This window comes from Methanomassiliicoccales archaeon (genome assembly GCA_026394375.1).
Lineage (GTDB): Archaea > Thermoplasmatota > Thermoplasmata > Methanomassiliicoccales > UBA472 > JAJRAL01.
The window spans coordinates 57,672-112,861 of sequence record JAPKYJ010000024.1 but is presented as its reverse complement, the minus strand read 5'-3'; the positions used below and the strand labels follow the sequence as shown (position 1 = coordinate 112,861).

The following is a 55,190-nucleotide window of genomic DNA, read 5'->3' as shown; positions in this document are numbered from 1 at the left end:
GTCGCTTCAAGAAGGTGGAAGGGACGGTGGCCCATGCGGAGACGGGGTACTCGGGCATCGCCGCCGACGTGCAAGTCAAGGAGACGGAGCTCAACCGCCTCTATGAATACGACACCAGCATGATCGATATGCTGGGTGCGATCGGCCAGGCGGTGCAGTCGTTGAAGGGCAGCCTCCGCGCACAGGACACGGCCCAGGCGAACACGGACTTGGTGACCGTGAAGCAGGGCATCACGGATTTCGAGGACCGCTTCGGGAGGCGAATGCGGGTCATAACCAACACGGAGGTGTGAGGACATGAGCGTCATCGGGGCGGACACTTTCAAGTGGGAGGATGTGGACAAGCGCAGCAACATCATGTATCGCATCCCTCGCAACATCAAGTTCAACGACAACATCGTGGTAAGAGAGGACGAGATCGCGGTCTTCTTCCGCGACGGCAAGGTGCTGGACTACATCGACAGACCGGACCGTTACGCCCTTACCTCACTGAACGCGCCCATCGTCGGCAAGATCGTCAAATTCCTTTCCGGGGCACAGCAGCAGGCGGAGGTCGTCTACCTGCAGAAGAGGGTGTTCGACGGCAAGTTCGGGTCCAAGCAGCCCTACCAGTTCCGGGACAAGGACTTTGGCATCGTCAACCTGCGGGTGTTCGGCGAGTTCCGGTACAAGTTATCCTCGGCAGCGAACTTCGTGAACCAGTTCGTGGGTACCTTGAACTTCGCTTCCTCCGCCGACGTGGAGGAGCGCATCAAGGAGCAGATGGTGCTTCTGGTCTACGATTCCCTGGGCGACATGAAGAACCAGGGGATGGGCGTGGTGGACATGGCCTCCAACCTCACCAACATCGAGCAGGTCGTGCTCTCCCGGTCCAAGGACCACTTCGACCTCTACGGACTGAGCGTGGACAAGGTCTCTGGACTCTATGTCTCCGTTCCGGACGAGGTGCAGAAGGCGGTGGACACCCGCTCGTCGATGCAGGTGCTGAACGCCAACTACATGCAGTACCAGTCCGGGCAGGCCATGCGCGAGGCGGCCCAGAACCCGTCCGGTGGGGCGGCAGGCGTAGGAGTGGGCGTGGGAGCGGGCATCGGTATGGGCTACCAGATGATGGATTCCATGCGCTCGCCCCCGGGACAGCAGCCCCCGGCGCAGCAAGCGCCCATGCTTCCGTGCCCGAAGTGCGGAACCCCCAATCCGGTCACGAGCAAGTTCTGCTCCGAGTGCGGTGGGAAGATGGCAGCGGCCACGGTCCCCTGCCCCAAGTGCGGGGAGAAGGTGGCGGAAGGGACGAAGTTCTGCCCCAACTGTGGGACTACCCTGAGAGTAAGCAAGAAATGCGCTTCCTGCGGGGCTCAGGTTCCAGCCAGCTCCAAGTTCTGCCCGGAGTGCGGAAAGACCGCGTGAGCTAGGATCAAGGAGGGGATGGGATGGCCTCAGTCCAATGCCCGAAGTGCAATGCCAAGGTGGAGTTCGAAGCGGGGAGCAAGTTCGTCAAGTGCTCATACTGCTCGAGCCAGATCTACATCGATCGCTCAGGTGCCGGGTTCTACTACATCATCCCGTTCATGGTGCAGGAGAACGACGCCGTGGGCGTGTTCAGACGATGGGCGGCGGGCAGCACCAAGGCCAAGAACCTGGACCGATTGGCGCAGCTGGCTGGAGTAAAGCGCCAGTACTTCCCCGTCTACTATTTCAAACGAGACGTGGACGGCAAGGAGGAGGTCAAGGTGGAGCCCGCTGGTTCCACCACCCTGCCTGGATTGCACAACCTGAAGGTCGTGGGCGGAGACATGAAGATCTTCGACTCCAAATACGACTTGGGAGGAGTGGAACTCATCAAGCCAGATATCGAAATGGTGTCCTATCTCGAGTCCTTGCCGGGCAAGCCGAGAGAGCAGGCACTGGTGTACTTCCCCATCTGGAAGCTTGACTACGTCTTCAATGGCAAGAGATACGAAGTGGTCTTGGACGGCTCATCGGGCGAGGTGTTCGCCGCCTCCTATCCTGGAAGGGGTTCCGCCCCCTACACGGCCGTGGCGGTCGTGGGCTTCGGAGCTTTCTTCGCGGAGACCCTGCTTACCACCGTATCCTTCGGACTGGCGGCACTGCTCATGGGCATCACCTTGGTGGGCGTGTTCGTGAGCTCCCTCTTGGTCGCGTGGAGGATGTGATATGGCCGAGATGTCAGTGGGACTGAGCTGCCCCGCCTGCGGAGGCGCTCTGAGCATGGACGAAGGGGAGGACACGATCAACTGTCAGTATTGCGGCTCCACCCTCTTCGTGGAGGGCGACAGAGGCGTGCAGACCATCGCTTTCAAGAACAAGCTCACCCGCGAGAACGCCATCCAAACCTCCGAGTCCTGGTGGAAGCGGGGCTGGAAGGCTCGGGACCTGAAGCGCACGGGCAAGACCGATGAGGTCTACCCCATCTACCTCCCGTTCTGGTCCTCCACGGCCAGGATCGCGGGCTGGGTGTGCGGCTATGAGGAGAGGAGGCACACCGGACCGAAAGGTCAAGTATATGTGGAAAAGGTGCCCAAGGAGATCATGGTCCTGAGCGACTATCGCTACTCGGCCATCGCCTGCGACCCAGGCGACCTGGGCATCAAGACCTTGAAGAACTTCAAAGGTGAGCGGGCGTTGGCCGATTTCGACCTCATCCCCACCTTCGAGACCACCACCAGCAAGGACGATGCCATGAAGGACGCCAAGGAAGCGGCCATCGAATGGGGCCGTTCCAACGCCCACGTGCCGCACATCACCTTCGAGCGCCTGCACGCCTTCCCCAAATCCATCTCCATCATCTACTATCCGATATGGGTGATGCGCTACTCGTATCGCAAGCGCATGTACATGGACACCGTGGACGGGGTGACAGGGGAGCTGCTCTCCGGCCGCGCTCCTGGAGACCCGTTGTTCCAGAGCTTGGCCATCACGGCCGGTTCGGCCGTGGGGGGCATCGCTTCCGCAGGAGGATTGCTCCTGGCGGCCTTTTCTGCAAGCCAGGACTCAGTTTATCTCGCAATCGGAGGTATCATCCTGGGAGCGGGCGTGCTCTATCTCACCTATCGCTTCTTCCGCCACGGATCGGAGATAATCGAGGGCGAGTTCTCGGACCGTCAGAACGGAAGCGGTGATTCGACAAAGGACCTGAAGGATGTGGCTAGACAGTTGGGCGGACAGTTCGGGGGGAATATCTGATGCGCGTTGTGCAGGTGAAGTGCCCTTCTTGCCAGAACCCCATCCAGATGAAGGTCAGGGACCGTCTCTTCTATTGCGAGAACTGCCGCACGATGCACATACGGGACGGTGGAGTACAATTGGTGGACTTTGAGATAGGTGATTTCGCCAAGGGTGCGCCGCTCGAGAACCGTGTCTACGTCCCTTTCTGGAGGCTCTACTGCAATTTCGTGATCAATCACATCTCCAGTTCCGGAGGAACGGCTTTCAAGCTCTCCAACTGGGTCAGGGGAGGTCCACAGGAGAACAGTGGGGATATCTTCGTCTTCGTGCCCGCGGGGGAGTTCGATCCCGGAACGTTCCGAAGGCTGGCCACGATGATGACCGCCAACCCTCCGCGCTATGCCTCTCGTCTGGACTTCGGCAACGTCCCACGCTTGCCGGCCTCCGTAAGAAAGGTGGAGGCGGCGGAACTGGCGGATTTCGTCGTGGTGACCATGGAGGCTGAGAAGCCTGGCGTGCTGCAAGACCTCGACTACACCTTGACCGTTCGAGATGCTCGAATCGTCTACCTACCGTTCTTCACCTCGGTGTCCGGTCTCGTGCCTGGATTCTGATGGATCTCAGGCACTCCAGATGAAAGATGAGAAAAGTGCCAGGGTGTCCCTGGCTAGGCAAAAGATGGATGGGTCCCGTCGGACTACACTCGGCCCCCGAGCTTCTTGTGACAGAACCACCAGTCGTAGCAGTTCGGGCCCTTCTTCTTCTCCATGGCGTTCTTGACGTCCCGTGGCGGAGGCACGATGACCTCGTCCCCGATGAGTTCGTTCCTTGGCCATCCCTCAGGCATGGAGACCTTCTTGGCATCCGAGGTCTGCAGCGCCTCCAAGGCCCGGACCACCTCATCGATGCTCCTTCCCACTTCCTGTGGATAGTAGATCATGGCGCGTATTATCGACTTGTCGTCCATGATGAAGACCGCCCGGACCGTGTTGGAGCCTTTTCCGGGATGGACCACGCCCATCTTCTTCGCCAGTACTCCATTGTCCGCGATGATGGGGAACTTCACCTCGCAATCGAGGTTGTCCTTGATTCACTCCACCCACTTGATATGCGAGAACACCTGGTCGATGGAGAGACCGATGAGCTCGCAATCCAGTCTCTGGAACTTCTCATACCTCTTCATGAAGGCATAGAACTCGGTGGTGCAGACTGGAGTGAAATCAGCGGGGTGGCTGAATAGCACGAACCATTTGCCCTTGTAGTCATCAGGCAGTTTCTTCATCCCATGGGTGGTCTGGACCTCTACCTCAGGGAACTTGTCACCCAGAAGGGGAATGCCCATTCTTGCGTCTTCCTCACACATATTCACACCTCGCAATGCCCAAGCACCGCGGCCTGATTTCATTCGAGGCGGCATTATTTAAGAATTGGCAAGGCGTTTCGGTTTCAGCTGGAGCAGACCTTGCTGAACAAGGCAACGCCAGAGAGGAACGTTCAGTGATCTCAGCTAGGAAACCAAACATGAAGAGGCGATGAGATGATCTCGAAGAAAGCGGAATCCGCCATTCGAGCCTTGCGCTCCCACGCAGATGCACGGAACGTAGAAGGGATGGCCCGATACGGGATCGTTTCTCAGTGCGTCCTCGGGATCCCCATGCCGGCCATGAAGGCTCTTGCCAAGGAGCTGGGCAAAGACCACGACCTGGCGGAAGAGCCATGGCAAAGCGGCATCTACGAGGCGCGCATCCTGGCGGCGATGGTGGACGATCCAAGGAAGGTTGCCAGGGAACAGATGGAGCGCTGGGCCCTGGACTTCGACAATTGGGGCCTATGCGATGGCGTCTGCAACTGGCTTTTCGATCGCACTTCTCATGCCTGGGAAGTGATCCCGGACTGGTGCTGCCGCGAGGAAGAGTACGTCAAGAGGGCGGGCTTCGTACTTATCGCTCAGAGGTCCGTTCACGACAAGAAGGCAGAGGATGAGCGATTCCGGGCCTTGCTTCCGCTGATCAAGGAGGGTGCGAAGGATGAGCGTCCAATGGTCAGGAAGGCGGTCAATTGGGCGCTTAGACAGGTGGGCAAGCGCAATATCCGTCTCAACACCGTGGCAGTGGAAGAGGCAAAGAAGATCGCCGCCATCGGCTCGAAGGGCGCCAGATGGATTGCCTCAGATGCTCTCCGAGAGCTGCAGAGCGAGAGCATTTCCAGGCGCCTAAGGGAGCGAGCTCCCCGGCAACAGTGCCAATTGTCCTAATACCCTCGATCCCACTTCCAGCTCCCTCTTCACGCCCTTGACTTGAGTCGGTTCATCTGTACTCTTTATGTTTCAGGGACAAGAAGTCATCGATGAATCTCGCTCTTTCCGTTGACCGAAGAGCTCAAGAGCCAGGCAGCGATAGCAGGCCTGATGCCTAACCTGAGCGTGGCGGTCATCGGACCGGTGGACTTCGCCAAGGACCTGGGGAAGAAGGGCACATCCAGCGACATCACCCTCTACGATGTGAAGAGGGGGGAGGACACGGTCAGCTTCATCGAGGCGACCATGTATCCGGAGCGCCTTGCACCGTTGTACTACACTTGCGCCATCGCTGACATGGCTCTGCTGGTGGTCGATCAGATAAACGCCCAGTTCGGCGAATCGCTCCTCATGCTGGACGTGCTACAGCGCCATCGTGGCCTGATACTTCTGCGCAACTTCCTCACCAAGGAGCAGCTGGCACCGATGATCAAGGGCACGGTGGCGGAGAACTATGCTTATGTTGATGGCGACCTCGTGAAACTGCGCGAATGGTTATTAGATGAAGCGGGAAAAGCGACCGCCCCAGCTCCGTCGTCGGCCGGTGGTTCCGTCCCCATCGACCATTGTTTCAATGTGAAGGGCGTCGGCACGGTCGTCCTGGGGTTGGTGGCGCGCGGGGAGATACGCAAGCACGATACGCTCAAAGCCCTACCTGGAAAGAAGGAGACTCTGGTGCGATCGGTCCAGAAGCACGAAGACGATTTCGAGATGGCCGTTAGCGGAGACAGAGTGGGATTGTCATTGAAGGGCGTGGACTCGGACGAACTCGACAGAGGGTTCGTGCTCACCAATCAATCGGACATGAGATGCGACCTCATGATAAAAGGAAAAGCGGAGCTGATACGCTTCTGGCCCACGCCGCTCAAAGAGGGCATGGTGGTCCATCTCGGACATTGGATGCAGTTCATACCCGCCCGGGTGGTCGGGGTCGAGAACGGAGCTGACTGGCGACGGCCGATGCTAGAACTCTCCCTGGAGAAGGAGGTCGTTCATCCTCCCGGCGCAAGGGGGGTGCTCATGCACATGGAAGGTGGAAAATTGAGGATCGTGGGCACGGTCGAGCTCGCATAGGACGAACTATTGGTGCGCTGGGCTCGCCTGGTTCAAGAGCCATGGAATAGGGAATCGTCCAACAGAAACAGACAAATGATTCAAGAGCTCATGCTACCTTGAACCGAACGGACCGGAGGTGATCATGTGGATTTCGAGAAGTACATCGTCGACCTGAACGCCAAATGCGCCTGCGGCTGCATGGACGGGAAGAGGATACACAAGATCTACCGCTTCCCTAACGGATACGGTGCATCGGTCGTAGCTAGTCCGAAGGCCAAGAGGATCGAGGTCGGTGGTTTTCGCCTGTTGGTCATCCATTTCGAGAGCGACCCGCCGGAGAACGCCTATTGCGTGGACAGGACCACGCCGGTCACGGACGACGTCCTGGAGTGCGGTTCTTGGCCAGAGGTCGAGAAAGGGCTGGAGCGGGTATTCCGGCTTTGACCAGGTAGCGGAGTCCCGCCTTTCTTGATCCAGGACGAAAAACGGAAATGAGTTGTCGAAGGGGTTCAAGGAGCGCTTATTCCTCCAAAGCGGCCTCCGCGCCGGAGATGACGGTGCGCAGGACCTGGAGGCGTGAGATGTGTTTGTCGTTCGAAGGGATAACGTTCCATCGAGCTTGCGCTGTGGAGGTGCGCACCAGCATTTCGTCCACCGCCTCCTCGTACTCTCTCCATTTCGAGCGGTTGCGCCAGTCCTCAGGAGTGATCTTCCATTCCTTGGTCGGATCCTGCTCTCGTTCGCGGAAGCGGCGAAGCTGCTCCTCTTGGTCCACCTCGAGCCAGAGCTTCACCAACGCCACATCGTCGTCCACCAGCATGCTTTCGAACTCGTTGACCTCCCGGTAGGCGCGGGACCATTCGGCGGCGCTGCAGAATCCCTCCACCCTCTCCACCAGCACCCTTCCGTACCAACTGCGGTCGAAGATGCTCATCTGCCCTTGGCTGGGCAACCCGTCGATGAAGCGGTGCAGATAGTGATGCGCCTTCTGCTCCTCCGTGGGGGCGAAGACCGGCACCACCCTATAGGCACGGGGGTTCAGTGCTTGAGCCAGTCTCTGGATGTCCCCTCCTTTTCCGGCTGCGTCCCAACCTTCGAAGAGGACCACGAGCGACCGCTTCTGCTTGAACAGCTGACACTGCACCTCCCCCATTTTCTTCTGCAGGTCATCGAGGACCTCCTTGTAATCCTCGTCGGACACAGACTGCTGAAGATCCATTTTTGTCCGAGGGCTATGCTTTCTCCAGTCTCTCTTATCCGCAGCATCGGGACCTTTCAAGTTGCCTTCAGGTCGCTTCTCGCTCAGGCCCTTTCGGACCGAGCTCACGAAGGTCCGCATCGACTTAATGGTCGCGTGGTGCCGGTCGTCTGCCTCGACCATCGTCCAAGGAGCAAAGCTATTGTCTGTCTCACGGAGAAGCTTCTCGAACCTGGCCAAGTGCTGTGAATAATGCCTACCGAGCTTGGATGTCGAATCTAGAGCCTCGCATCCTCCGTCTTTATCCTCTTTCACCCTTTCCTCGCTCATGTGCAGGAAGAGCTTGACGATGAGAGCGCCATCCTCCGCCAGCTGCCTCTCGAAGCTGGCGATCTCGGCGGCCGTCCGTCGCAATTCGGCTTCTCCCTCTCGCTCCTGCAGCGCCCGTCCATACCAGCTGCCGTCGAAGAGAGCGATCCTGCCTTTCTCCGGCGTCCGCAGATAGAAGCGATACCAGAAAGGCCGCTCCTTCTCCTCCTTCCCTGGTTCATCGATGAAATGGTAGTCGAAGCCTCGAGGGTCCAAGGCCACGACGAATCGATTAATGGTCCTAGCTACTTCTCTTGGTCCCCAACCTTCGAAGACCAGGATGATGGGCAGCCGCGCGTCGCGGGCCGCTCGTTGCACTTCGCCCAGCTGTAGTCTCAACGCCTCATGCTCCTTTCGATACTCCTCCTGTCCCATTTCCTTGGACAGATCCAGTTTCTCGAGCATTCCTAGCCTCTTTTCTCTTTGAGTCTCTCGGCCGCGGACTCGGTCTGCATTCTATTACCAGCGAAGCTGAGGCCCCAGAGCAGCACAGGATAGAAAACGAGCCTCTCCATGCCTCCAGGACCGAGCCCCAGGTCCGTATGCAAGGCCGTCAAGATCAGGGCCAGGACGCTCACGAATCCCAGGAGCATCGAGATCAGCGACAGTGGGTGTGTAAGGAGCCGGTAGGACCACAGGGCGGCCAGGGCGGAGAAGAAGAAGGCCAAGAAAGCGAACAAAACATGAGGAGCGCCAGTGTTCTCATTGCACACGCCCACGCCGATGCCTCCGACCCCGGCGATGATGATGAACACTGGAAAGAGCGCTTTGCCCATGCCTCTCAAATATAGGAGGCCGGCGGTCAATGAGAACAACCCGAAGGCGATGATGGAAAGGGTGAAGATGGTCCTCGATGGCTCAGGACCGACCCCCAGATCACTGATCATGTTCTTGGAGACGCTGTAGTCCGGAGAGAGGAACTCCGCCACCAATAGAAAAATGGCGAACTGCATCAACCCTAGGAGAAGGTACAAGTTGGGATCTCGGATATATCGCATGGACCGACATGCCCGGAAAAAGACAAATGACTTCCGATTGATTCTTGTCATCAAATCGCGTCTAAATTTCTTGCCTTCTTTCCGCACAAGGCCCGAATTGAAGGCTCATGAATTTCGAAACAATCAGATTGAAAGCATCGTAGTCCCATCTGGATAAGGAGCAAGCAAATGGGAAAAGGAGGCATGCATTGCAGCGCGTCAGGTTCGACGACATGACCGAGGCGGAATTCCAGGATTTCCGACGCCAGAGCATCGAACGATATGCCCAGGAGAACGTGAAGGCTGGATACTGGTACCTGGAGGATTCCCTTCAGAGATCGGAGGCCGAGAATACGAGGCTATTGCCAGAAGGGCTGAAGACGCCCGATCACCACGTCCTGGTGGTAAGGCATGAGAGTACTGGCGTTTCAGTAGGCTCGATCTGGCTCAAGGTGGACCGGTCCGGTCCCGTTCCTTCCGGCTTCATCTATGACGTTTTCGTGTACGAGGAATTCCGGAACAAGGGATACGGCAAGGCGATCATGTCAGCGATCGAGGTGAAGGCTAGAGAGCTCGGCCTGCGCACGCTCTATCTACACGTGTTCGCGCACAATCCCGTGGCCATGCGCCTCTATCAGGACTCAGGCTTCGAGGTGGGAAGCTTGAACATGAGGAAGCGCATCGGCTGAGGGGTAACTGCCTCATCAGCCCCGCCCAGAATGGAACTACCTTTTACAAGAGCGAAGAAGAGCACTTCTATCCGGCAGACCATCCGTGTCCCATGGATGCTTTGCTCTCAATGGGTCTTCTTGCCGGGTCCCTCACCACAGCCGGGTTCGTGCCCCAGATCATCAAGGGCTATCGTACAAGGAAGATGGATGATGTCTCCCTCATCATGCCAGTGGTCTTGGCCGCGGGGATGCTACTATGGCTTTTCTATGGGATCGGTCTTAATGACCTCCCCATCGTCCTCTGGAACGCGGTGGCATTGGCCCTCAACCTGGCCATTGTCGGACTGAAGCTCCGTTTTCGCGGAATTGCCGTTGGGGGTCCGCAATAGCCATCGGATCATCTTTCCTTGATGAATCCATCGTCAGGAGAAGGTAGGGGATATGTCTTGTTCAGTATCGGAATGCCCTGGTCTGCCCTCAGAAGGGCATTTTGAGGGTCGAGCCAGTGAGAGGAAGTGGGCCCAAGGAGATTTGGAGGGCCTTTCCTCACTGGATAAAACGAAAAGGGCCCTTTTTGTCGAATCCCTTGTCGGGAGGATACCGGAGAGATAAGCAAACCTTTTACCCTTTTTCTTGATAACAACCTATAAAAATGGGAAACTTCTACTAATAAGGGGACTTACATTTGTAGGTTCTCTATTCAAAATTCAGTTCCTCATTGGGAGGGGGAGGTGAATAAAGGTGCCAGTAGTAACAATAGATTTAATAAAGGGAAACATCAGCAAAGAGGCAAAATTGGAGATGATGAAGCGCGTTTCTGAGGTGATTGCAGAAATTGAAGCCCGCCCGAATCCTAAGGAGAACATGCTACCGTTTGTATATTGTATCATACGGGAGGTTGAGTGGGGGGACTTTGGTAACAATGGTGTGCCAATCACGCCAGAATTGCTCGGCGCAGTGAAACAGGGAATGGTCCATATAGCTATTAAGCAACACTGAATCTCTCATTCCCCTTTTTCCTTTTCTTAGACCGGAACCGAAACCCCCCTTTTAACCACCCCCTCAACCGGGCAATGTATCGGATCAAGTACCGGGATCAGTACCGCACCTTCAACCGAGACAATGATGAGAGGGGGGAGGTAACCTAACCTGAATAGACCCACATCGAGCCCGCAAGTGGGGGTGTATCCCATGGAAACCTCCACTTCTTCTTAATCCTCAGGCTGAGAGATGAGCTGAAACACGTTATCCTATCCTTAATAAAAGTGCCTCTTATCCGCATGGCCCATTGACTAAGGCTTCTTTCTTCCACTCCTACGGAACAGTATGAATCCGCCAACGCCAGCAATGGCAATAACAGTGATAATGACTCCGATAGTCCCAATACCTAGGTTAGTGCTTCCGTTCTTCTGGTATATCCATGTGGTGTCAACACTTAGGCTGAAAGCCTTGGTGTAGTTGTACCAGAAGTCTCCCCGCTGGTATGTTGCTTTGACATAGATTGTGTTCTGTCCTGAGGATAACTGGGCGGGAGTCTCGGATCTCCAGTTAGGTCCTTGTTTCAAGGTTGAGAAGAAAGTGAAATTATCTTGACTATAGACGATCCATGAAGCATTCTCATCGCAGATACCAGTCAACTGAGGGGTGAGATCGTTGATCGTGCTTGCGGCCTTCGGTGACACCAGACCGATATTTGGAGTGAAGTCCAGACCGAACCCCGTCGTGACTGTGAATTGCTTGAAGTATGAATAGGAGAAATCGCCTCTGACATATGTCGCCATCGCATAGACTGTATTTTGTCCAGAAGTAAGATGGATCGATCCGGACCATGAGCTTCCTTGCTTCTGAGCATTGACGAACGTGATGTTGTCCTTGCTCAACGAGACTGATGTGGCGTTATCATCGCACGTTCCAGTGACCGTCGGACTTAGAACGTGAGTGATGCTGCCCGGGGCCGGTGAGACCAACTCAAGGCTTGGCTGAAAGTCCAGGCCAAAGCCAGCATTGATAGCAAATACCCTTGTATAATTGAATAAAAATTGTCCGCTTTGGTAACTCATTTTTACATATATGTCATTCATTCCAGGTTGCAGAGTGATTCCACCTATCCAGTTCGTCGATTGTTTTGTCGTGGAGGTGAACGTTACATTGTCCGTGCTGAGCCTTATGGTAGTAGCATAGGCATCGCATGTTCCAGATAAACCCGGATGCAATGAATGAACAGTACCACCTGGTACTGGAGATAAAAGGATGATCTGAGGGGTCGACCAATTTGCCCAATATGTTACGATGGCAGTATTCATTATATTGTGGTTTGTCCAAGAGAGCGAATAATTGCCTTGTATGTCCGCAACGAAGCCATAAGATTCTGATACATCGTAGGTGTGAGGATAATAATAATGGATCAAGCCGTTGGGTCCGTTCAATGAGAACTCCAGATAGTCGTCCGAATACCAATGATAGGTCACAACGGTACCGAGTGGAATTCCTGTGAGGTTCATATGGTGGGTTTCATCAACGTTGAACTCCGGTGAGATGCCAGAAGTAGAGCCTGCGCTTACGGAAGAAAATGTTGCTGGGACTGCGAATAATGCAAACGCGATCAGGAGCCCCAGGACAGCCGCTTGTCCTTTGCTCATTGTTCTCCCCATAATTTCTAGTTGCTTCAGGTGCTTAACCTTTGGGGTATGTCCAGTCCGATTGTTCCTGACCGTTTTGGTTGAAAGTCACCGTTCTTAAGGCCATCTCACCTGGCTCATCTGGAGGTTGTAGACGAAGGCTGAGCATACGAAAGTGATCAGGCCGAGGCGATGCAAAAGCTCGCCCAGTATAGAAAGTCCCTAATTGTACCCCAAAAGGTACAAAGTGAAATTAGCCAGAGGGAAGAGTGGGCCCAAGGAGATTTGGACTCCTGACCTCCCGGTTATCAGCCGGGCGCTCCAACCAGGCTAAGCTATGGGCCCCAGTGAAGCGGAGGAATACCTGAGTCCACTTAAAGGTTTTGTCAGCGTGTGGCTGAGGCTCGCCACGCTTATTACCAACCAGTTCAATGTCGCACGGGATAGGAATGACCGGCGGCTTGAAGAATCGGGGCAAGACGAGGGCGGACGTCGAGGAGCGCAGGAAGGCGGTGGAAGAGCATTCGGGCTGCAAGCTCGACTGCATCTCCTCCTATACGTTCGAACCCGAGCTGGCCGAGCGCAACATCGAGAACATGATCGGCACAGTTCAGGTGCCATTGGGCTTCGCCGGGCCGATAAGGGTGAACGGCGACCATGCCAAAGGCGAGTTCCTGGTGCCCATGGCCACCACCGAAGGCGCTCTGCTGGCGACCGTCAACCGGGGCTGCTCCGCGCTCACGGCGGCGGGCGGGGTGAACGTCATCATCATCAAGGACGAGATGACCCGCGCTCCGGTTTTCAGAGTGAGGGACATACGCCATAGCCGAGAGGTCGCTGCCTGGATCGACTCCCATTTCGAGGAGATCAAGCGAACGGCGGAATCGACCACCAAGCATGGCAAGCTCCTGTACGCCAAGCCATTCGCCGCTGGTCGTAGTCTATATGTCAGATTCGGCTACGATACTGGAGATGCCATGGGCATGAACATGGCCACCATAGCCACCGATCTTGCTTCGAGACTGATTGAAGAGGGCACGGGGGCCAAGCTCATCTCCGTCTCCGGCAACTTCTGCGTGGACAAAAAGCCCTCGGCGGTCAACTACATCCTTGGACGTGGAAAGTTGGTATTGGCCGATGCTCGACTGTCACGCCAGGTGGTCGAAGACAAGCTCAAGACCACCCCGGAGATGGTGGCCGAGGTGGCTTATCGCAAGGTCATGATGGGCAGCGCCATGTCCCTCGCCTACGGCTTCAACGCTCACGTGGCGAACATGCTGGCGGCAGTATACATCGCCACCGGGCAAGATCCGGCCCAGGTGGTCGAAGGGAGCATGGGCTTGACCAGCGCCGAGGTCGTGGACGGCGACCTGTACATCTCGGTCCGGCTTCCCTCCCTAGAAGTGGGAACGGTGGGAGGAGGAACGAAGCTGCCATGCCAGAGCGAAGCGCTCTCCATCATGAATTGCCTGGGAACCGGCAAAGCGAAGAAATTCGCGGAGATCGTGGCCGCCGTGGTCCTGGCAGGCGAGCTTTCCACGCTTGCCGCTCAAGCCACCGGTCAGCTGGCCAGTGCGCACCAGGCACTTGGCAGATAATATAAATACGCTCAAGGGGATGGCGTGAAACCATGCCAGTCATCACTTTCAACTACCGGGACCTGGTCTCCCTCCTAGGAAAGGAGGTGCCTCCGCAGGAGCTCATCGACACCATTCCCATGATGGGCGCGGACTTCCACCATTACGACGAGGTGGGGGAGGAGATGGGCATCGAGTTCTTCCCCGACCGGCCGGACCTTTTCTCGGTGGAAGGGGTGGCGCGCGCTCTGCGAACGTTCCTGGGCTTCGAACGAGGACTGAAGACCTACCCAGTGGAGAAGTCTGGCATCAGCATGCGCATCGATCCGTCCGTGCGAGAAGTGCGCCCGTTCGCCGTTGCGGGCGTGGTACGTGGCGTGACGATGAACGATTACCTAATCCGCTCCCTGATGGAGGTGCAGGAGAAGCTGCATCTGACCATGGGAAGGAAAAGGGAGAAGGTATCCATCGGCATCCACGACCTGGACAGGGTCACCCCGCCGTTCGTTTACAAGGCTGTGATCCCAGAATCCATCTCCTTCGTGCCTCTGGCCAAGGAGGAAAGGATGAATTTGCGGGAGATCCTGCAGAAGCACGAGAAAGGCATCGACTACGCCTTCATCCTGGAAGGGAAGGACAAGTACCCGATCATCCTGGACAAGAACAAGAACGTGCTCTCCTTCCCGCCCATCATCAACGGCACGCTCACGGCCGTGACCGAAAAGACGCAGAACTTCTTCATCGACGTGACTGGCACCGACCACAATGCCGTCTCGGGTGCCTTGAATATCGTGGCCACGATGTTGGCCGAGCGGGGAGGGATCATCCAGAGCGTCCGTTTGACGGGCATGACGCGCATCACCACGCCCAACCTGAAACCGGCGAAGTGGGACCTGGAACAGAGCTACTGCAATCAATGGCTGGGATTGAACCTCACCACCCAAGAGACGGCCGCCTGCCTGGAGCGCATGGGATACGCCGCCAAGCCATTGAAGAAGAAGCTGAAGGTGCAGGTCCCCGCCACTCGCACGGACATCCTGCATCCCGTGGACCTGGTCGAGGACGTGGCCAAGGGCTACGGCTACGCCAAGTTCGGCAGCAAGCGACCGGAGGTGCACTCCCTTGGCGCTGAGCGAAGGATAGAGCGCATCTCCGACCTGGTGCGCCAGATGATGGTCGGCTATGGCTACTACGAGGTCACCACCCTGACATTATCGAGCGAAAAAGAGCAGTTCGAGGGCATGCGCCTGCCCAGGGCGGAAGTGGTGGAAGTGCTCAACCCCATCAGCGAGGACCACACCTGCCTGAGGATCAACCTCATGCCTTCGCTGCTGGCGGTGCTGAGGAAGAGCAAGCACCGGGACCTGCCGCAGCGCATCTTCGAGGTGGGCGATGTTCTCGTAGGAACGGCCAGAAGGCGCAAGCTGGCCGCCGTGGCCATTCATTCCAAGGCCTCGTTCACGGAGATGAAATCCCTGCTGGAGGGCATCATGAGAGATATGGCGCTGGAGTTCTCTTTGGAACCTTGCAGCCTGCCGACGTACATCGAGGGGAGGGCAGCCCAGGTATACGTCCGCGGAGAACCGATCGGGCATTTCGGAGAACTGCATCCCGAGGTCATCGTCCGCGCGGAGCTTGGATACCCCATCGTGGGATTCGAGCTGGACCTGGAGAAGGCCCTGGAAGGGAAGCTGGAAAGGATCGTGTGAGCGCTTCTCTCTTATACCGAGAAGCACATCGTGCGCTCGAGCCGAGGTAGCTAAGCCCGGATCACGGCGCCGGCCTTGAGAGCCGGTGGTGCTCTGCACCACGGGAGTTCGAATCTCCCCCTCGGCGCCAGCATTTCCTTCGCTAGATTTATATGCGGTCGGCCCAATACTCATCTGCCTTAGCTGGCTGGGATGGGGTCGTCACGTGCAGGTACCGTTACCGTGGGGTCTATTGCGCGCATAGGTCCGTGGACGCGAAGCATTGCGTGGGCGAGGAATCTTGCTCGATGATCTCTCACGAGCCAGGTGAGCGCCGACACCACCATGACTGCGACCGGGAGCAGTGGTTCGGTCTATATTGTGCCAAGTACCAGCGCTTCTACTGCGCGGGAAAGGAGAACTGCACCACGGTGGAGGGATACATGCAGCACCTCACCAACTACAAGCAGTCGCAATGGAGGCCTTAGCATGGAATGCACCTACCTGGATTTGGAAGGCAAGTGCAAAGGCCCCTACAACGGATTCGGATGCATCAAGGAGATGTGCACGGCGGAGAAGACGACGGTATGCGAGTTCAACGAGCAAGGCTTCTACTGTCGCAAGTTCCGTCGCTTCGAATGCATCGGGATCGGCAACTGTGGGTCGTTCGAGGACTACATGCAGTTCGTCGATCGGAGACAGAAGGGCGCTCAGCCTTCGAAATAGAGCTCCTTTCTTATCCGGGGGACCATGGCGGCCACCACCGCCTGCTCGGTGAGTTCTGACCTCGGCAGAAGGCCGTGAGTGAGGTAGCCTATCGCCCCTACCCCTCGCCCAGTGCGTTCCTGGCCATAGAGGTTTTGGAACGCCTCGCCTATCGTGCTTCCATGGCGCAGGAGCGCGGCGACCTTTGGAGGATAGCAGAATCCCGACCCATGGCCGATCGTCACCCTATCCATCTTGTCGGCCACGGCGCAGAACTGCACGTCATACAGCTCTCCCTCATGCTCGAAAATGCCCGCTTCCACGCCTACTCCGTAGTCGTTCCGGCCTAGGCAGCGACGAGCTCTCTCCACCGCTCCTCTTTCGACCTCTTCCCCCCAGGGCTCAGCTGGAACGGAGGCAGAAACGCGCAACGGATACATCTTCACCTCGCCGTAGATGCGGCGCATGACGTTCTCCACCGCATGCACTTTGACGGGGTTCTCCGATCCAACGGCGATGCGCATCGGCCGCAGCATCCTCCCGTTCTCGTCCACCTCTCCCTCGAGGATGCGAGTGGAAGATATCGGCACGCAATCATCGGCCAGGACGTACTCCACCCGGAAGACGCGCAGAGGGGGCATTCCCAATGCCGTCCTTTCCTTTGCCAGCCGGTCAGCCTCTTTATATGTTTCGGGCGAGACCACCAAGCCCTGCAATGTGGGATCGGAGAGCAGCGTGCCTTGAGGTTCGTCTATCGGTTGCACGGTGAAAGGCTTGCCTTTTGTGGCAGCGTACTCCTGCACCGCCAGCATGCGCTTCTCCAGCGGTGATGACCTGGCCTTGTGCCGGGAGGTATAGGCATCGGACGTAAGCCCGATCGCCACCTCGTCGCCAACCTCGAAAGCCTTGTCCAGCAGCGCCCTATGCCCGCGGTGCAGGACATCGAACGTGCCGCCAACGCCCACTTTCATATAGATCATCTGAGCCCTATGAAGACTATCATGAGGATCAGGATCATGAAGCTGAAGACATAGAGCATGAGCAGCTGCCGTTTCTTCTTCTTCATCTGGGCGTCCGAGGTGCCCGTGCACTCAACGGAACAGAAGTTCTCCTTGCCGATGAAGGCCTTGCCACACTGGCGACAATGTTTGTGCTGCGGTATCTTCTCCGTCATCCGAGACGCCTAATCGCTTCAGGCCATAAAAGGCTTCTTTCTCCAGCATCGGAGCTTCGGACCTCCGCACGGTTTTTATCCTTGGAGCTGCCAATGCTTCTCTCAGGTGCTATAGCTATGGAGGTCAGGGAACTAGCCAAGGGCGTGCATTGGGTGGGAGCGAGGGATTGGGACCGGAGGCTTTTCGACGGTCTGATACCACTGCCCCACGGCACCACTTACAACTCCTATCTGGTGAAAGGGGAGAAGGCAATAGCGCTCATCGACACCGTCAACCCGGGCTTCGAGGAGCAGTTGAAGGCCAAGGTGGAGACCCTCACCCCTTTGGACAAGATCGACTACTTGATAATGAACCACGCCGAGCCGGACCACGCCAGCGCCATTCCTTTCATTCTGGAAAGGAGCCCTAGGGCCAAGCTGGTGCTGACGGAGAAGGGGGCGAAGCTGGCGACGGCCCTCTACCATCCCCCGGTCGACCGCGTCATGGTGGTCAAGGAGGGCGACCGCATCGACCTGGGTGGCAAGACATTGCGTTTCATCGATGCTCCGTTCCTGCACTGGCCGGAGACGATGTTCACCTACCTGGAAGAAGATAAGATTCTCTTCCCCTGCGACTTCTTCGGTGCGCACACCGCGGCCGGGGACGTGTCCCAAGAGATAGTAGACTACGACTGGCTGGCGAAGACGTATTTCGGTGAGATCATGATGCCCTTCGCCAAGAGCGGCCGCAACGCCATGGATAAGCTGGATAAGCTGGAGATCAAGCTCATCGCGCCCAGCCACGGACCGATGCATGACGATCCCGGACACATCATGGGGCTGTACCGCAACTGGACCAACGGACGGACGGTGCGCAAGGTGGTCGTGGCCTACGTCTCCATGTGGCGTTCCACTCAACAACTAGTGGAGGCTATGGTGCAGGCCATGCTGGACCAAGGCGTCGACGTCCGGGTCTTCAACTTGGCCGAGTCGGAGGTCGCTTCCCTCGCCGGAGAGCTGGTCGACGCCGAAGGCATCGTGCTCGGCGCCCCGACGGTGCTGGGAGGGTTGCATCCGCAGGGGCTCTATGCCGCAGCCTTGGTTAAGGCGTTCAAGCCTCCAGCGAAGTACGCCGCCGTTCTCTCATCCTTCGGCTGGGGTGGGGGGGCGGTGAAGCAAGCCCTCGATATCCTCGGTCCGACGAAGATCGAGCTGTTGGGTGCGGTAGAAGTGAACGGCAGGCCGATGGAAACGGACCTGCAGAAGGCCGCGGAGCTGGGCAAGCTCATGGCGTCCAAGGTCAAGGAGCGGCCTCTGACCTAGTCGCTCTTCGACAGCCAGCGTCTGTCCAGTTCGTTGTTGACAGTGCTGATGCAGTGATCGGCGTGGTAGGAGGCCGGACCGAGGGAGATGATCTTCGGTTCGTACTTGAGCAGCATGCCCTCCTCCTCCAGCGTCAGGTCCTGGTCGTCGCCTAGGACGAAGGTCACGTCCTGCTCGAACTGGAACTCCCGTACATCGGTCCCGTCCTCGCGCAGGTACACGATCTGCTCGCCTTTCGGGACGAGGGAGAGCACGTCGCGATAAGAGCGGTTGGAGACGTAGATGCCCGGAGACGATCGCTCCTCCGCGGCCACCTTCTGCAGCAAAGCGTTCCGGACCAAGGCGGCCGTGCTGCGCTCGTCCGGGTTCAGATACTTCAGCTCCGATCCGACCAAGCGAACGGTCTTGGGAGGATGCGGCGGTCCCTGCAATATCAGATGGATCTCCGTATCTCGGCGGATGTTGTGGGAAAGGAAGAAAGCGGAATTGATGCAGCGGAGCAGGACATCCAAGCGCCCCGTTCCCCCGGCGAGGTCGTCTAGTTTGAAGTCGCCCGACGTCACCGCCCGATGTCCTATGACCACGAAGCGCCTCATGGCTTCAGCCCCATCTCCCCAGACTCGAACTGCTTCATCAGCTGCCGGCGGAGCTTGCGGTTGCCCATGAGCCCCTTGACCGCCTTCTTGCTGTCATTGTATTGGTGCAGAAGGGAGCGGACTTCCTTAGGGTCCACCCCTGCCCCCTTGGCTATGCGAAGAACGCGGGAGGACTTGATGAGGCGGGGGTTCTCCATCTCCTCGTCGGTCATGGAGTCCATGATGATGCGGTAGGTGCCGAGGCGCTTCTGCGACTCCTCGATGTCGATCTTGTCAGACATGCCCGGCATGCCGGGCAGCATGGAGAGCAGCTTCTTCAGCGGTCCCATGTTGGTGAGCATCTCCATCTGCTCGTACATCTCCTTGAGGGTGAAGCGCCCGGACATGATCTTCTTGGTCGTCTCCAAGGCTTCCTCCTCGGTCATCTGTTCCTTGGCCTTCTCCAGCAAGGTCTGGATGTCGCCCATTCCTAACAACCGAGATATGAAGCGCTCAGGATTGAAAGGGTCCAGGTCCTCCAAGTGCTCCCCGACCCCGATGAAAACGATGGGCGCCTTCGTCCGGGCGACCGCGCTCAAAGCCCCACCGCCCTTGGCCGTGCCGTCGAGCTTGGTGAGTATCACGCTCGTCACCCCGATCGCATCGTGGAACGCCTGGGCCTGCGGACCGGCCTGCTGACCGGTCGAAGCATCGAGCACCAATATGCGCTCGTTCGGTTTGGCGATCTCCGCCACCTTCTTGACCTCATCGATAAGGTCTTTCTCTAGCGCGTGCCGTCCCGAAGTATCGATTATGATGACGTCGCTGCCTTCGAAGTGCCTTATGCCCTCCGTCACTATCCGGGCAGCGTCCTTCTCCTCTTGGTTCCCGAAGACCGGCACCCCGATCTGCTCCCCGATCTGCCTCAGCTGCTCATAGGCCGCCGGCCGGTGCACGTCCGCGGCCACCAGGCCGACCTTCAATCCCTTCTTATGGAAGTATCGGGCCAACTTGCCGGAGGTGGTCGTCTTGCCTTGGCCGTAGAGACCGACCATCATGATGGTCTGTTTGGAGAGGGGCAGAGCCTTTTTCTCGCCCAACACCTTCACCAGCTCCTCGTAGATGATCCGCACCACGTGCTCCCTGGCCGCCATGCCCGCCGGTGGCTTTTCCGTCAACGCGCGGCGCTCGACCTCCTTGGTCATTTCGAGCACGAGCTTCACGTTCACATCGGCCTGCAGCAGCGCCCTCTGGATATCCTTGGTGACCTCCTTCACCAGCTTCTCGTCCACGCTGCTGGCGTTGGCGACCTTCTTCAGCGCGTCCCGCAGAGATCGCCCCAGGCCTTCAAGCACCACTATCGTTCACCTGCCACGGCAACCACAACGACAATAGATAACCTTTGTTCCTAATGAATAAGAAAAAAGGGGTGGGAAGGGCTAGCCTGATCAGAAGGGATGGGATGCACTCTGAAAACTAGCCCAGACCTTCCCGAGCCAATTATCTATATTGAGCTATTTAAAGATTGCCGAAAAAAGAGCTTAAAGAATGAAAACAAATGCTGGCCAATAGGCAACATTTGTTCAAATCAGGATACGGAAAGGGTTTGGGTAATGGGTTTCGTCTATAGGTAGCCAGACCTCTGCAATGACATGAGGTCATCGGTGCTGAGCTTCTCTCCCTTCTTGAACTTGTCGAAGATGTCCTCAGCCTCCTTCATGGCCTGCGTCTCTTCCTTCCTCTTCCGTGCCTTGCGCGCCTTCTGCTTAAGACCGGTGAGGATTTTGTCGAAATCATGCACTTGGCGGATGCTGTCGATGTGCCTCTTGTGCTCATCGTCCGCTTTGAGCTTGGTCTCGATGAACTTCTCCTGAGCCTCGTCCGCCTCCTTCCTCATGGCGTCCGCCTGCTCGTAGAGCTTGATCATCTCATCATGCTCCGTCTGCGCCTTCTCAGCGAGCTCGCCCACCGCTCGGTGGTTCGACTCGGCTTTCTCTTTGGCCTCGCGGAGCTCCTTGATGACGGAGCGGATCGAGTCATTCGCTTCTAGCTGCTTCTCCCGCTCCTTTATCAGCTTGTCAAGGTCCTGCATCTCCTCGATCAGTTCCCTTTCCTTCTCCACCGTCAGGGTGGAAGTCATCTGTCGGAACTCAAGCGCCTTCAGGTCCTTCTTCATCTTAGAAACAGGGGGGCCTTCCCGCGGCAGCTGAGTCTTCTTGAGCTCTCCCACCTTGTCGTTAAGCTCGTTGACCTTCTTGTTCCAAACGTCGCGCTCGGCTTTGACCTGGCGCACATGCACGTTCAAGGAGTCTCGGGTCTCGCGCTTCTTCGCGGCCTCTTCCACCAATGAACGCACTTTGGCGTTCAGCTCGTCCCGCTTCTGTACCCACTGCTTCGTCTGCTCGTTCAATTCATCACGAAGTCGTCTGTGCTTCTCCGCCTCGTTGTTGTTGAATTGTCGTTTTTGGTCTAGTTCCTCCAACAATTCCGTCATAAGTTCACGCTCAATCGCCTATAAGACACCAGTAAAGCAGCAACCACATAATGACCTCCGTTTATAACCCTTTCGGGTGGATGCGGTGGGAAGCCGTTCAAGCCAGGTGCTCGCCGAACGGCTCAGTCCTTGCTCCCTCGATCATCCTCATTCCCTTTCCCACTGTTCTCCAACGGGATGTCATGCCAGTCGGTGCCATACTGGTCCGCGCCCCCGGTCTTGAGCTCGAACTTGACCTTCAGACGGCCGTTCTCGAAGAAGACGTAGGCCGATTTGAGCATTGAAATGTAGTAGGAAACGCGCTTGCCCTGGCGGGAGAGCCTCCGTTCCGTACAGGTTAGCAGCCCTTCCTTCTCCAGGTCCCGAATGCGCCGGTAGCAGGCGGCGATGGGTATGCCGAACGAGTCCGCGATCTCCTGAGCGCACTTGGGGATGCGGATGGTGGCCACCAGGATCTTGACCGAATACTCGTCCGTGAGCAGCTGCGATGTTCGCAATAGGTCGACCCTGGTAATCACCCCCTCCGCCCCTCGTCAGGGTTCGGAGCTCCTCTGCGTCCAGAATCATCGTCCGCAATACTTAACCTCTAGCAATGGCCACCTGGATACATGATGACCGAGAATCCTCCTCACTCCGGTCGCAACGGGTCCAAACTGACCGAGAACTCGCCGTTCCTGAACGACAGCTCGAGGGAGCGAACGGCGCAGGAATAGTACTTCACCTTCTTCCCCCGGTAGGATTCGTCCTGCCGCACGCATCGGACCAGGCCGAGCCTCTCCATCAGCGCCACTCGACGGTACGCCACGGCGATGGGGATGTCGCACAAACGGCTCAGCTGTTGGATGGACCTCGGGCTTTTATACGTGGCCGACAAAATGCGCCCGGCGTAGTCATCCGCCAAGAGCTTGGCCGCAGTCCGCCGAGCTTGCTCCCCAGGCATGTTCCCTTCTAGGAGGTGGACTGATAAAGCATTTCTCGCCGGACTATCAAAACTGATACTTGACCCAGGTCCTGATCATACCATGGCTACGAGGTCCGGTGCGATCTTGCCCGTGCTCCGCTCGAAGTCCAGGTAGTAGTACTGCGTATAAGGCTTGATCCCGCACAGAACCACCGTCCCGGCCAGGCTCTCCAACCGGATGTGAAGCTGCGCCTGGTGCGCCAGCTGCTTGAGCGCTCCTGAGGAGGATGTTGCTTCGATCACGACCACATGACCGTTGCGCTTCATCGCCTCCACGTGCACCAGGACATCCGTCAGCGCATCCATCCCGTATGTCGCCTGCAGGGAGTCGAATCCGAGCAAGGATAGATAGGGCTCTTGCGCTGAGGAAAGCGCGTATCGCACGGTGTTGAAGCGGAGGTCCTGGGTGGCATCGCTCCCCTCCACCATGGAAACGAAATCGTAGCGGCTCTCCAGGTCAGCCTCCGCGTCCAAGATTCGTAGCCCACTGGAGAGTGCCTCCTTCCCGGCCAACTTCCGCATCTGTTTCTCCAGGACGGCGTAGTTGATGGCAAAAAGCGGGAACCAGACCACTCCCCGCCGCTTGCTCAGTTGATCGGCGATGAGAACGTGCTCCATGGCCTTCAAGAACTCCTGCGAGACGTCCTCGCCCACTTCCAGCAGGACCACTCCGCCTCGAGGCAAGCCTCCAAGGACGCCATCCATGCTGATGTTGCCGGTGGAGATGCTCTCCTCGTTCGGATCCTTGACCGGGAGATGCTTCTCCAGGTCCTCCGGGATCCGCAGCTGCAAGCTCTCTAGCACCCTCAATCTTCCATCAAGCAGTGTGAAAGGATACTTCCAACGGTCCACCCGTAGGCCGCGCAGCTTCTCCAGTACCAGCTCCCGGATGCGCCTGCCGCCCCTCTGTTCATTGTAAAGTCGCACCAAGCCATCGCCCAGATAGTCGAAGAGGCTCTTCTCCGACGTCTCCATGACGTAGGCGATGTTCGTGCCCGATTGCTCGACCAGGTCCTTCTGCAAGGTATTCATTATGCGCTGCCGTTCGATGCCATAATGCTCAGCCAGCGCGTCGATGCTATCCACTACTAGGAACGTCCTCTTGGGCAGGTTAGCCTCGACCAGGTCGTAGGCAAGCTCCAGCTCCGGCAGGATCGCTCCCACGTCGAAAACGATGGATTCCTCGCTCACCTCGGCGGAGAATGTGGCTACTTCCTCTCTGCCTATCTCCCCGCTCTCGATCTGGCCCTCTAGCTTGAGCAGCTCCGTGCGTGTGACCGTCTTGCTGCCCTCTGGTCCGGATAGCACTTTGAGCAGATCCTTGGCCACCCGTAGCTTGCCCTCGTCTTGTATCGTCTGAGCGTCCCTAGGGAACGTCTTCTTGGTCCGGGTGAGGAACGCCCGTCCCATACGCAGCACGTTGTTGCGCCGGGACTTCTCCTCCAGCCAGGGGAATTGACGGTATAGCGCTTCATCCGAGACTCGCATGGACATGTAGTAGTCCGGCATCTCCTCTGCTAGCTCCTCTATGAGCTGGAGCGCCAAGGTGGTCTTTCCCGTGCCGGCGTCTCCCTTGATGAGAAGGGAGTGCCCGCCAGGCGAACGGAAGAAGTTTAGCAGTTCGACTGGTGTCCTCCCTCTATAATCATCAACCATCTGCTTACCTTGGCAGAATATGACGCCGCACTGTTCTTAATCCTTTCTCGTTCATTATCATCCGTTGGCCTTGTCGCAAAGGTGCTGGCGCCCTCTTCGAGGGGAAAGAGGATAGACTTAAGGCGAGAGAGCCTGATTCGTTTGGCAGTGAACCTATGGTCGTCTGTCCCCTGGACTTCCGCTATGGTCGAGAAGAGATGAAGGCCATCCTGAGCGAGGAGAGCCGCCTGCGCGCCCAACTGAAGGTGGAGGGAGCTCTGGCGCTCGCTCTTGCGAAGGTAGGGGATATCCCTCTGAAAGATGCCAAGGCCATCGCCAAGGTCTGCCACTCCAAACTGGTGACGCTGGAACGAGTGAAGAGGATCGAGGCGGACACCAAGCACGACGTCATGGCCATGGTCCAAGCCATCACGGAGAAGAGCGGCCCAGCAGGACGATATGTTCATCTGGGCGCCACCTCCAACGACATAGTGGACACGGCCATGGCCCTGGAGATCAAAAGAGCGATGGCGTTGATCGAGAGGGATCTGACCCAGTTCACGTTCACCCTCGCCTCTCTGGCGGAGAGGCACAAGAACACGATCATGGTGGCCCGCACCCACGGCCAATTCGCCATCCCCACGACCTTCGGCTTCAAGATCGCCGGCTATGTGGCGGAGATGCTGCGTTTCCAGGAGCGTCTGAAGGAGGTCAGGAAGCGGGCGTGCGTGGGCAAGATGTCCGGAGCAGTGGGCACCGGGGCCGCCCTTGGCCGGAACTTCCTCAAGGTGCAGGACGATGTCATGAAGCAGCTCGGCCTGGGCGTGGAGGAGGTGGCCACCCAGATCGTGTGCCGCGATCGTTATGCAGAACTGGCATGCCTGCTTGCGCTCATCGCTTCAGCCTGCGAAAGATACGCCACCGAGGTCCGCAACCTGCAACGCTCGGAGATCAACGAGGTGGCCGAGGGTTTCGACAGAGAGAAGCAGGTGGGCAGCTCGACCATGGCGCAGAAGCGCAACCCCATGCTCTCGGAGAACGTCTGCGGCTTGGCTAGGATCGCTAGAGGATTCGCCATTCCGGCTATCGAGGATATGAACCTGTGGCACGAGCGCGATCTCACGAACTCGAGCGCAGAGCGTTTCATCCTGCCTCATTTGTTCGTGCTCACGGACGACATCCTGATCAAGATGGACGAGGTCTTCTCCGGCCTGGAAGTGCACGAAGGAAAGATGAGGGAGAACATCGAGAGCGCCAACGGCCTGATCATGGCCGAGGCGGTGATGATCGCCATGGTGGGTAAGGGCCTCGGAAGGCAGGATGCTCATGCCATCGTGCGCAAAGCCTCTCTGAAAGCGGAGATGGAGGGCGCTCATCTGATGGACGTGCTCCTAGTGGACAAGAAGGTGGCCAAGCTTTTCATGCGCGCGGAATTGGAGGAGGTCATGGACCCTGCATCTTACCTCGGCAAGGCGCCGGAGATGACCATGAAAGTGGTGAGGCGGGTCCGCTCCTCATTGAAGACAAAGTAAGAATGGCTCTCCATAGGGTTCACTGGAGTCACGGCAAGAGCCAGGGCCAATCGGACAAAAGGTTATATCCCGCTCGTTCATTCCCCACGCCAACGGGCAAGTAGATCAGCGGAAGATCGCCGCCTTCGCAAGGCGGAAGCCGGGGGTTCGAATCCCCCCTTGTCCACCATTTTCCTGGCTCACGCCAAGACTGCCCGACCGCGTTCTCGAGATCTTCAACGGCAAAGCAAAAGGATGGGGGTGATAGACCCCCCTCCCTTTGTTAGAAACCAGCTATGTTGGCGTGAAGCGGGGAAATCATGCGTTAAAAGGATATCCTTTTTAGGCCACATCCATTCTATATCACGATGCCTATGGCAGAAAAACCCCAGGAGAAACAGCAAGAACCGGCTGAGGACGTCATCCAGCTAATTGTGAAAGGTGTCATCAAGGATGCTGTTGAGGTATTGGTGGAGCAGAAGAACGACCCATGGATTGTCGCCAATCTAAGCGACGGAACCGAGGTCAGGATGCGGATTACGCTCATGAGGGCGTACCGAATCCTCAATGAGAACAACCCCATGTCCGGCGAACCGGCTTACCACTTTGAGCCGAATGTCCAGTTCAGCATAAGGTCGCCTGCGAGGTTGAGGAAACTTCCCCAGCTGAAAAAGCCCGATAACAGGGAGATCACGTAGACGACCCAGTCGTCCGTGTCGAGGTCGATGAGTTCATCGTTCTATCGTTCGAGCTCACGCGCTCGAACGTGCACGACAGCCAGATGTTCAGGCAGGTGTGGAGCGGTCTGCCCTCGAACGTGCAAGTGAAGCGGAGTCTGGCCGACTCCGCTTATCACGGGGAGGACTGCCTGCTGGCAGCTCGCCAGCATGGAGCTACGCCGCTCCATGGCATCAGGAAGAACGCTCGTGACTTTGAACGGCCGAAGAACTTCTATCAAAAGCTGGTCAACTTCGCGCATCACTGGCCGAACCGTTTCGCTTCGCTGTACGCGAAGCGCGCACATGCCGAGACGGTCTTCAGCATGATTGGAGCGCTGCTCGGATATCCTCTTCGATGTCGGTCGGAAAACGGTCGAAGAAATGAGGTTCGGGTCAAGCTCGCTCTCTTCAATCTAATTCAGCTGACCATGCGAAAGGAATTCTGGTCCTGAGACTTTTGCAACAGGGCCTACGAACTATATCAACTGACAAATGATGAGATAAAGATCGTAGAGGAAGAAATGCCAACGACTGTCAAATAAAGGTGAATTAATGTTGGCTCTGACGCTAAACTACTTATTCCATCGGATATGATGGTTAGCCAGTCGTTTCATTCTTATTACTCATAGGAAGGATTACTGGGGTTTAGCGTCAAAGCCTTCGTTACGGATTACTGGGGTTTAGCGTCAAAGCCTTCGTTACTTTCATTTCGTTTTTCACTTCCTCTTCCACCGGCTCACTTCCTCTTTCTTCACTTCCGGTTTCTTCACTTCCTCTTTCTTCACTTCCGCTGTCATTTCGTTTTTCACCCCCTTTTGTCTATAGTGTCATCGCTGATGACCGTCAGAAACTATCCCGTTCTCTCCCCCGCTCTCCCGCGCCTTCCGGAACGACCACGCTCCGAGCAGGATCAGCAGAACCCCTCCGGCGATGAGAGCAACGCCTGGCAACAGGGCGGAGCTGCCGCCGACGGCGACGAAGGCCCCGGCCAGGAACAGGCCACTGCCAATCATCATCAGCCATTCAATCCAGGTCCACACAGCCTGTCACCATCAAAGAAAGAACGGAAGAGGTTTGGCCTCCGGTCCTTTCGACTCCGTCAGCTCTCAGCGCACGCCCTCTAGGTCTGAGCAAGCGTGTAGGCAACAGTGACATGGTAGACGAAGCCAGCGCTGGCCGCAATGCTCTCCGTCGCCTTCGGCGTGACGGTGACCGTACCCCATCCGCAGTTAAGGCATTTCTTGCATCGCAACATTGATTTGTGACAGGCCGGACAGAAGATGTATTTTAACTGTATCGATTCTAGTGTCAAGTCATACCGCCGCCGCCGCTCCTCGGACTTCAATGAGTCACCGATTCTCTTAACAGCCATTTACTCACTTGTCCTTTTCGAACTCAGGCCCTACGCGCTACGCGCGAGACCGACAAGACCTTCCAGGATACCTTCTAGAGACCTTCTACAAGACCCTCTAGAAGACCTTCTAGGTGGCCTCGGCGGGCCTGCCTAAGCGATCGCAGGCCCGCCCTGCGAGAGGATAGCTTGCGGGCCGGCGCGCTTTCTCCCATCAGCCGCCCCCGTCGTCCTCAAGCCACTCAGCGAGCAGCTTCTGAACGAACACCCTGGTCCGTCCGTTGATGTACCACTCGACCTCGACCCGCCAGACCAGATGCTCGCCACGGTCGTCGGTCAGGTCTGGCTCGCCCCCGCCGGCCAAGGCGCCATACTCATGCATTTCCTTCTTGCAGGTGCCGCAGGGCACTGGCTCCTGCCACTTCTCCAACACCTTCCGACCCCCTTGCAGTTCGCCATGGTACCGACGAACTGGTAAGCGGTGCCGACCTGCTCGCCGTCGGCACCCACGAACAGGGCGGCGTGGGTGAGCTGGTACTTGGCGGTGCCGAAGATGTCCCGTTCGCCGTCATCCTCGATTCGTTTGTAGACCCAGCCGGTCTCGGCGTAGACCAGAGCGGAGTTCTCGAAGAACCCGTAGCCGATGAAGTGGATGTGCGGCCCCCACACCCACTTATGCCGCCGGCGGCACCACCTGGTATCGCAATTGGTGTCGTCCAGATGCTTGCGGCGTTCATCATGGAGGATGGCTGCACCGCCATAGACGCGGTCCTTGGCGTATCCGCGGAGGAGACGGTAGAGCTCCTCGCGTAGGCCGCGGCCACCATCCATGGCCAGCTTTTCCACAGGCCAGTCCTCCTGGGGCGGCGAGAAAACAATGTGCTTCGGCTTGCCCAGGCGGACGCCATTCCGCCCGTAGGCGTTGCGCAACCCTTTCAGGCGTTCCTCGATGCGATGGGCCGACCTGCCGGACGCGTCCTGGTAGCAGGTCGGGCATTGGAGACGATGGCAGACCTGGTGGACCAGGTGCTTTTCGTGCCGGTCGGGGCAGGCGATTACGAAGCGGACATCGCCACATTTCAGCTTCGTTTGTCATGTTCTCCCCTAGATTACGACAGTTCACGGTCCTTCTCAAGTCTAGTTCTCACTACTAGACATGGGTTGTAATGCTGGATGATCAGCTCTAGTACCTCTAGTATTCTGATGCTAGACATCGAATGAAGAGTGCCAGATGGATCAAGAAGTATGAAGTCTAGTGAATAAAGAAGAAGTAAAGGGTTTTCCGTCCTTAGACTCGAATTTCCATTTTGATTCCCTTCAGGAAATGAACATCTGGCTCGGAGGATATTCGAATCCCCCCTTGTCCATTTTTCTCGTCATCGAGCCAATTAGGACTCTGAGCCCCGAACCTCACCGCATCCCGATTGGTCTGTGATAAGGAAAGGAAGGGAAATGGTTTCAACCGAGGAGCTTGATCGCTTCTTTTCTCGGAATGGCAACAAGAGTCTCGGTCGCGACGGTGCCCGCCAATGCAAGTCCCACTTTCAGCATTGCTTTCTCATCAGGGGCTTCGATAATCGCGACATCGTCGTACCTTCCAAGCGTCCAATAATGGCTGAGGACCTTGATGCCCTCCTTCGACAGTTTTTCCTTTAATTTGTCCGTATTGGCGATCATTTGTTTGGAGGGTTTCTCCTTGTTCTTAACCAACATTATGAAAATCAGGTATTCACCCCCAAGACTATCTTGGGCTGTGGTGATTGAAATACTTTATGATATAAACATATCGGTAACCGATTCTCGCAGCAAGAGGCAGAGTATGAACGTGGACAAGTTGAAGGCGGAGCAACCTTAACATCCCCGACCACGTCTAATCATTGCTAAGATGCCCCCTCGTAAGTGGGACGAGGAAAAGGTAAAGGCTGCCATATTGCAGAGTAAGGCAGAAGGCAAGAACGTGGTGCAATTGTTCTTCTTCATGACAGGCCATAGAAGAAGCCATATTGCCTCGAAGTGATGCCCTCCCCCTTGTCACCTGGCCACCCTTGCATAGAGTTTACCTCCAATCCAAATGAGCACCGCGGCGATCACGAATAGAAGCGCAAGGTCGAACAGCACGCCGTACTCGCTAACGCCTCCGACTATCATCAGTCCGCGCATGGCATCGACCTGGTAGGTTAGTGGGTTGCCATGGGCGATGACCCTGAGCCAATCCGGCATCAGCGAGATGGGGTAGATGGCATTGCTTGCCAGGAATAGGGGCATGGTGATCATCTGACCGATACCCATGAATCTCTCCCGGGTTTTGACCAGGCACGCGATGATGAGCGATAGGGTGGAGAAAATCGCTGCGCCTAGCAGGATGAGGGCAATCACCACAAGGATCGAAAGTGGATCGAGGTTCACCTTCACCCCTATGCCAATGGCCAGAAGATAGATGATAACCCCCTGGGCCAGCCCCCTTACTCCGGCGGAAAGCGCCTTGCCGGTGACGAGGGCGGTCCTGGGTGTAGGACTGGTGAGGAACTTCTGCACAATTCCGAGGTCGCGCTCCCATATGATCGACAGCCCATAGAAAATGGAGATGAAGAGAACGCTTTGCGCCAAGACGCCTGGTGTCATAAAATCAATGTAGGGCAGGTTGCCAGTCGGAATGATCCGAGCTTGGGTGAAGACCGTGCCGAAGACCAGGAGCCAGAGGACTGGCTGTACCGCCCTGGTCAGAAGTTCCGTAGGATCATGAGCCAGCTTCCTGATCTCCAGCTCAGCGATCACCCCGGATTTGGTGAAGAACCTGATTGCCGTCTCCAGTGGGGTCCGCGGAGCCACTCGATCACCCCAGTCTCCTGGCGGTTTTGCGTTCGGCCTCGATCTGCCGCAGGTTGCCCGACTCTTCGATCATGTCACCGGTGAAATGGATGAAAACCTCATCCAGATCCTTTTCTCCCGTGGATGCAATCAATTCATCGGGCGTGCCTATTGCCACCAGCTTCCCTCTGTGCATGATGCCTACGCGGTCGCACAGGCTCTGCGCCTCCTCCATGATATGCGTGGTGAGCACGATGGTGGCGTTGCTCTCCCTTCTCAGCTCCCTAACCAGTTCCCATACGGTCCTTCTTGCCAATGGGTCGAGCCCCACCGTCGGCTCGTCCATGAACATCACCTTCGGCTTGTGGAGAGCGGATTGAGCGATCTCCAACCTGCGAACCATTCCACCCGAGTATTGGCGGACCAACTTGTCCGCTGCATCGGTCAACCCCATTATCTGGAGAGCATGCCGCACGCGTTCCTGGCGCTCCGCCTTCGGAACATCGTAAAGCTTCGCGAAAATGAGCAGGTTCTCGTACCCGGTTATTGAACCTTCGGCAGATAGAAGTTGGGGGACATAGCCGATGATGGCTTGCACCTCCTCTGGCCTCTTCACAACATCGAACCCCGCCACAATGGCTCGTCCAGAGGTCGGAATCAGCAAGGTAGTGAGCATCTTTATGGTGGTGGTCTTCCCTGCTCCGTTCGGACCAAGTAGTCCAAATATCTCCCCTTCTTCGACCGTGAGACTGAGGCTATCGACAGCCACGAACTTGCCGAATTTCTTCGTCAGTGCCTTGGCTTCGATTACAGCCATGTCTCAATCGCCTATCCTCGGGGTCGGAGGAAGAATATCTATCTCCTTATTACTAGTTCGACCCTTTCTCCTCATCGATTCCTCCCCTTTTATGGTATGTTCGCTCATGGGCCTCCAATAGTTACGACACCTGGCCATTCAACGCGAGAAATGCCTGACAGCTAAGCTCATTGCCAAAGTCATCATGCTCTCTACGTTCATGTGTCCGCGCCCCTCCAAATGTATGGTTACTGAATTGAGTGTGGGAATTGGCTCCGAAAACATAATGACATCGTCTACATCGATCGGAAACACAAATCCCATCAACCTCACCTTCCGGGAATCATAGTGCAGTGGACCATTGGCTGCGCTAAAAGAGGCGGGCTCGATGGGGTTCGAACCCTCCAAGAGAAAAGGTCTCACCTCCCTATCTCGAATAATTGTCTTGAGCCCCTTCAATAAATGAAGGTCTGGATGAGGTGACGATCGAATCTCCCCTTGTCCACTCTTAGTTCCACAATCATGTCGACTACGCTTTGCCAAACCCAATCCTCAAAAGCGATATCCTACGGAATTCAGTTAACGAAAGATGGCGGTTGCTCATATACCGGGAAAATGCATATCGCCATGCAGAGACGGAGCGCGAGTGAAGATGAAGTGTCAGAAGATGGCCGTTTGCCTGCTGGGCAAGACCGCGGATTACATAGGCTGTCGTACGCCGGACTGTCCCCCGACGATTGGTCATAATAAGAATATAGACATTTTTAGAGCGAAAGTTGATGAGGAGAAGAAATAGGCCAGGGATACGAAAGGTGCAGGGCCGCCAAATCAACCCGTAGAAAGAGACTGAATGAGCACGCCTCAAAATGATGCTCTTCTCAGTTTATGATGCAATAGGGCTTAGAACGGACATCCGATGGTCCTAGCAAGTTGAGTGCAGAATGGCCACGAACCTGCGCTTCTCCATATCCATCAGCTCGATGGCTCTAGGGGTCGTAACCGCCTGCACTTCATACCTCGCCAGTATCTCCTTCGCCCTAGGAGTAATGGTCATCATACCTTTGTACCCGCCACCGACGATCACAACTTCCGGATCCTCCGCCGCGAGGAAATCCAGTTCAAGCTCCGACAGCGGGATGTGGAAGTACTCCCCCAAGTAGGGTTTCGAAACTTCCACGTTCCTGGAGGTGACGGAGCCATCGACGTGGACGACAACATCCTTCTCGTGGCGCTTGCCTTCTACCTCCAGCCATCCCCAGCTGCATGAGAACTTCTGCATTTGCACCGTCAACCATGCTAGGGCATCTCCCACCAAGAATACCTTTCGCTCCACGTGCCATGCCAGAGCGAGGCATTGCCAAGCGATATAAGCCCCCGGTGCTCATCATTCTCCGAAGAGGGGGAGAATGGCCAAGCAAGGGAGGCGGATACTGCTCACCGGCGCCACGGGTCAGATCGGTTCGGAGCTCGTTCTGGAGATGAGGAAACGATACGGTGGAGAGAATGTCATAGCCGTTGTGCACACCCGCCAACCGAGCAAAGAGGTCATGGAATCGGGGCCGGTGGTGAAGGCGGATCTGGCCAGTGAACAGGCGATCTACGACCTAGTGAGAGAGATGAAGATCACTGAGATATGGCATCTCGCTGCCATCCTTTCAGTCACTGGAGAGGAAGATCCTCAGGCCGCCTGGAAAGTGAACATGAGCTCCCTCTGCAACGTCCTAGAGGTGGCGCGCAAGCTCAAGCTGGAGAAGGTATTCTGGCCCTCTTCCATCGCCGTCTTCGGACCGACCTCGCCTCGCATCGAAACGCCTCAAGATACCGTGCTTGTGCCGACCTCAATGTATGGAGTGACGAAGGTGGCGGGCGAGCTTCTCTGCAACTACTACTTCGTCAAGTACGGTCTGGACGTTCGCTCGGTGCGCTATCCTGGCATCGTATCCTCAGAGACGCCGCCCGGCGGGGGCACGACCGACTACTCGGTGGAGATGTTCTACGAGGCCATTCAGAAAGGAAGATACACATGCTTCGTACGCGAGGACACCATCCTCCCGTTGATGTACATGCCTGATTGCATCAATTGCACTTTGCAGATCATGGGCGTTCCCCGGAACAAGATCAAGCACCACGACGGCTATAACGTGGCCGGGGCGAGCTTCACCGCTGGCGAACTGGCCGCTGAGGTCAGGAAGCACATCCCGGACTTCGAGATCGAATACAGACCTGATCACAGACAGAAGATCGCTGACTCCTGGCCCATGTCCATCGACGACCGAGGGGCGAGGAGAGATTGGGGCTGGCAGCCATCCTACGATCTGAGCTCGATGACCGAGGACATGATCACAAGGCTCAGCAAACGCTTGATAAACAAGAGAAGGTGAGGCATTTGAAGCGCGATCCCACATCGTTCCTGAAGGAAGAGTATGAAGCCCTGGTCAAAGATGAGTTGGACTGGAGGCTGCGCGAGTTGCAGGGACCGAGCAGTCCTTGGTGCGTGGTCGACGGCAAGAAGGTCCTCATGTTCTGCTCCAACAACTATCTGGGGCTGAGCAATCACCAGAAGCTGAAAGATGCCGCCATCGAGGCGATCAAGACTCACGGAGCTGGATCAGGTTCCGTCCGTCCCATCGCCGGCAGCATGGACCTGCACTTCGAGCTGGAAAGAAGACTTGCCAGGTTCAAGGAAGCGGAAGCGTCCCTGGTCTACCAGACCGGCTTCGCTGCCAACGCCGGCCTAATCCCGCAGCTTGCTGGAAAAGGGGACATCATCATCAGCGACGAGCTCAACCACGGGAGCATCATCGATGGCGTTCGACTGTCCTATGCGGAGCGTGCGGTCTACAAGCACTGCGACGTGGCGGACCTGCACCGCGTTCTGCAAGAGATGGAAAAGAAAACGCCCGCACCAAGACGGATCCTGATCATCACCGACGGAGTGTTCTCCATGGACGGGGACATCGCGCCTCTGCCGGAGGTCGCGAAGGCGGCGGAAGAACATGGAGCCATGCTCTACGTGGACGATGCCCATGGCGAGGGCGTTCTTGGTGAGGGAGGAAGGGGCATCGTGCATCACTTCCATCTTCCCCGGGAGAAGGTGCAGGTGGAGATGGGGACGTTCTCCAAGGCCTTCGGAGTGGTAGGAGGACATATCTCAGGATCGCGAGACCTGGTGAACTTCGCCTACAACAGATCGCGCACCTGGCTGCTGAGCGGTTCGCATCCTCCGGCGGTGGCGGCGGCGTGCATTGCGGCCGTAGACGTGCTGGAGACGGAACCAGAGCATGTCAGGAGGCTCTGGGACCATACGCGCTACTTCAAGAAGGCCATGCAGGACCTCGGTTTCAACACGGGCCGAAGCGAAACGCCCATCATACCCATAATGGTCGGAGAGAGCGGCGTGGCCAAGAAGTTGAGCGAAAGGCTCTTCCAGGAAGGTGTGTTCGCCCTGCCGATCGTCTTTCCGATGGTGGCCAAGGACAAGGCGCGCATCCGCACCATCATGAACGCGGCCATGGCCCGGAAGGACGTGGACTTCGCCATCGAGAAGTTCCTCAAGGTGGGAAAGGAGCTGGGGATCGTCTGAGAACCCGGCTCAAAGCTCTTTCAGCTTGCGCAACGCCACCGATTGGCTTCGGGTCGAGGCCATGAAAGCGCCCACCATGATGGCCTCCATCAGCTCGCCTTCGCTCGCTCCATCCGTCTTGGCCTGGCGGATATGCACGGCCAGGCAATGTTCGCTCGCCAAGGCGGAGCCGGCTGCCACCGCGGCCAGCTCCAGCGACTTCCTGTCCATGAAGCGAGGGTTCAGCATCACTCGGTCGGACATTTCAGCATAAGGAAGGAACATGTCCGGGTGCTCGGAGAGCATCTTGGGCACAAATGGGACCTCTCCGAAGACCTTTTCGATCTCCTTCAACCTGCGCTGGACCTCCTTCTCTTCTCTCGCTGTCTTTCCAGACCTGGGTTTGGACAACTCGCCCACCTCTTCTGCGGCGTAATCGGTCTTCTAGGTTTAGATGCGTTTCGGTCATCGCGGGCGTTCACCGAGCAGAGCGATAGGCGGCGACGATCTCGCTTCTTCGTTGTTCCGCTCCTTCAAATCGCTTCGATGCCTCGACCTTTTTCACGCCCATCGTTTCAAATCCTGAGAAAAGCTCCTTCAGCTCAAGCTCGGAGAAGAAATGGCAGAACACCCCCGTTCCCTTTCGGAAGGTGTTCGCTTCCATCTCCTCTCCTTTGCCATAACGCATGTCCGAAGTGGAGAAGACCCGAACATGTACCATGCCTCCAGGTTTCAAGACTCGGGCGATCTCATCGACCGCTTCCTTCCTTTCATTCTCGACCAGATGACCAAGAATGTGATGAACGATCACAGCATCGAATCGAGCGTCCCTCAACGGCAGCCTCTCGACCTTAGCCTCGAGGAAGTGGATCGCACCTCCAAAGTTGGCCGATGCGCAAAATCTCAGGGCCGCTCGGGAAATATCCAAAGCCACGATCTCCGCTTCCTTGCCGGCCAGGGCGCTCAGGGTCTTGCCCGAACCGCATCCAATCTCCAGCACGAGAGCTTTCGGAGGAAGATCGAACTCCGTTTCACCAGGACCGCGCCACAAGCGCTTGTTGCGTTCGTATTGCCGTTCCCAGGCGCTTTTCGTGCTCTGACCGCCAGCGGGCAAGCGACACCTCTCCGATGGTAATGCTCCGACCGGCCAATTACCCTTTGCCGTCAGCTGCCCTGCTTGCTCTTTCTCCGCAGACTCACCGATCTTGCATGAGCTTCCAGCCCTTCCGCTTTGGCAAGCCGCTCCACCACATCACCGATCTCCTCCAGACCTTCGCGCTCGATCATCTGCACCGACGTGCGCTTGCAGAAGTGCCAGACGTCCAGTCCGGAGTAGAGCGAGGCGAAGCCGGCGGTGGGCAGTACGTGGTTCGTGCCCGAGGCGTAATCGCCACAAGCCACCGCCGCATAGTGTCCGAGGAAGATGGAGCCGGCGTTCTGCACTTCATCCAGGAAACGCAGAGGGTTGGAGCATTGAACGGACAAGTGCTCGGGCGCGATGCGGTTGACCACTTCCCCGGCCTCATGGATGCCTTTAATCACCAGATAGCCGGCGTTGTCCATTGATTTGAGGAGTATCTCCTGGCGCTTCGATCCCTTCAGCTGCCGTCTCAGAGCATCTCCCACCTTCCTCGGCAGATCGGGATCGGTGGTCACCAGGGCACAGGGGGACCTCGGATCGTGCTCCGCCTGGGCCAGGATATCGGCGGCTATGAACTCCGGGTTCGCGCTCGAATCCGCAACGATGACGATCTCGCTCGGACCGGCAGGAAAATCTATCTCAACGCGATCGCGCAGCATCATCTTGGCCGCGGTGACGTAGACGTTGCCTGGACCGACGATCTTCTGCACCCGCCTGATCGTCTTCGTTCCGAGGGCCATGGCCGCTACCGCCTGCGCCCCCCCGACCAGGTACACCTCGTCCGCCCCTACGATCTCCAGGGCGGCCAACGTCAATGGGTTGGCGGGGGGAGGCGTGCAACAGACGATCTCCTTCACTCCTGCCACTTTGGCGGGGATCACGCACATCAGGGCGGTGCTTGGATACGATGCTCTGCCACCAGGTATGTAGGCACCGATCCGTTCCAAAGGCGTTACCCTTACTCCGAGGGATACGCCCGGCTCCACTTCCTTCAGCCAGGTCTGGTCCTTCAGCTGCATGCGGTGGAAGCGCTCGATCCGCTTTCTTGCCTCCTGCAGGGTGCTGACAAGTGCTGGCTCGATGCTTTCGCGGGCGGCCTTCAACTGCTCTTCGTCCACTCTCAGGGCTTTCAGCTTCACCTTATCGAAGCGCTCGGCCAGGTCGAAAAGCGCTTTGTCGCCTTCGTTCCTAACGTAATCGATAATCTCTGAGACGGAAGGCTTGACGCTGTCCAGATTCTCTCGACGTTTAGAGCTCCAGGCTTCCAGGTCAAGCGGCCGCCACATGCATCGCAGTATCGCGGCTGCCCGCTTTTAAGTTTCTGGCGCTCCCCATCGTTCAAATGCGAGCGAGCCTGCGACTTCGCAACGGTAAATTATATCGCCCTCCAAGCAATTCGCTCGCGCATGCCAAAGCAGGTGAACTGTTCGCACATCCTGGTCAGCAGCGAGAAAGAAGCCAAGGACCTGATGGCCAAGCTCAGCTCCGGGCAGAGCTTCCCGAACCTGGCGAAGAAATGGTCCAAATGCCCCTCCGGTAAGAAGGGAGGGGAGCTCGGCTGGTTCGGGAAGGGCCAGATGGTGGCGGAGTTCGATAAGGCCGCTTTCGAGGGGGAGAAGGGCAAGATCGTCGGTCCGGTAAAGACGCAGTTCGGCTGGCACCTGATCAAGATCAACGACCAGAAGTGAATTCAGCAACTTTCGCAGGCGTCGGTGACGGCCGGCGCAAAACCTCTTCTCCATCCAAGAAGAGATGGTGCTCTCATTTAGCAATCTGGAAGCCACAATCTTATTAACCTCTACTGCGGAATATCCAGAGCGGCGCATTCTGCGCACCGTCTTGGGAGGTTCATTTCATGAAGGAAGGTATGAGGCTTTGTCCAGGTTGTGGAAGGGAGATCTCGGGAGCGCTGTCTTACTGCCCGTACTGCGGCAGGCCCAGAGGCTCCGAAGCGCCGAGCGACTATGCTGGGGCTCAAGCACCGGGTGCTCCTGCCAAAAGACTATGTCCCGGCTGCGGGCGCGAGGTCCAGGAGGGACTCAAGTTCTGCCCTTACTGCGGTCGCGAGGGTCCATCCGGCCCGCCCGTGGCCGTTGGAGCGCAGACGGGAGCACAGAAACAAACCCGCCTCTGCCCTGGCTGCGGACGACAGGTGCCCGAGGGATTGAGCTATTGCCCCTACTGTGGAAGGCCTGGACCGGCGGGAGCTCCGCTGGTCCCTGCCCCAGAACCCGTCCAAGCGCCCAAACCAATGACGCGTTGCATCTCCTGTGCCAAGGACGTTCCAGACGGTCTCAACTTCTGCCCTTCATGCGGCAAGCAAGCACCCTATTCGGCAAGTGCTGCGCCGCCGACGCCAGCACCTTCGCCGCCACCAAAGCCGATGGTCAAATGCGTCGGTTGTGGTCGCGAAGTCCCCGCTGGCCTGAGCTTCTGCCCCGGTTGCGGCAAGCCCGCCCCTTACGATCAGTTGCCCCCGCCCCCACTGCCCGCGCCCGAACCGCCCAAGAAGATGGTGCGCTGCGCTGGTTGCGCGAAAGAGGTCCCAGAGAGATTGAACTTCTGTCCGTCATGCGGAAAGCCCGCGCCATACGATCAAAGCGCAATGCCTCAGCCTGCGCCCGTTCCTCCATCACAGCCACTCGTCCCCATTCCACCCCCGGCGACGAGGGAGATGCGCAAGTGCATGGGCTGTGGACGCGATGCGCCCAAAGGGCTCAACTTCTGCCCCTATTGCGGGATGCCGGACACCGGACCGCAACCGATTCAGGCCGCGCCAACGACACCTGCTCAAGCGCCAGCGGCACCAACTACTCGGCTCTGCCCTGGATGCGGCAGGGATGCACCGGAAGGCCTTGCCTTCTGCCCTTTCTGCGGCAAGCCGGCTCCTGCTGGACCTCCACCGACAGCACCTCCACCTGATCAGGCGAAGCAGAACATCAGGTGCATGGGCTGCGGCCGCGAATTCCCGATGAACCTCAATTTCTGCCCGTTCTGCGGCAAGCCGAACGTCGGCGGAGGAGCTCCCGCGCCTTCAGCTCCAGCACTGCAGAAGACCAGGCTTTGCCCTAGCTGTGGCAGGGATGTGCCAGAAGGGCTGAGATACTGCCCTTACTGCGGCCGACCGGGCCCGGTCGGTCCACCGATGGATATTCCCGCTCCCGCGCCTCCGGCGCTTGAGCCCGCTCCGCCAGCACCGGTACCGGTCGCAGCGCCGCCTGCACCTGTGCCTAAGGAAGGAATGCGCTTCTGTCCCTCCTGCTCTGCCGAGGTTCCGGCGAACTCCAAGTTCTGCCCGGAGTGCGGTGCCCCTAAGGACAGGAGGTAGTTCTCCGATGACCAGGCTAGAGTAAGGACCTGGCCGTTTCGCTCTTTTGTATTCACAACGAGCACTCGCTTTCCAAACGCTGGCAACCTTTAATATAGAAAAAGGCCATAATGTGGCCAAATAGGTCTGGTCTATTGGGCCAGATGTATGATCAAGGAGGGAAACTAAAGTGGCAACAAGTCCACAAGGAACAAGGATGTGTACCGGATGCGGTCGGCAGATCCCGCTCGAGTACAACGTCTGCCCGCACTGCGGAAGGCCGCAGGGCGTGCCAATGGGCCAGCCCGCACCAGGATATGGACAACCAGTCCCACAGGAGTCTCTCGGAGCGCTGAAGTACATACTCTACCTGGTATCGCTCTTCAGCGTCGTGATCGGGTTCATCATGTTCCTGGTCTGGAACAACGACCCCAACCCGGAGAAGCGTCATGTGGGCAAGAACTGCCTGCTCTTGAGCATCGCCGGTATCGTGTTGTACGTGCTTTGCTGGGTCGTATTATTCGTGGTCTTCGCCTCTTCGATGTTCTGGTACTAAACACTTCCCTTTTTATCCTTCTTTTCCTTTCCACAGTCGATGGCTATCCCGTCCGATCCGTTCTCTTCCATACTTTGGAACCTAGGGTTCGCCATCTGTCATCAACTGCCAGAGCGCTCCTTCGTTCTGGGTGGATACCAGATGCCGATGTGCGCGCGCGACACTGGCATCTATTTGGGCTTCCTGACAGTGGTCCTATTTTACATCCTCACTAAAAGGTACAGAAAGGCGAAGATCTTCGACCGCCCCACTATGATAGCGGCGATCTTCGGGATGGCGCTCTACTTGTTCGACGCCGCCTCTTCATACCTTGGGCTGTTGAGCACCAACAACCCTATGCGCCTGGCCACCGGGCTATTGTTCGGCATCTCGGCAGGCTTATTGCTCTGCACAGCCGCTTCCGTATTGCTGACCAAGGGCGATCCGAAGGAACGCGTCTTCACCTGGCTGGACCTCTCCTTCTTCTACTTTCCCGCGGCCTTCCTCTGGGCCCTCTTGGTATGGACTGACCCCGGCGTCATCGGATGGTACGTTCTTGCCACCGTTATCTCAATCGGATTTCTGGGCTTCTTCCTACTGCTGGCAATGCTGGCCTGGGGGGCGACCAGGGGGTTTACCCTAGCTCCAGGCAGACAGCGTCGCCGACTGCTGTTGGCGGCCACCATCACGGAATTCGTGATCATCGCACTTCTTTGGCTCGGTCACCTGATCACGAGCGGGCTCGTGAACGATTGATGCAGTGAGGAACCATTTTACCTATGTATCGTTCTAGCGAACCGGAGGAAGCACGGATGCCAGCCTCGATGTACCTGGGAGACAAGGACATTGATCGGGCCTTGGCCCTGCTCTTCCTTGTTCTGTGCGGCGCCTCGGTGTATTCTGCCTATCTAGCAAGCGAGAACTTCATTCGCCTGCAGGCTCTCGCTTCGATCCCGATCAACCTCGCCGCGGCGTTCTCCTTCCTCGTTCGCTCACCGCCAAAGGGTCCGACATATGTACGCGAGATGGTCGTGCCTTCCGCATCCTTCATCTTTCCCACCGCGGTCCTCAACGCTTCCATCCTTACACCTCCCCAGTACGCCGAACCAATACTCGGGCTGATCGCAATACCTGGTGCCATTTTGAGCGTGGCAGGGCTGCTCTATCTCCGGAGGTCTTTTGCCATTCTGCCATCGGTGCGTAACATCGTCACCTCTGGTCCCTACTCGATGGTGAGGCATCCGGTCTATTTGGGAGAGGCCCTCTTCCTCTTCGGACTGATGATGCTGCGTTTCAACTTGTTGGCCTTGGCACTTTTCGCCGTGGCGATGATCCTACTAGCGATCCGGATCGGCATTGAAGAGAAGAAGCTCGGCCAGGAGTGTGAGTACCGGGCTTACATGAACAGAGTACGTTACCGCCTCATTCCCTACATCTACTGATGCTCAGGCCGATTTCTTGTACTCCTCGAGCAGAACCTTACGGAACTCCTTCTCCTTGCTGGACGGCACGAAATCGTTCTTCTTGACCCGCTTCAGCAGCTCGTCCGCGATCTTCTCGTCGTCCTTGAGCTTCAGGGCCTTGATCTCCTCCACCATCTTGCTCCAGCCGCTGATGCCTACGTTCGCTCCTGAGATCCAGATCTTCTTCGATTCGTCGACCGAGGCCGAACCGCACGAGCCGCTCTGCGTCCTTTCCGCTTCTGGCATTTTCTTCCCTCTCCTTTGCTACTTGAGGACAAGGAGATTTATGTCTTTTCATTCGCCCGGCCGCCGAGGCGAATCAACTCTCACTTCTTTGTCTGGGCAGACTTCACCGCTATCTTGAGCTGGTTGAGCATGCACGGCTCTGCATAGGAGCCCGGCTGATTCCTCAATTCCTCATATAGCTGGACCGGGTCCTTGCCCTTCAATTCCTCTGCCGACCTGATGCCCAACGAGTAAAGTCCCTCGGCAGCCTTCTCGCTCACTCCGGGAATGGCACGCAGCTCCTTGACCACCGTCTCCTTGTCGCTCATATCTTGCGTTCCTTCCGTGAGAACTGATTGCCAGCTTCTCCTACTAGTAACCGGCGCTTGATCATGCGTATGCGCCGGTGAAAAGAAAGCTCACCAAGGAGCGAGTAGATGGAGGGCCGCCCCTATCAGTTGGGGATCGTACTTGGCGAACCAGTCCGCCACCCCCCGGAGGATGAACTCCACCGCCATGGCGGCGATGAGCAGTCCGATGATCTTGGAGAAGATCTCGATGACGTTGTTGCCGACCCGACGGACGATGTAGATGGCGTTGCGCAGCAGGCCCCATGTCACAGCTAGGGAGATGACGCCAGCGATCAGCGTTGGAAATATGCCGATGGTCGAGGTGAGGAGGATGGCGGTGGTTATGACGCCCGGGCCGGTCAAGATGGGCGTGGCTATGATCACCCAGGCGACGTTGACGTCGCTCTGCTTGGTGAGGTTGAACCCGAATATGATCTCCACCGCCATGAGGATGAGAATTATGCCCCCGGCCACGCGGAAGCTGTCCGTGCTCACCCCGAAGATGCCCAGGAGGTTCGTGCCGATGAGAGTGAAGATGACGAAGAGCACGGCCGCCACGAAGATCGCCCGGTTGGCGGACATCTCCTTCTCTTTGTCGTCGAAGTTCTTGGTCATGCTGATGAAGATCGGCAGGCTGGCGAACGGATCGAAGATGAAGAACAGCAGCGCCACCGCATAGATCAGGGTATCCAGGTCCGACATGCCTACCTCCAGCATGCGAATTCGCCTGAGGGTATTAATGGTTGTGCGCGCTGTGCTACCAAGATGCACACATGCTCTGGCCCGGAACCAATGGTCGTTCCTCAAAAACATTATATCCGCGCGGATTCGTAGGAGCAATTGTCGAGACCATGGTACAGCAAAAGAGGTTCTGGCGCTGCCATATCTGCGGGGACATTCACTTTGGCGTCAAGCCACCGGAGGTTTGTCCCACCTGCGGGTTCAAGAACGCTTTCGTGCTCTGCGATCGAGCCGAGGCATTGAACGTCATGAAGGACGTAGAATACGCCATCGACACCCCGGAGAAGGTAGTCCAAGCCTGGGAGGACCTAGCCGCCAAAGCCGACTTCCTCCTTTGGGATGACAAGCAAGCGGTGAGCGACCTTTCCAATGGAGTGCTGGAGAACATGCGCAGCAACGGTGCGAAATATTGCCCCTGCCGCATCACCACCGGCGAAAGGGAGAAGGACCTGCAGCTCATATGTCCCTGCAACTTCAAGGCCCAGAAGACCTGGAAGGAGTATGGGGAATGCTGGTGCGGTCTGTTCGTGAAGAGGTGATTTGATGGCGGGCCAAGGACAGCGGCTCATCTGGTTCTACGGAAGGGAATGCCCTCATTGCAAAGCCTTGCATCCCCTAGTGGACAAGTTCTGCGAGGGCACCGGGACGGAGATCACCAAGCTAGAAGTATGGCACGATGAGAGCAACGCTCAGCTAATGCGCAAGCATGCCACCGTCATCACCGAGGCCTGCGGCGGAGGTCTGGGAGTGCCGGCGTTCTACAACGAGAAGAGCGGCAAGGCCATCTGCGGGGCGCGGATCAACGCCGAGAGGCTCGCGAAATGGGCCAGCGGCCAGTAGCCGTTCGCCTCCTTTTTAATCACATGGACCGATTGTGCGTGGAGCGGAAGGTCAAGGGCCAGATGGCCCAGGCGACATAGGTATTAATAGCATGGTAGCGCAATCGGGACTCGCTAGGCTTGACCGGGACGTTCGGCGTGTCCTTGTACACCGTAAACCGTCGACAACGGGGGTGACAGCAGGGGGCGACGTAACTGGAACCGTTCATGCCCAGCTGCCGACTATGAGGCTCTGTCCTTCGGGGCCGGTGGCGGTCTCGTGGCGCAGCTGGAGGGCGGCGCCCCTGGCCCTGATCAGGGAGAACGGGTCAGGCCCTGACGGGAGCAGCCTTACCCTGGACTACCGGCGCTCGAAGGGGGGCGGGGCTGAGAAGGTGGCTGGATCACATGCGCGGGACCAGGCGGCAACCTCTGCGGCCTAGCACTTCCTGTGTTCTTCATTCGCATCTGTCACATCGCTCTGAGACGGGCACCCTCGAGCGGTCGCAGCCGGTGATGATTTCCTTGGAGAAATCGAAAAGCACGCCTTCTTCCGAGCCCTGCTTGAGGCGAAGCTTGTTCTCCTCTGTGACCTTCCCCACCACTGCGGCGGTCACGCCCACCGACTCGAACGTCCCCATCACCTTCTTCGAGCACTTCGGTGGGCAGGTGAGCACGAAGCCGCAGCCTTGATAGGACTTTAGCCACTGGAGATAATCCACTCTCTTGGGCGAAGGGATCTTGTCCAGGTCCACCGAACCACCCATGCCACTGGTCTCCAACAGCATGCCCAAGGTCCCAAGCGAGCCGGGATTGCTCATGTCCTTGGCCGCATGCGCGAGATGTCTCTTCCCGATCTCATTCATTATGAGCATCTGCCGACGGACGATGTCGCTCTCCTTCTTGCTGGTGGTGTCCCAGGCGAACTTCAACTTCTCCGGATAGAAACCATCCAGGTCCATGGCGAAGACGATGTCGTCGCCTGCCTCCGCTGTATGACTGTATAAGACCTCATTCTTCTTGGCCGTGCCTAGGATGGCCACGTCCACAGCGTTGTAGTCGCAGTCGGGGTGGGTATGCCCTCCCACTACCGGCACTCCGAACTTACGTACGGCACTTTCCATCCCCCTCATCACTTGGCCGCAGACCTTCTCCTCTTTCATGGAGATGACGTCTACAATGGCCAATGGTATCCCGCCCATGGCGGAGATGTCGTTGATGTTGACCAGGATCGAGTAGTAGCCAGCGAAGAACGGATTGGCCTTCACCAGCGTCTCCATGATGCCGTCCGCTGCCAACAGCAGCACGCTCTCGCCGTAATCGATGACCGCAGCATCCTCCCCGTAGGCCGCGATGATGTTCGTTCCTTGCGTCCTGGGAAAGAAGTTGAGGACTTCGGCGATGGTGCGCTTCCTGGTTATGCCAGGGTGAGCTCTGATGTTCGAGATCAACGCCTGAAGGTCCATGCCACTGCAATAGAATGGCACATTAAATAGATGCCCCTTTGCCCCGTTACCTCTTGCCTAGAAAGTAAGCTTGGTCTGCTTGGTTTCCCGAACGAGATAGCTCAGGTCCCAATTCGAACCCACGATTCGTGCGAGAAGCTCGCAGTAGTCCCCCTCCAAAGTCGCCGACTCAAGAACATAGGCCTTGCTACTGTCTGGTATCTTGAAGCCCGACTTGACGAGGATCTGTTTCGCCTCAAGGCGCTCCTCTTTCGTCGCTTGCCTGCCCGGCAACTGCCCTGATAGACCGGCGCGCGCAAGTTCCTCTTGAAAAACAGGGCGTCGGAAGAGCCGCCCCAGGGCGTAGAGGATGAGGAGCCCCGCCTTCTCCTCATCTCCGCAGATCGAACGAGCTCCTTCGCCCACGACCTCATAGATGTCCTTCTCCCTGCCTTTTATCGGCGCGTACACTTTCGAAGGTGGTACTTGCTTCTCCCGCAGGACGCTGAGGTCGGTCATAGCGCGAAGATATCCGGTGAGGATCAGACGGTGCAGCTCGAACCCCCTCTCCTCCAGCTCCCTAGAGATGGCACTTATGGATTTTCCATCTTCCTTGATGATATCGAGGATAGCGAACCTCAGATCGCGCTCTGGATGGAACACATGCTCACAGATATGGTAACAAACTTGGTAAGTATTAAGCTTTCTTAACGGTGTTTCTGTTAGCAGGTCGTTCCCCAAAAAGTAGTTTACATCAGGTGGACAATACATCCCTCTGCTTTGAGTAATAGGGATGGGTAACTCTACTAATAGCCCCTAATCACTTCAAGCTCAATTTAATCAGGTGATATGATGAAGATGACGGAGTCTCCGACTGACTCTCGCGAAATGGGCGAGCCTGGACTGATCTATTCCGACGATAAGGAATCGACAGAGCTTTCACTATTCGTGCGAACCTCAGACGAGGAGATAAAGAAGTGGGACAGGAACCGAATATACGACGCGCTAATCCGGGAGACGAGCATCAGCGAAGATGCCGCCTCCATCGTAGCGAGAGAGGTGGAGAAGCTCATTCTTGAGCTAGAGCTCGATTTCGTCACCGCCCCGCTCATACGCGAGCTTACGAACGCGAAACTGGTGGAATATGGTCTCGCCAAGGTCAGGAAGCAGCACACCCGTCTTGGGGTGCCGCTCTACGATGCGCGGCAGATCATCATGAATCCGAACAAGGAGAACGCCAATGTGCCGCATGGGCCTGAGGCAACGAACCTCACGCTCTCCGAACGCATCAAGAAGGAGTTCGCGTTGCTCGAGGTCTTTACCCAGGATATGGCGGACGCACACATGAGAGGGGATATTCACCTTCACGACCTGGGAATGATCGACCGCCCGTATTGCTCAGGTCAGAGCATCGAGTATGTCAAGAAATTCGGTCTCAACCTTCCCAATGCGATTTCCATCGCCAAACCGGCCAAGCACCCAGAGGTTCTCATCGAACAGATCATCAAGTTCTCGGCGGCTCTGCAAGGCCATTTCGCCGGGGCGATCGGCTGGGACGCGGTGAACTTGTTCCTCGCTCCATACCTCGAAGGCGTCGACGATGAACGCATGAAACAGCTAGCGCAGATATTGATATTCGAGTTCGCGCAACAAGCGGTAGCCCGTGGAGGGCAGTCGATCTTCAGCGACCTCAACCTCTATTGGGAGGTGCCGAACCACTTCATGGGCGTTCCCGCCATAGGCCCAAAAGGACAGTTCACCGGCGCCAACTACGAAGACTATCTCGATGAAAGCCAGAGGTTCGTCAGCGCGCTCTTCGACGTCTACTTGGAAGGCGACGCCCTCGGGCGACCGTTCTTCTTCCCCAAGCCCAACGTACACATGACAGAGAAGTTCTTCCACACCGATGGGCACGAGGAGTTCCTGCAGAAGATATCCCAGGTGGCCTCGGAGAAGGGCAACACCTATTTCGTATTCGATAGAGGCAACACGGCCAAGATCAGCGAGTGCTGCCGTCTGGCCTTCCAGTTGGACAACAGTGACCTGGAGGACGCCAAGACGCCATGGAAGATGCGCTACTCCGCCATGCAGAACGTCACCATCAACCTACCGCGCATTGCCTACGAGGCACATCAGGACGACAAACGGATGTTCGATATCGTTCGAGAGCGGTTGGAGATCGTGGCGCAGGCCCACGTGCAGAAGAAGGAGTTCATCACCAAGCTGCTTTCCATGGGCAAGCAAGGTCCGCTCTCCCTGCTGACCATGAACCTGGATGGAGAACCGTACTACCGCCTCCAGAAGGCCTCCTTCTTGGTGGGCATGGTCGGTCTGAACGAGGCGGTGCAATACCACACCGGCAAGCAGATGCACGAATCCAAGGACGCGCTCAAGTTCGGCCTCAAGCTCATCTCCAACATGAAGAAGGACGCGGAGGAACTGGGCAAGGAGTACGGAGTGCGGATGCCGCTGGAGCAGACCCCTGCCGAATCGACCGCCTATCGCTTCGCCAGGTTGGATATGAAATACTATCCACTACAGGCGCCGACGGTGATCAGAGGCAACAAGTCCACCGGCGAGGTGTACTACACCAACTCCACCTACCTCAATGTGGGCGCGCCCACCAGCGCCATCGAGAGGGTGAAGGAAGAAGGCCTCTTCCATCCGCTGATAGAGGCAGGCTCGCTGACGCATGTCTGGCTGGGGGAGCACAAGCCTCCCGCGGAGAGCATAGCCTCCTTCGTGAAGAAGACCTTCGAGAGCACGCAGAACGCGCAAGTGGCGTTCAGCCCGGAGTTCACCTCCTGCCTCGACTGTGGCCGGACCAGCAGGGGCCTGAGGGATACCTGTCCCAACTGCCAATCGCCCAATGTTGAGGGTATCACCAGGGTCACGGGCTTCTTCTCCAAGATCAACAGCTGGAACAAGGGCAAGCTGGGCGAGCTCAAGGACCGGGTGAGGAACAACATCTGATGGTCGTTCTCGAAAAGCGCCCGTCCAAACCCCTTCATCTCTTGATTCTATCTTGTCGCTTCTCTCTGACCCAGACTCCGTTCGAACCAGTCTTGACAATGTTCAAATACGAGGAAAAAAGTGTGACAAACACTAACATAGGCGGAGCGATAAATATTTGACGAGAGTTCAGGTAGGCAAGCACGTCGTTGTGAACATCAAGCGAAGGAGCTTATGCGACAATTGCCAAGTCGTGTCCTGCGTCGACCTCCGACGCTGCCGCGTCATCGAGTGCTCTGAGCATGTCGCTCCCTTTCTCGCGTTCAAGAAATGCTCATGCTGCGGCCAGGTGTTTGAGGTCTTCTCCAACTTCGCTGCCTTGGACTACGAGATATGCCCGGAATGCAATTTAGAGCGAATAGAACTGGAGCGCTCCTAAGCATTCCTCTTCCAGCAGATCATAGAAGGCGCGGGCCTATCAGCTGCCAAATAATTAGGAAGAAGACCGTTATCGCCAGTACGTAGGTCACGGTGGCGACGATGCGCTGTCTGTCCTTCTCCGTGGCGTTCTTCTTCAGGCGGGAGATGAGCGATTCCATTCCGTCCCGGAACAGGTAGCCTCCGTCCAAAGGCACCGCCGGCAGCACGTTGGTCATGCCCAACATCAGATTGATCCAGAATATCCAGTACAAGGAGTTGGCTATGAACCAGAACACTCCCGAGGGAAGGGCGGCCATGGCCCCGGTTGGCAGGAAGAGGTCCGAGAGGGGCGATTCGATCGGTGCCAATCCTTGGAAGGGCAAGGCGATGAATAACAGAGTGGCAGAAATGAATTGGCCCGGGTCTTTCACGTTTGCATACGGATTCATGAGGCGGTTGATGATCCGGTCGGGCGAGTTCACGATCAGGCCCATGTAGGCGGTGTTCACGCCCAGGAAGCCGCGGTCCTTCGTTGAAGCGTTCACCAGATCGGGAGACACTCTCAATAGATACTCGGTGCGGTTGGAGAGCGTCACGGTCAGGTTCACACTTTTGTACATGCTCGCGGAATAGTCGTACTCGAGCATGTTGGCGTTGACCACTTGATAGGGCTTCGTTTGCGAAAGGACGGTCTCCAGGCTGGTCTGGTTGCGGATGACCGTGCCGTTCAGGGACACGAATGTCATGCCCGCCTTCATGCCCGCCTTGTCGGCGGACATTCCATGCACGACGTCGATGAGGGTCAGCCCGGAAATGGACGTGGTGGTATGGTTCTGACCGTTGTAATAGTAGGTGATGGAAACGGAAGTCCCTGGATCGTCGGCGGCCAAACTCTGGAAATCCTCCAAGGTGCGGATGCTTTTCCCTCCGACCTCCTCCAGTTGCATGCCGAACTGCATGCCTCCAATTCTCGCTGGGCTGTCATCTCCGATGCCCACCACGACGGGGTTCTCCCTTACCGCCGTGACCGAGGACATGAGAACGGAGGAGAAGAGGAGGGCGCATAATATCGCCACGATTATATTGGTCGCAGGACCGGCGGCGTAGACGTTGGACCTCCGTTTGCGATCGGAGTTGGTGAGCTCCTTCTCGTCCGGCTCGACGAAAGCCCCCAGGGGCACGACCAATAAGATCACACCCAGCGATTTTAGCGAGAGATTTCCCACCCTGGTCAGTATGCCATGAGCGAACTCATGCACCACGATGCCTACGATCAGGCCGATGATGCCGTAGACCACTGGGATGACAGGGTTGATGCCCGGGATCCCCAGCATCATCTCCGGCGTCGGGGCCCGGTCCGCCGGGATGCGGTTGACGATGGTCGCCTCCCATACGAGGAGGGCCATGATGAAGATGCCTACCAGCAGGCAGATGACCTTGGCCGCCGCAGCGTACGTCAGCCAGAGGCGCTTGGGCTTGGCCAGGCGATCAATTAATCTCTTGCCCGCCTGCGTCTTCCACATGATCAGGGGGCCGTACGTTCCAACTCCATACTTGGAGAGCGCCCCCTTCTTCTTCACGTAGTAAACGATGCCGATCCATACCGCGAGGATGGCGACCAATATGATGTACGGCGTGAGGTCTGCCATATCAACTTCTGGACCGCTCTAATGTGAGAACACTATTAAAGGATTCTTGATGTGGACTATCGCGCCTCTTCCCTACCACCCTTCCACATGTCCTCGGAGATTTCATCGTAGACGGCGGAGCACTCGTCCTTCTTCTGCCGCTCCTCTTCGTGTCGCTGAACCAAGCGCAGGATCTGGTCCTTCTTCAAGATCCAGTAGTGGATGCGCCAAAGCTTCCCCTTCTTCAGATGCACTTCCTCTTGAGTGGTGGTGAGGAACCCCTCCTCCTCGAGCATGTAGAAGACGTCCCGGTCCTCGGAGGTGAGTCGGTTGTCAATGACCTCGTCTGTGTACCCAAAGAAGCTCATCAGGTATTCAGCGAGCTTCTGAATGTCCTCCTCCGACATGCCCTTCTTTCCCAGGGTGTTATGGAGCGCTAGAACGACATCCTCCATGCTGACGACGGTCACCTAGTTCCCCGGCCCGAATCGTCGTCTTAGGTAAATAGTATTTTGCCGTAGTCTGATGCCAGGTCGGCGCTGGGCGGACCTGGCCCAAGCATCGTTCCCCGCTCTACTCCATCTCTCGCGGCCACAACCGCCGGTGCACGTAGAACTCCGCCAGGATGGCGATTGTTAGGAAGACGAGCACCACAATGAACCCAGCCAGCCCGGGCACCCACTGCAGGATCTGCAGCGGAACGAAGACGTCTATGGCTAGGCACAGGAGGTAGTAGTACCGCCGTGCTAGCTCCTCCCGGACCCACTCCGATCTGCGAGGAGGCGGCGGGGCGCCCTGTTCCTGAGGCTGGACGGTTGTCCCCGTCGGCGGCTCCACGACCTTTCTCTTTATGGCCATGCCATCAGCGGAAGTGGCAAGCGGCCATATGGCCGTTGCCCTTGTCGACCAGCGGCGGTTCGACTTTCTCGCATATCGCTTCCCGGTAGCGGCACCGGGTGTGGAACCGGCATCCCGGGGGCGGCTTCGCCGGCGATGGCACATCCCCACTGAGCAGAATCGGGTGCCGCTTCATCGTCGGGTCGGGGATCGGGATCGCGGAAAGCAGCGCCTCCGTGTAGGGATGCAGCGGCTTGGAGAACAGGTCCTGCTTGCTCGCCATCTCCACGACCTTGCCAAGGTACATGACCCCGATGCGGTCGCACATGTAGCGGATGGTGCTCAGGTCGTGCGATATGAATAGATAGGTCAGGTTGAACTCTGATTGCAGATCGTTGAGCATGTTCAGTATCTGAGCCTGCACCGACACGTCCAGCGCCGAGGTGGGCTCGTCCAGCACCACCACGCCCGGGTTGAGCGCCAGGGCCCGGGCCACCCCGATCCTCTGTCTCTGCCCGCCGCTGAACTCGTGTGGATAGCGGTACAGATGGTCGGAGTCGAGGCCGACCCTTTTCAGGAGGGCATCCACCCGCGCCAGCGTTTCGCCGCGCCGCGCCACGCCGTGCACCAGGAGGGGTTCGGCGATGACATCCTTGATGAGCATCCTGGGGTTCAGGGAGGAATAGGGGTCCTGGAACACCACCTGCATCTCCCGGCGAATGGCGCGCATGGCCTCGCCCTTCTTGCGGTTCAGAGCGTACTGGTCTCGGATCTGCTCCAGCCGGTCGATGGTGGGGCGGAGCTTCTTCTTCTCGGTGGGATTCTTGCTTACCAGTTCTACCTCCTCCGCCTCGAGCTTGAGCATCTCCTGCCGGACCTCGACCGGCATCTTGTAGTAGACGTTCCCGTCCGTGGGCGGGGTGAGCTGTAGGAGGCAGCGGCCGGTGGTGGTCTTGCCGCAACCGGACTCTCCGACCAGCCCCAAGGTCTCGCCCTTGTGGAGCGCGATATCGATGCCGTCGATGGCACGTACCGCCCCCACGCTCCTACGGATCAGCCCGGAGCGGATGGGGAAATGCTTCTTCAGCTGCCTGGCCTCGATCAGCACCTGCTGCTGCTCCATCATTTCGCCCCCTCGAACAGATGACAGGCGGCGAAGTGGCCGGGTCGGACCTCGCGCATTATCGGCTTGATGCGCTTGCACGCCTCCATCGCGTATGAACAGCGGGGATGGAAGCGGCATCCTGGAGGGGGCTCCATTAGATTAGGCACCACGCCCTCGATGGTCTCCAGCCGCTCGATATCGACGTTGATTTTGGGAATGAGATGCATCAGGCCCTGAGTGTAGGGGTGCAAGGGATCCTTGAAGATGTCCATAGTGGAGGCGATCTCGGCCATGGTGCCCGCGTACATCACGCCGACCCGGTCGCAGGTCTCCGCCACCACCCCCAAGTTGTGAGTGATGAGCATGATCGAGGTGCCGGTCTCCAACTGGAGGTCCCGCATGAGCTTGAGTATCTGCGCTTGGACGGTGACGTCCAGCGCGGTGGTGGGCTCGTCCGCGATCAGCAGTTTCGGGCGACAGGCTAGGGCCATTGCGATCATGACCCTCTGCTGCATCCCTCCCGACAGCTCGTGAGGATAGGACTTCATCACGTTCCTCGGATCGGGGATGCGCACCAGCCGGAGCATGCGCTCGGCCCGGGCGCCCGCCTCCTCCTTGGCGAAGTGCATGTAGCGACGCAAGATCGGTATTTTGGCCGCGTACCGGAGCCGGCGGGAATCGGGGTTCTTCGCCATCAGCACATAGTACCGGCGGTTGAACTTCAGACGCCACTTCTCAAGGGCCCGCAACGGCTGGCTGCTAAAGCTGCCGGCGCACTGTGGGCAGCAATCGACCTCCTCGGCCATGAGGGCGCCGCAGTTGCTGCACTTGAATTCCCCCTTCACCGTCTTCTCCCGGCTCACCCTATGATGATAGGAATCGATCTCCTTCACCCGCCGATCCATCTCCCTGATGACCGCCTTGGCGAGGTCTGAACGTTCGTGCAGTAGCAGCACCTCGGATATCTGGTCAGCGGCGGTGAAGACCGGGTTGAGAGCGCTCATTGGCTCCTGGAATATCATGGAGATCGACTTCCCCCGTAGCTTCTGAAGGTGGGCGCGGTCGAATTTCAGGATGTCGTTCTCGGACTCCAGGGCCAGGAGCTCCTCCTTTGCTTTCGCCAGATCTTCGGCCGAGCCTCCCGCCTTCTCCAGGTCGGCGATCTTGGCCTTGACGCTGTCCTCCTTCGCCCTCTGTTCCCTGAGCACCTCCACCCGCTTGCGAAGGTAGCTCAGCTCGTGGTCGTCCTCGATCTTCTCCACCTCCAGGGTGGCGATCCTGGTCTCGATCCCCTTTAGGTCCGGAGAGAAGATGATGCTGCCGCTCTCCATTTTACCTGGCGGCTCGGCGATGAGGCGGAGCACGCAGTTGGCGGTGACGGTCTTGCCGCACCCGCTCTCGCCCACCAGGCCGAACGTCTCCCCTTTGGCGATGCTGAAACTGATTCCGTCCAGAGCCTTGACGACACCCGATTTGGTGTAGAAATTCACGTAAAGGTCCCGGATCTCCAGTATCTTCTCTTCGTTCATCAGTGCATCACCTTCTGGTCCTTGGGTCGAGAATGTCCCTCAGGCCATCCCCAAGCAGGGAGAAGCCCATCGTGAATATCAATATGAACAGCCCGGGTATCGCCCAGGTCCACCAGGCGTTGTACTCGGCGCCATTGTAAATTACCATAATCGGAGGCATCCACAGTTGGCCGTCCGAAACCATGCGGCCCCATTCCGCGAAGCCCGAGGGCACGCCGAACCCGATGAAGGACAACCCGGCCATGGTCAGGGCCACCGCTCCCAAGTCTAGGGTCACGTTGACCACCAAGGGCGAGAGGGAGTTAGGGACAATGTGTCGGAACAGGATGCGGCTCGTCCGCGCTCCGATGGAGCGCGCCGCCTCCACGTAGATGCTCTCTCGTATGATGAGCACTTGCCCCCGCATCAGCCTCGCGTAGCCGGGCCACCAGACGATGATGAGGGCGAGCATGATATTGTTGAGGCTCCGGGTAAGCACCGAAGTGATGGCCATGGCAAGGATCAGCGCTGGTAGGGAAAGGAAGACATCGGTTATTCTCATCAAGGCCTCGTCGATCCAGCCGCCGTAGAAGCCTGCGACGGCCCCAATCGCCAACCCGATGATCGCCGACGTGAGCACCACGAACAGCGATGCTACTAGAGTAGTACGCGCCCCCCAGATGACGCCGTAGAACATGTCGAGGCCGTTGGTGCCGGTCCCGAATACGTGCCCCTCAGCTCCGGGGGGGATGGGGTTGGCAAACCTCCAGTCGCGGGGGATCTCGAGCGGGTCGGTGAAGGGCGTGGGCGGCGCCAAAACGGGGGCGAGCAGGGCCACGGCGACCATGAACACGACCATGAAGAGACCGGCCATTGCGGTATAGTTGGTCCGGATCAGGTCCCAGGACTTGCGCGCCTCCCTCAACCTGGGCCTCAGCTCCGCCATCAGCGAGTCGGCGAAGCTCTTCTGGCTCTGTATAGGTACTCCCGCCATCTAGATTACTCCAATCGGACCCTCGGGTCCAGGTACGCGTAAAGGACGTCTACAATTAGGTTGACGATCACGTAGATGATGGCCGTGAGCAGCACGAATCCCATGATGGAAGCGATGTCCTGCCCCATGACAGCCTGAGCCGACCACCTGCCCAATCCGTTCCATCTGAAAATGCTCTCGGTGAGGACCGCTCCCCCTAGCATTCCTCCGAACACCAACCCGATCACGGTCGTAGTGGGAATGAGCGCGTTCTTCCTGGCATGCCGCCGGATCACGGCCGACTCCGGCACGCCCTTCGCCCTAGCCGTCCTCACGAAATCCAGGCCAAGCACCTCGAGCATGCTGTTCCTCATCATTCTTGTAATGATCGCGATTGACGCGAATGCCAGCGCTATCGCCGGCAGGACCATGTGCCATACCGCGTTCGAGAACAGCCCGTAATTGCCGACCAGGAGCGAGTCTATCAGCACGAAACCGGTCATGCGAGGTACC

Annotated in this window: 66 protein-coding genes, 3 tRNA genes and 1 other RNA gene (2 of these 70 cut by a window edge); 33 read left to right on the top strand and 37 right to left on the bottom strand. The window is 57.5% G+C overall.

The window, feature by feature from the left end; translation table 11 throughout:
- The 5 genes in view from NT137_06960 to NT137_06940 are tightly spaced (at most 23 nt apart) and all read left to right on the top strand, a layout consistent with a single transcriptional unit that may run on beyond the window.
- Positions 1-293 carry the 3' portion of a hypothetical protein gene (locus NT137_06960; protein MCX6653072.1) on the top strand. 238 nt of this gene lie to the left of the window's left edge, so only the last 293 of its 531 coding nucleotides appear in the window; the start codon falls outside the window, past its left edge; its stop codon occupies positions 291-293.
- A gap of 4 nt (positions 294-297) precedes the next feature.
- Positions 298-1,407, top strand: coding sequence for an SPFH domain-containing protein (locus tag NT137_06955; protein MCX6653071.1), 1,110 nt, complete (start codon positions 298-300; stop codon positions 1,405-1,407).
- Between the two features lie 23 nt (positions 1,408-1,430).
- Entirely contained in the window at positions 1,431-2,174 is a 744-nt protein-coding gene (locus NT137_06950; GenBank protein MCX6653070.1) for a zinc ribbon domain-containing protein, read from the top strand.
- Between the two features lies 1 nt (position 2,175).
- A complete protein-coding gene (locus tag NT137_06945; GenBank protein ID MCX6653069.1) occupies positions 2,176-3,204 on the top strand; it encodes a hypothetical protein in 1,029 nt (342 codons plus the stop codon).
- Complete coding sequence (locus tag NT137_06940) at positions 3,204-3,800, top strand: hypothetical protein (GenBank protein ID MCX6653068.1); 597 nt, start codon at positions 3,204-3,206, stop codon at positions 3,798-3,800. Before NT137_06945 ends, NT137_06940 begins: the two co-directional genes overlap by 1 nt.
- Before the next feature lie 83 nt (positions 3,801-3,883).
- Here the strand turns inward: NT137_06940 and NT137_06935 are convergent, their stop codons facing one another.
- Entirely contained in the window at positions 3,884-4,252 is a 369-nt protein-coding gene (locus tag NT137_06935) for a hypothetical protein (GenBank protein MCX6653067.1), read from the bottom strand.
- Positions 4,253-4,276: 24 nt separating this feature from the next.
- Positions 4,277-4,549: a redoxin domain-containing protein gene (locus tag NT137_06930; GenBank protein ID MCX6653066.1), complete on the bottom strand. Its 273-nt coding sequence runs from the start codon at positions 4,547-4,549 to the stop codon at positions 4,277-4,279.
- Between the two features lie 174 nt (positions 4,550-4,723).
- On the opposite strand from NT137_06930, the gene NT137_06925 reads away from it, so the two are divergent.
- From NT137_06925 to NT137_06915, 3 genes are all read left to right on the top strand, one after another.
- Positions 4,724-5,440, top strand: a complete 717-nt coding sequence (locus NT137_06925; GenBank protein MCX6653065.1) for a DNA alkylation repair protein — start codon at positions 4,724-4,726, stop codon at positions 5,438-5,440.
- 111 nt (positions 5,441-5,551) lie between these two features.
- A complete protein-coding gene (locus tag NT137_06920; GenBank protein ID MCX6653064.1) occupies positions 5,552-6,556 on the top strand; it encodes an EF-Tu/IF-2/RF-3 family GTPase in 1,005 nt (334 codons plus the stop codon).
- Between the two features lie 126 nt (positions 6,557-6,682).
- Positions 6,683-6,982 (top strand): hypothetical protein, encoded by a 300-nt coding sequence (locus NT137_06915; GenBank protein MCX6653063.1) that lies wholly within the window; start codon positions 6,683-6,685, stop codon positions 6,980-6,982.
- A gap of 76 nt (positions 6,983-7,058) precedes the next feature.
- On the opposite strand, the gene pap is transcribed toward NT137_06915, so the two are convergent.
- On the bottom strand, positions 7,059-8,510 hold the full coding sequence (pap, locus tag NT137_06910) for a polyphosphate:AMP phosphotransferase (GenBank protein ID MCX6653062.1): 1,452 nt from the start codon (positions 8,508-8,510) through the stop codon (positions 7,059-7,061).
- A gap of 2 nt (positions 8,511-8,512) precedes the next feature.
- Positions 8,513-9,079 carry a DUF998 domain-containing protein gene (locus NT137_06905; GenBank protein MCX6653061.1) on the bottom strand — a complete coding sequence of 189 codons (567 nt, stop codon included), beginning with the start codon at positions 9,077-9,079 and terminating at the stop codon, positions 8,513-8,515.
- Positions 9,080-9,291: 212 nt separating this feature from the next.
- Here NT137_06905 and NT137_06900 point away from each other — a divergent pair, with 212 nt between their 5' ends.
- The 3 genes from NT137_06900 to NT137_06890 all read left to right on the top strand — a co-directional run bounded on the left by NT137_06900 (position 9,292) and on the right by NT137_06890 (position 10,752).
- Positions 9,292-9,771 (top strand): GNAT family N-acetyltransferase, encoded by a 480-nt coding sequence (locus NT137_06900; protein MCX6653060.1) that lies wholly within the window; start codon positions 9,292-9,294, stop codon positions 9,769-9,771.
- Between the two features lie 92 nt (positions 9,772-9,863).
- The gene (locus tag NT137_06895) at positions 9,864-10,142 is read left to right on the top strand and encodes a SemiSWEET transporter (GenBank protein MCX6653059.1); all 279 of its coding nucleotides are present in this window, start codon (positions 9,864-9,866) and stop codon (positions 10,140-10,142) included.
- A 352-nt stretch (positions 10,143-10,494) separates the two neighbouring features.
- Entirely contained in the window at positions 10,495-10,752 is a 258-nt protein-coding gene (locus tag NT137_06890; GenBank protein MCX6653058.1) for a tautomerase family protein, read from the top strand.
- A 293-nt stretch (positions 10,753-11,045) separates the two neighbouring features.
- On the opposite strand, the gene NT137_06885 is transcribed toward NT137_06890, so the two are convergent.
- Complete coding sequence (locus tag NT137_06885) at positions 11,046-12,392, bottom strand: hypothetical protein (protein ID MCX6653057.1); 1,347 nt, start codon at positions 12,390-12,392, stop codon at positions 11,046-11,048.
- Positions 12,393-12,641: 249 nt separating this feature from the next.
- Positions 12,642-12,716, bottom strand: a tRNA-Ile gene (locus tag NT137_06880).
- Positions 12,717-12,820: 104 nt separating this feature from the next.
- Here NT137_06880 and hmgA point away from each other — a divergent pair.
- The 5 genes from hmgA (at position 12,821) to NT137_06855 (ending at position 16,362) form a co-directional block, all read left to right on the top strand.
- Positions 12,821-13,969, top strand: a complete 1,149-nt coding sequence (hmgA, locus tag NT137_06875; GenBank protein MCX6653056.1) for a hydroxymethylglutaryl-CoA reductase (NADPH) — start codon at positions 12,821-12,823, stop codon at positions 13,967-13,969.
- A gap of 32 nt (positions 13,970-14,001) precedes the next feature.
- A complete protein-coding gene (pheT, locus tag NT137_06870; GenBank protein ID MCX6653055.1) occupies positions 14,002-15,657 on the top strand; it encodes a phenylalanine--tRNA ligase subunit beta in 1,656 nt (551 codons plus the stop codon).
- A 40-nt stretch (positions 15,658-15,697) separates the two neighbouring features.
- Positions 15,698-15,787: transfer RNA gene (locus NT137_06865), tRNA-Ser, on the top strand.
- 118 nt (positions 15,788-15,905) lie between these two features.
- Complete coding sequence (locus NT137_06860; protein MCX6653054.1) at positions 15,906-16,124, top strand: hypothetical protein; 219 nt, start codon at positions 15,906-15,908, stop codon at positions 16,122-16,124.
- 1 nt (position 16,125) lies between these two features.
- On the top strand, positions 16,126-16,362 hold the full coding sequence (locus NT137_06855; protein MCX6653053.1) for a hypothetical protein: 237 nt from the start codon (positions 16,126-16,128) through the stop codon (positions 16,360-16,362).
- On the opposite strand, the gene yjjX is transcribed toward NT137_06855, so the two are convergent.
- Together yjjX and NT137_06845 are read right to left on the bottom strand one after the other, a co-directional pair.
- Positions 16,347-17,321, bottom strand: a complete 975-nt coding sequence (gene yjjX, locus NT137_06850) for an inosine/xanthosine triphosphatase (GenBank protein ID MCX6653052.1) — start codon at positions 17,319-17,321, stop codon at positions 16,347-16,349. The two genes, NT137_06855 and yjjX, sit on opposite strands and share 16 nt — an antisense overlap.
- Positions 17,318-17,515, bottom strand: coding sequence for a DUF2116 family Zn-ribbon domain-containing protein (locus NT137_06845; protein ID MCX6653051.1), 198 nt, complete (start codon positions 17,513-17,515; stop codon positions 17,318-17,320). Before NT137_06845 ends, yjjX begins: the two co-directional genes overlap by 4 nt.
- 117 nt (positions 17,516-17,632) lie before the next feature.
- Between NT137_06845 and NT137_06840 the strand changes: the two genes are divergently transcribed.
- Positions 17,633-18,817, top strand: a complete 1,185-nt coding sequence (locus NT137_06840) for an FprA family A-type flavoprotein (GenBank protein ID MCX6653050.1) — start codon at positions 17,633-17,635, stop codon at positions 18,815-18,817.
- On the opposite strand, the gene trmY is transcribed toward NT137_06840, so the two are convergent.
- The 6 genes from trmY to NT137_06810 all read right to left on the bottom strand — a co-directional run bounded on the left by trmY (position 18,814) and on the right by NT137_06810 (position 24,503).
- Entirely contained in the window at positions 18,814-19,413 is a 600-nt protein-coding gene (gene trmY / locus NT137_06835) for a tRNA (pseudouridine(54)-N(1))-methyltransferase TrmY (GenBank protein MCX6653049.1), read from the bottom strand. The two genes, NT137_06840 and trmY, sit on opposite strands and share 4 nt — an antisense overlap.
- On the bottom strand, positions 19,410-20,750 hold the full coding sequence (locus tag NT137_06830; GenBank protein MCX6653048.1) for a signal recognition particle protein Srp54: 1,341 nt from the start codon (positions 20,748-20,750) through the stop codon (positions 19,410-19,412). The genes trmY and NT137_06830 overlap by 4 nt, the downstream gene beginning before the upstream one ends.
- 266 nt (positions 20,751-21,016) lie before the next feature.
- Complete coding sequence (locus NT137_06825; protein ID MCX6653047.1) at positions 21,017-21,886, bottom strand: phosphoserine phosphatase; 870 nt, start codon at positions 21,884-21,886, stop codon at positions 21,017-21,019.
- Between the two features lie 122 nt (positions 21,887-22,008).
- Entirely contained in the window at positions 22,009-22,404 is a 396-nt protein-coding gene (locus NT137_06820; GenBank protein ID MCX6653046.1) for a winged helix-turn-helix domain-containing protein, read from the bottom strand.
- Positions 22,405-22,514: 110 nt separating this feature from the next.
- Positions 22,515-22,826 carry a helix-turn-helix domain-containing protein gene (locus NT137_06815; protein MCX6653045.1) on the bottom strand — a complete coding sequence of 104 codons (312 nt, stop codon included), beginning with the start codon at positions 22,824-22,826 and terminating at the stop codon, positions 22,515-22,517.
- A 75-nt stretch (positions 22,827-22,901) separates the two neighbouring features.
- On the bottom strand, positions 22,902-24,503 hold the full coding sequence (locus tag NT137_06810; protein ID MCX6653044.1) for a hypothetical protein: 1,602 nt from the start codon (positions 24,501-24,503) through the stop codon (positions 22,902-22,904).
- Positions 24,504-24,658: 155 nt separating this feature from the next.
- On the opposite strand from NT137_06810, the gene purB reads away from it, so the two are divergent.
- The 4 genes from purB to NT137_06790 all read left to right on the top strand — a co-directional run bounded on the left by purB (position 24,659) and on the right by NT137_06790 (position 27,164).
- Positions 24,659-26,014, top strand: a complete 1,356-nt coding sequence (purB, locus tag NT137_06805; GenBank protein ID MCX6653043.1) for an adenylosuccinate lyase — start codon at positions 24,659-24,661, stop codon at positions 26,012-26,014.
- A gap of 94 nt (positions 26,015-26,108) precedes the next feature.
- A tRNA-Ala gene (locus NT137_06800) sits at positions 26,109-26,183 on the top strand.
- A gap of 184 nt (positions 26,184-26,367) precedes the next feature.
- Positions 26,368-26,691 (top strand): hypothetical protein, encoded by a 324-nt coding sequence (locus NT137_06795; protein MCX6653042.1) that lies wholly within the window; start codon positions 26,368-26,370, stop codon positions 26,689-26,691.
- Between the two features lie 35 nt (positions 26,692-26,726).
- The gene (locus NT137_06790) at positions 26,727-27,164 is read left to right on the top strand and encodes a transposase (GenBank protein ID MCX6653041.1); all 438 of its coding nucleotides are present in this window, start codon (positions 26,727-26,729) and stop codon (positions 27,162-27,164) included.
- A gap of 375 nt (positions 27,165-27,539) precedes the next feature.
- Here NT137_06790 and NT137_06785 read toward each other — a convergent pair whose 3' ends face one another.
- The 8 genes from NT137_06785 to NT137_06750 all read right to left on the bottom strand — a co-directional run bounded on the left by NT137_06785 (position 27,540) and on the right by NT137_06750 (position 33,000).
- Positions 27,540-27,752 (bottom strand): hypothetical protein, encoded by a 213-nt coding sequence (locus NT137_06785; GenBank protein MCX6653040.1) that lies wholly within the window; start codon positions 27,750-27,752, stop codon positions 27,540-27,542.
- A gap of 80 nt (positions 27,753-27,832) precedes the next feature.
- Positions 27,833-27,967, bottom strand: coding sequence for a hypothetical protein (locus tag NT137_06780; protein ID MCX6653039.1), 135 nt, complete (start codon positions 27,965-27,967; stop codon positions 27,833-27,835).
- 310 nt (positions 27,968-28,277) lie between these two features.
- On the bottom strand, positions 28,278-28,445 hold the full coding sequence (locus NT137_06775; protein ID MCX6653038.1) for a hypothetical protein: 168 nt from the start codon (positions 28,443-28,445) through the stop codon (positions 28,278-28,280).
- On the bottom strand, positions 28,400-28,993 hold the full coding sequence (locus tag NT137_06770) for a hypothetical protein (protein MCX6653037.1): 594 nt from the start codon (positions 28,991-28,993) through the stop codon (positions 28,400-28,402). The genes NT137_06775 and NT137_06770 overlap by 46 nt, the downstream gene beginning before the upstream one ends.
- A gap of 528 nt (positions 28,994-29,521) precedes the next feature.
- Positions 29,522-29,776 carry a GYD domain-containing protein gene (locus NT137_06765; protein MCX6653036.1) on the bottom strand — a complete coding sequence of 85 codons (255 nt, stop codon included), beginning with the start codon at positions 29,774-29,776 and terminating at the stop codon, positions 29,522-29,524.
- A gap of 318 nt (positions 29,777-30,094) precedes the next feature.
- Positions 30,095-30,892, bottom strand: coding sequence for an ABC transporter permease (locus NT137_06760; GenBank protein MCX6653035.1), 798 nt, complete (start codon positions 30,890-30,892; stop codon positions 30,095-30,097).
- Positions 30,893-30,896: 4 nt separating this feature from the next.
- On the bottom strand, positions 30,897-31,688 hold the full coding sequence (locus NT137_06755) for an ATP-binding cassette domain-containing protein (protein MCX6653034.1): 792 nt from the start codon (positions 31,686-31,688) through the stop codon (positions 30,897-30,899).
- 901 nt (positions 31,689-32,589) lie between these two features.
- A complete protein-coding gene (locus tag NT137_06750; protein ID MCX6653033.1) occupies positions 32,590-33,000 on the bottom strand; it encodes a hypothetical protein in 411 nt (136 codons plus the stop codon).
- 73 nt (positions 33,001-33,073) lie between these two features.
- On the opposite strand from NT137_06750, the gene NT137_06745 reads away from it, so the two are divergent.
- Both NT137_06745 and NT137_06740 read left to right on the top strand, forming a co-directional pair.
- A complete protein-coding gene (locus NT137_06745; protein ID MCX6653032.1) occupies positions 33,074-34,048 on the top strand; it encodes an NAD-dependent epimerase/dehydratase family protein in 975 nt (324 codons plus the stop codon).
- 5 nt (positions 34,049-34,053) lie between these two features.
- On the top strand, positions 34,054-35,250 hold the full coding sequence (locus tag NT137_06740) for an aminotransferase class I/II-fold pyridoxal phosphate-dependent enzyme (protein MCX6653031.1): 1,197 nt from the start codon (positions 34,054-34,056) through the stop codon (positions 35,248-35,250).
- Between the two features lie 9 nt (positions 35,251-35,259).
- Here the strand turns inward: NT137_06740 and NT137_06735 are convergent, their stop codons facing one another.
- The 3 genes from NT137_06735 to hisD all read right to left on the bottom strand — a co-directional run bounded on the left by NT137_06735 (position 35,260) and on the right by hisD (position 37,656).
- Positions 35,260-35,640, bottom strand: coding sequence for a carboxymuconolactone decarboxylase family protein (locus NT137_06735; GenBank protein MCX6653030.1), 381 nt, complete (start codon positions 35,638-35,640; stop codon positions 35,260-35,262).
- Positions 35,641-35,707: 67 nt separating this feature from the next.
- Positions 35,708-36,343 (bottom strand): class I SAM-dependent methyltransferase, encoded by a 636-nt coding sequence (locus tag NT137_06730; protein MCX6653029.1) that lies wholly within the window; start codon positions 36,341-36,343, stop codon positions 35,708-35,710.
- 50 nt (positions 36,344-36,393) lie between these two features.
- Positions 36,394-37,656: a histidinol dehydrogenase gene (hisD, locus tag NT137_06725; GenBank protein MCX6653028.1), complete on the bottom strand. Its 1,263-nt coding sequence runs from the start codon at positions 37,654-37,656 to the stop codon at positions 36,394-36,396.
- A gap of 120 nt (positions 37,657-37,776) precedes the next feature.
- Between hisD and NT137_06720 the strand changes: the two genes are divergently transcribed.
- The 5 genes from NT137_06720 to NT137_06700 all read left to right on the top strand — a co-directional run bounded on the left by NT137_06720 (position 37,777) and on the right by NT137_06700 (position 41,654).
- Complete coding sequence (locus NT137_06720; protein ID MCX6653027.1) at positions 37,777-38,058, top strand: peptidylprolyl isomerase; 282 nt, start codon at positions 37,777-37,779, stop codon at positions 38,056-38,058.
- Positions 38,059-38,225: 167 nt separating this feature from the next.
- The gene (locus tag NT137_06715) at positions 38,226-39,698 is read left to right on the top strand and encodes a zinc ribbon domain-containing protein (GenBank protein ID MCX6653026.1); all 1,473 of its coding nucleotides are present in this window, start codon (positions 38,226-38,228) and stop codon (positions 39,696-39,698) included.
- A gap of 196 nt (positions 39,699-39,894) precedes the next feature.
- Positions 39,895-40,233, top strand: coding sequence for a hypothetical protein (locus NT137_06710; GenBank protein ID MCX6653025.1), 339 nt, complete (start codon positions 39,895-39,897; stop codon positions 40,231-40,233).
- Between the two features lie 39 nt (positions 40,234-40,272).
- Positions 40,273-40,968 (top strand): DUF2085 domain-containing protein, encoded by a 696-nt coding sequence (locus tag NT137_06705; GenBank protein ID MCX6653024.1) that lies wholly within the window; start codon positions 40,273-40,275, stop codon positions 40,966-40,968.
- Positions 40,969-41,024: 56 nt separating this feature from the next.
- On the top strand, positions 41,025-41,654 hold the full coding sequence (locus tag NT137_06700) for an isoprenylcysteine carboxylmethyltransferase family protein (protein MCX6653023.1): 630 nt from the start codon (positions 41,025-41,027) through the stop codon (positions 41,652-41,654).
- Positions 41,655-41,657: 3 nt separating this feature from the next.
- Here NT137_06700 and NT137_06695 read toward each other — a convergent pair whose 3' ends face one another.
- From NT137_06695 to NT137_06685, 3 genes are all read right to left on the bottom strand, one after another.
- Entirely contained in the window at positions 41,658-41,921 is a 264-nt protein-coding gene (locus tag NT137_06695) for a hypothetical protein (GenBank protein ID MCX6653022.1), read from the bottom strand.
- 80 nt (positions 41,922-42,001) lie between these two features.
- On the bottom strand, positions 42,002-42,229 hold the full coding sequence (locus NT137_06690; GenBank protein MCX6653021.1) for a hypothetical protein: 228 nt from the start codon (positions 42,227-42,229) through the stop codon (positions 42,002-42,004).
- Positions 42,230-42,319: 90 nt separating this feature from the next.
- On the bottom strand, positions 42,320-42,952 hold the full coding sequence (locus NT137_06685; GenBank protein MCX6653020.1) for a MarC family protein: 633 nt from the start codon (positions 42,950-42,952) through the stop codon (positions 42,320-42,322).
- Between the two features lie 149 nt (positions 42,953-43,101).
- Here NT137_06685 and NT137_06680 point away from each other — a divergent pair, with 149 nt between their 5' ends.
- The 3 genes from NT137_06680 to ffs all read left to right on the top strand — a co-directional run bounded on the left by NT137_06680 (position 43,102) and on the right by ffs (position 44,254).
- Positions 43,102-43,530 carry a hypothetical protein gene (locus NT137_06680; GenBank protein ID MCX6653019.1) on the top strand — a complete coding sequence of 143 codons (429 nt, stop codon included), beginning with the start codon at positions 43,102-43,104 and terminating at the stop codon, positions 43,528-43,530.
- A gap of 4 nt (positions 43,531-43,534) precedes the next feature.
- On the top strand, positions 43,535-43,831 hold the full coding sequence (locus NT137_06675; protein ID MCX6653018.1) for a hypothetical protein: 297 nt from the start codon (positions 43,535-43,537) through the stop codon (positions 43,829-43,831).
- A gap of 111 nt (positions 43,832-43,942) precedes the next feature.
- Positions 43,943-44,254: signal recognition particle sRNA (ffs, locus tag NT137_06670), an RNA gene on the top strand.
- 13 nt (positions 44,255-44,267) lie between these two features.
- Here ffs and NT137_06665 read toward each other — a convergent pair.
- Positions 44,268-45,275, bottom strand: a complete 1,008-nt coding sequence (locus NT137_06665) for a methanogenesis marker 2 protein (protein MCX6653017.1) — start codon at positions 45,273-45,275, stop codon at positions 44,268-44,270.
- Between the two features lie 57 nt (positions 45,276-45,332).
- Complete coding sequence (locus NT137_06660; protein ID MCX6653016.1) at positions 45,333-45,917, bottom strand: hypothetical protein; 585 nt, start codon at positions 45,915-45,917, stop codon at positions 45,333-45,335.
- Positions 45,918-46,112: 195 nt separating this feature from the next.
- On the opposite strand from NT137_06660, the gene nrdD reads away from it, so the two are divergent.
- A complete protein-coding gene (nrdD, locus tag NT137_06655) occupies positions 46,113-48,227 on the top strand; it encodes an anaerobic ribonucleoside-triphosphate reductase (protein MCX6653015.1) in 2,115 nt (704 codons plus the stop codon).
- Between the two features lie 157 nt (positions 48,228-48,384).
- Positions 48,385-48,645, top strand: coding sequence for a hypothetical protein (locus NT137_06650; protein MCX6653014.1), 261 nt, complete (start codon positions 48,385-48,387; stop codon positions 48,643-48,645).
- Between the two features lie 19 nt (positions 48,646-48,664).
- Here the strand turns inward: NT137_06650 and NT137_06645 are convergent, their stop codons facing one another.
- The 7 genes from NT137_06645 to NT137_06615 form a co-directional block, all read right to left on the bottom strand.
- Entirely contained in the window at positions 48,665-50,275 is a 1,611-nt protein-coding gene (locus tag NT137_06645) for a site-2 protease family protein (GenBank protein MCX6653013.1), read from the bottom strand.
- Positions 50,276-50,331: 56 nt separating this feature from the next.
- On the bottom strand, positions 50,332-50,724 hold the full coding sequence (locus tag NT137_06640; protein ID MCX6653012.1) for a hypothetical protein: 393 nt from the start codon (positions 50,722-50,724) through the stop codon (positions 50,332-50,334).
- A gap of 103 nt (positions 50,725-50,827) precedes the next feature.
- The gene (locus NT137_06635) at positions 50,828-51,112 is read right to left on the bottom strand and encodes a hypothetical protein (GenBank protein ID MCX6653011.1); all 285 of its coding nucleotides are present in this window, start codon (positions 51,110-51,112) and stop codon (positions 50,828-50,830) included.
- Between the two features lie 4 nt (positions 51,113-51,116).
- Positions 51,117-52,217, bottom strand: coding sequence for an ABC transporter ATP-binding protein (locus NT137_06630; protein MCX6653010.1), 1,101 nt, complete (start codon positions 52,215-52,217; stop codon positions 51,117-51,119).
- Positions 52,214-53,725, bottom strand: coding sequence for an ATP-binding cassette domain-containing protein (locus tag NT137_06625; protein ID MCX6653009.1), 1,512 nt, complete (start codon positions 53,723-53,725; stop codon positions 52,214-52,216). The genes NT137_06630 and NT137_06625 overlap by 4 nt, the downstream gene beginning before the upstream one ends.
- A gap of 7 nt (positions 53,726-53,732) precedes the next feature.
- Complete coding sequence (locus NT137_06620) at positions 53,733-54,698, bottom strand: ABC transporter permease (GenBank protein ID MCX6653008.1); 966 nt, start codon at positions 54,696-54,698, stop codon at positions 53,733-53,735.
- Between the two features lie 5 nt (positions 54,699-54,703).
- On the bottom strand, positions 54,704-55,190 hold the final stretch of the coding sequence (locus tag NT137_06615; GenBank protein ID MCX6653007.1) for an ABC transporter permease. Its footprint extends 530 nt past the window's final position; only the last 487 of its 1,017 coding nucleotides appear in the window; the start codon falls outside the window, past its right edge — the gene reads right to left on this strand; it ends in the stop codon at positions 54,704-54,706.

Coding starts and splice junctions, on each gene's coding strand:
- NT137_06955 (MCX6653071.1), top strand. CDS start 298: ATGAGCGTCATCGGGGCGGACACTTTCAAGTGGGAGGATGTGGACAAG.
- NT137_06950 (MCX6653070.1), top strand. CDS start 1,431: ATGGCCTCAGTCCAATGCCCGAAGTGCAATGCCAAGGTGGAGTTCGAA.
- NT137_06945 (MCX6653069.1), top strand. CDS start 2,176: ATGGCCGAGATGTCAGTGGGACTGAGCTGCCCCGCCTGCGGAGGCGCT.
- NT137_06940 (MCX6653068.1), top strand. CDS start 3,204: ATGCGCGTTGTGCAGGTGAAGTGCCCTTCTTGCCAGAACCCCATCCAG.
- NT137_06930 (MCX6653066.1), bottom strand. CDS start 4,549: ATGTGTGAGGAAGACGCAAGAATGGGCATTCCCCTTCTGGGTGACAAG.
- NT137_06925 (MCX6653065.1), top strand. CDS start 4,724: ATGATCTCGAAGAAAGCGGAATCCGCCATTCGAGCCTTGCGCTCCCAC.
- pap (MCX6653062.1), bottom strand. CDS start 8,510: ATGCTCGAGAAACTGGATCTGTCCAAGGAAATGGGACAGGAGGAGTAT.
- NT137_06895 (MCX6653059.1), top strand. CDS start 9,864: ATGGATGCTTTGCTCTCAATGGGTCTTCTTGCCGGGTCCCTCACCACA.
- NT137_06885 (MCX6653057.1), bottom strand. CDS start 12,392: ATGAGCAAAGGACAAGCGGCTGTCCTGGGGCTCCTGATCGCGTTTGCA.
- hmgA (MCX6653056.1), top strand. CDS start 12,821: ATGACCGGCGGCTTGAAGAATCGGGGCAAGACGAGGGCGGACGTCGAG.
- pheT (MCX6653055.1), top strand. CDS start 14,002: ATGCCAGTCATCACTTTCAACTACCGGGACCTGGTCTCCCTCCTAGGA.
- NT137_06855 (MCX6653053.1), top strand. CDS start 16,126: ATGGAATGCACCTACCTGGATTTGGAAGGCAAGTGCAAAGGCCCCTAC.
- yjjX (MCX6653052.1), bottom strand. CDS start 17,321: ATGATCTATATGAAAGTGGGCGTTGGCGGCACGTTCGATGTCCTGCAC.
- NT137_06845 (MCX6653051.1), bottom strand. CDS start 17,515: ATGACGGAGAAGATACCGCAGCACAAACATTGTCGCCAGTGTGGCAAG.
- NT137_06840 (MCX6653050.1), top strand. CDS start 17,633: ATGGAGGTCAGGGAACTAGCCAAGGGCGTGCATTGGGTGGGAGCGAGG.
- trmY (MCX6653049.1), bottom strand. CDS start 19,413: ATGAGGCGCTTCGTGGTCATAGGACATCGGGCGGTGACGTCGGGCGAC.
- NT137_06825 (MCX6653047.1), bottom strand. CDS start 21,886: ATGACGGAATTGTTGGAGGAACTAGACCAAAAACGACAATTCAACAAC.
- NT137_06815 (MCX6653045.1), bottom strand. CDS start 22,826: ATGCCTGGGGAGCAAGCTCGGCGGACTGCGGCCAAGCTCTTGGCGGAT.
- NT137_06810 (MCX6653044.1), bottom strand. CDS start 24,503: ATGGTTGATGATTATAGAGGGAGGACACCAGTCGAACTGCTAAACTTC.
- purB (MCX6653043.1), top strand. CDS start 24,659: ATGGTCGTCTGTCCCCTGGACTTCCGCTATGGTCGAGAAGAGATGAAG.
- NT137_06795 (MCX6653042.1), top strand. CDS start 26,368: ATGGCAGAAAAACCCCAGGAGAAACAGCAAGAACCGGCTGAGGACGTC.
- NT137_06780 (MCX6653039.1), bottom strand. CDS start 27,967: ATGTTGCGATGCAAGAAATGCCTTAACTGCGGATGGGGTACGGTCACC.
- NT137_06775 (MCX6653038.1), bottom strand. CDS start 28,445: ATGCATGAGTATGGCGCCTTGGCCGGCGGGGGCGAGCCAGACCTGACC.
- NT137_06765 (MCX6653036.1), bottom strand. CDS start 29,776: ATGTTGGTTAAGAACAAGGAGAAACCCTCCAAACAAATGATCGCCAAT.
- NT137_06755 (MCX6653034.1), bottom strand. CDS start 31,688: ATGGCTGTAATCGAAGCCAAGGCACTGACGAAGAAATTCGGCAAGTTC.
- NT137_06745 (MCX6653032.1), top strand. CDS start 33,074: ATGGCCAAGCAAGGGAGGCGGATACTGCTCACCGGCGCCACGGGTCAG.
- hisD (MCX6653028.1), bottom strand. CDS start 37,656: ATGTGGCGGCCGCTTGACCTGGAAGCCTGGAGCTCTAAACGTCGAGAG.
- NT137_06720 (MCX6653027.1), top strand. CDS start 37,777: ATGCCAAAGCAGGTGAACTGTTCGCACATCCTGGTCAGCAGCGAGAAA.
- NT137_06715 (MCX6653026.1), top strand. CDS start 38,226: ATGAAGGAAGGTATGAGGCTTTGTCCAGGTTGTGGAAGGGAGATCTCG.
- NT137_06710 (MCX6653025.1), top strand. CDS start 39,895: ATGTGTACCGGATGCGGTCGGCAGATCCCGCTCGAGTACAACGTCTGC.
- NT137_06705 (MCX6653024.1), top strand. CDS start 40,273: ATGGCTATCCCGTCCGATCCGTTCTCTTCCATACTTTGGAACCTAGGG.
- NT137_06700 (MCX6653023.1), top strand. CDS start 41,025: ATGCCAGCCTCGATGTACCTGGGAGACAAGGACATTGATCGGGCCTTG.
- NT137_06695 (MCX6653022.1), bottom strand. CDS start 41,921: ATGCCAGAAGCGGAAAGGACGCAGAGCGGCTCGTGCGGTTCGGCCTCG.
- NT137_06690 (MCX6653021.1), bottom strand. CDS start 42,229: ATGAGCGACAAGGAGACGGTGGTCAAGGAGCTGCGTGCCATTCCCGGA.
- NT137_06685 (MCX6653020.1), bottom strand. CDS start 42,952: ATGTCGGACCTGGATACCCTGATCTATGCGGTGGCGCTGCTGTTCTTC.
- NT137_06680 (MCX6653019.1), top strand. CDS start 43,102: ATGGTACAGCAAAAGAGGTTCTGGCGCTGCCATATCTGCGGGGACATT.
- NT137_06675 (MCX6653018.1), top strand. CDS start 43,535: ATGGCGGGCCAAGGACAGCGGCTCATCTGGTTCTACGGAAGGGAATGC.
- NT137_06665 (MCX6653017.1), bottom strand. CDS start 45,275: ATGGACCTTCAGGCGTTGATCTCGAACATCAGAGCTCACCCTGGCATA.
- nrdD (MCX6653015.1), top strand. CDS start 46,113: ATGACGGAGTCTCCGACTGACTCTCGCGAAATGGGCGAGCCTGGACTG.
- NT137_06645 (MCX6653013.1), bottom strand. CDS start 50,275: ATGGCAGACCTCACGCCGTACATCATATTGGTCGCCATCCTCGCGGTA.
- NT137_06635 (MCX6653011.1), bottom strand. CDS start 51,112: ATGGCCATAAAGAGAAAGGTCGTGGAGCCGCCGACGGGGACAACCGTC.
- NT137_06630 (MCX6653010.1), bottom strand. CDS start 52,217: ATGATGGAGCAGCAGCAGGTGCTGATCGAGGCCAGGCAGCTGAAGAAG.
- NT137_06625 (MCX6653009.1), bottom strand. CDS start 53,725: ATGAACGAAGAGAAGATACTGGAGATCCGGGACCTTTACGTGAATTTC.
- NT137_06620 (MCX6653008.1), bottom strand. CDS start 54,698: ATGGCGGGAGTACCTATACAGAGCCAGAAGAGCTTCGCCGACTCGCTG.